51 protein-coding genes (1 of these 51 cut by a window edge) are annotated in these 56,709 nt (G+C 69.3%); 21 read left to right on the top strand and 30 right to left on the bottom strand.

Annotated elements, in window-relative coordinates:
• Window positions 1-7: 7 nt before the first annotated feature.
• Together TSO352_RS32940 and TSO352_RS11545 are read left to right on the top strand one after the other, a co-directional pair.
• Window positions 8-166 carry a sugar tyrosine-protein kinase gene (locus tag TSO352_RS32940; protein WP_146210749.1) on the top strand — a complete coding sequence of 53 codons (159 nt, stop codon included), beginning with the start codon at window positions 8-10 and terminating at the stop codon, window positions 164-166.
• Window positions 167-381: 215 nt separating this feature from the next.
• A complete protein-coding gene (locus TSO352_RS11545) occupies window positions 382-1,797 on the top strand; it encodes a PLP-dependent aminotransferase family protein (RefSeq protein WP_109107499.1) in 1,416 nt (471 codons plus the stop codon).
• 184 nt (window positions 1,798-1,981) lie between these two features.
• Here the strand turns inward: TSO352_RS11545 and TSO352_RS11540 are convergent, their stop codons facing one another.
• A complete protein-coding gene (locus TSO352_RS11540; RefSeq protein WP_109107498.1) occupies window positions 1,982-3,157 on the bottom strand; it encodes an aminotransferase class V-fold PLP-dependent enzyme in 1,176 nt (391 codons plus the stop codon).
• Between the two features lie 356 nt (window positions 3,158-3,513).
• Between TSO352_RS11540 and TSO352_RS11535 the strand changes: the two genes are divergently transcribed.
• The gene (locus TSO352_RS11535) at window positions 3,514-3,813 is read left to right on the top strand and encodes a 4-oxalocrotonate tautomerase family protein (RefSeq protein WP_109107497.1); all 300 of its coding nucleotides are present in this window, start codon (window positions 3,514-3,516) and stop codon (window positions 3,811-3,813) included.
• Window positions 3,814-3,923: 110 nt separating this feature from the next.
• Here TSO352_RS11535 and TSO352_RS11530 read toward each other — a convergent pair whose 3' ends face one another.
• A complete protein-coding gene (locus tag TSO352_RS11530) occupies window positions 3,924-4,772 on the bottom strand; it encodes a helix-turn-helix transcriptional regulator (RefSeq protein WP_109107496.1) in 849 nt (282 codons plus the stop codon).
• Window positions 4,773-4,903: 131 nt separating this feature from the next.
• Here TSO352_RS11530 and TSO352_RS11525 point away from each other — a divergent pair, with 131 nt between their 5' ends.
• Window positions 4,904-5,800: an SDR family oxidoreductase gene (locus tag TSO352_RS11525; protein ID WP_109107495.1), complete on the top strand. Its 897-nt coding sequence runs from the start codon at window positions 4,904-4,906 to the stop codon at window positions 5,798-5,800.
• A 28-nt stretch (window positions 5,801-5,828) separates the two neighbouring features.
• Here TSO352_RS11525 and TSO352_RS11520 read toward each other — a convergent pair whose 3' ends face one another.
• The 6 genes from TSO352_RS11520 to TSO352_RS11490 form a co-directional block, all read right to left on the bottom strand.
• Window positions 5,829-6,920, bottom strand: coding sequence for a TAXI family TRAP transporter solute-binding subunit (locus TSO352_RS11520; protein ID WP_247872044.1), 1,092 nt, complete (start codon window positions 6,918-6,920; stop codon window positions 5,829-5,831).
• A 32-nt stretch (window positions 6,921-6,952) separates the two neighbouring features.
• Complete coding sequence (locus TSO352_RS32935) at window positions 6,953-8,467, bottom strand: hypothetical protein (RefSeq protein ID WP_146210748.1); 1,515 nt, start codon at window positions 8,465-8,467, stop codon at window positions 6,953-6,955.
• A gap of 409 nt (window positions 8,468-8,876) precedes the next feature.
• A complete protein-coding gene (locus TSO352_RS11505) occupies window positions 8,877-10,259 on the bottom strand; it encodes an FAD/NAD(P)-binding oxidoreductase (protein WP_109107491.1) in 1,383 nt (460 codons plus the stop codon).
• Complete coding sequence (locus tag TSO352_RS11500) at window positions 10,256-10,564, bottom strand: (2Fe-2S)-binding protein (RefSeq protein WP_109107490.1); 309 nt, start codon at window positions 10,562-10,564, stop codon at window positions 10,256-10,258. Before TSO352_RS11500 ends, TSO352_RS11505 begins: the two co-directional genes overlap by 4 nt.
• Entirely contained in the window at window positions 10,561-12,537 is a 1,977-nt protein-coding gene (locus TSO352_RS11495; protein WP_199231570.1) for a hydantoinase B/oxoprolinase family protein, read from the bottom strand. The genes TSO352_RS11500 and TSO352_RS11495 overlap by 4 nt, the downstream gene beginning before the upstream one ends.
• A 17-nt stretch (window positions 12,538-12,554) precedes the next feature.
• Window positions 12,555-14,603 carry a hydantoinase/oxoprolinase family protein gene (locus TSO352_RS11490; RefSeq protein WP_109107488.1) on the bottom strand — a complete coding sequence of 683 codons (2,049 nt, stop codon included), beginning with the start codon at window positions 14,601-14,603 and terminating at the stop codon, window positions 12,555-12,557.
• Between the two features lie 257 nt (window positions 14,604-14,860).
• Here TSO352_RS11490 and TSO352_RS11485 point away from each other — a divergent pair, with 257 nt between their 5' ends.
• Entirely contained in the window at window positions 14,861-15,982 is a 1,122-nt protein-coding gene (locus TSO352_RS11485) for an FAD-binding oxidoreductase (protein ID WP_109107487.1), read from the top strand.
• A gap of 36 nt (window positions 15,983-16,018) precedes the next feature.
• Here the strand turns inward: TSO352_RS11485 and TSO352_RS11480 are convergent, their stop codons facing one another.
• Window positions 16,019-16,897 carry a DMT family transporter gene (locus TSO352_RS11480; protein WP_247872043.1) on the bottom strand — a complete coding sequence of 293 codons (879 nt, stop codon included), beginning with the start codon at window positions 16,895-16,897 and terminating at the stop codon, window positions 16,019-16,021.
• 146 nt (window positions 16,898-17,043) lie between these two features.
• Window positions 17,044-17,967, bottom strand: coding sequence for a GNAT family N-acetyltransferase (locus TSO352_RS11475; protein ID WP_199231568.1), 924 nt, complete (start codon window positions 17,965-17,967; stop codon window positions 17,044-17,046).
• Window positions 17,968-18,269: 302 nt separating this feature from the next.
• On the opposite strand from TSO352_RS11475, the gene argE reads away from it, so the two are divergent.
• Genes argE through TSO352_RS11445 form a run of 6 tightly spaced genes read left to right on the top strand, consistent with a single transcriptional unit; the run spans window position 18,270 to window position 24,809 of the window.
• Window positions 18,270-19,394 (top strand): acetylornithine deacetylase, encoded by a 1,125-nt coding sequence (gene argE / locus TSO352_RS11470; RefSeq protein WP_109107485.1) that lies wholly within the window; start codon window positions 18,270-18,272, stop codon window positions 19,392-19,394.
• Window positions 19,395-19,447: 53 nt separating this feature from the next.
• Complete coding sequence (locus TSO352_RS11465) at window positions 19,448-20,371, top strand: glyoxylate/hydroxypyruvate reductase A (protein WP_109107484.1); 924 nt, start codon at window positions 19,448-19,450, stop codon at window positions 20,369-20,371.
• A 56-nt stretch (window positions 20,372-20,427) separates the two neighbouring features.
• On the top strand, window positions 20,428-20,781 hold the full coding sequence (locus TSO352_RS11460) for a cupin domain-containing protein (RefSeq protein WP_109107483.1): 354 nt from the start codon (window positions 20,428-20,430) through the stop codon (window positions 20,779-20,781).
• Between the two features lie 9 nt (window positions 20,782-20,790).
• Entirely contained in the window at window positions 20,791-22,254 is a 1,464-nt protein-coding gene (locus TSO352_RS11455; protein ID WP_109107482.1) for an aldehyde dehydrogenase family protein, read from the top strand.
• A gap of 10 nt (window positions 22,255-22,264) precedes the next feature.
• Window positions 22,265-23,308: a tartrate dehydrogenase gene (locus tag TSO352_RS11450; protein ID WP_109107481.1), complete on the top strand. Its 1,044-nt coding sequence runs from the start codon at window positions 22,265-22,267 to the stop codon at window positions 23,306-23,308.
• A 43-nt stretch (window positions 23,309-23,351) separates the two neighbouring features.
• Window positions 23,352-24,809, top strand: a complete 1,458-nt coding sequence (locus TSO352_RS11445; protein ID WP_109107480.1) for an NAD-dependent succinate-semialdehyde dehydrogenase — start codon at window positions 23,352-23,354, stop codon at window positions 24,807-24,809.
• A 101-nt stretch (window positions 24,810-24,910) separates the two neighbouring features.
• Here TSO352_RS11445 and TSO352_RS11440 read toward each other — a convergent pair whose 3' ends face one another.
• The gene (locus TSO352_RS11440) at window positions 24,911-26,185 is read right to left on the bottom strand and encodes an FAD-binding oxidoreductase (RefSeq protein WP_109107479.1); all 1,275 of its coding nucleotides are present in this window, start codon (window positions 26,183-26,185) and stop codon (window positions 24,911-24,913) included.
• A 45-nt stretch (window positions 26,186-26,230) separates the two neighbouring features.
• Window positions 26,231-26,899 (bottom strand): haloacid dehalogenase type II, encoded by a 669-nt coding sequence (locus tag TSO352_RS11435; protein ID WP_109107478.1) that lies wholly within the window; start codon window positions 26,897-26,899, stop codon window positions 26,231-26,233.
• 354 nt (window positions 26,900-27,253) lie between these two features.
• Between TSO352_RS11435 and TSO352_RS11430 the strand changes: the two genes are divergently transcribed.
• From TSO352_RS11430 to TSO352_RS11400, 7 genes are all read left to right on the top strand, one after another.
• Window positions 27,254-28,135, top strand: coding sequence for a GNAT family N-acetyltransferase (locus tag TSO352_RS11430; RefSeq protein ID WP_109107477.1), 882 nt, complete (start codon window positions 27,254-27,256; stop codon window positions 28,133-28,135).
• A 13-nt stretch (window positions 28,136-28,148) separates the two neighbouring features.
• On the top strand, window positions 28,149-29,525 hold the full coding sequence (locus TSO352_RS11425; protein ID WP_109107476.1) for an aspartate aminotransferase family protein: 1,377 nt from the start codon (window positions 28,149-28,151) through the stop codon (window positions 29,523-29,525).
• Between the two features lie 267 nt (window positions 29,526-29,792).
• A complete protein-coding gene (locus tag TSO352_RS11420) occupies window positions 29,793-30,527 on the top strand; it encodes an HAD-IA family hydrolase (RefSeq protein ID WP_109107475.1) in 735 nt (244 codons plus the stop codon).
• 65 nt (window positions 30,528-30,592) lie between these two features.
• A complete protein-coding gene (locus TSO352_RS11415) occupies window positions 30,593-32,200 on the top strand; it encodes an ABC transporter substrate-binding protein (RefSeq protein ID WP_109107474.1) in 1,608 nt (535 codons plus the stop codon).
• Window positions 32,201-32,321: 121 nt separating this feature from the next.
• On the top strand, window positions 32,322-33,272 hold the full coding sequence (locus tag TSO352_RS11410; RefSeq protein WP_109107473.1) for an ABC transporter permease: 951 nt from the start codon (window positions 32,322-32,324) through the stop codon (window positions 33,270-33,272).
• The gene (locus tag TSO352_RS11405; RefSeq protein WP_109107472.1) at window positions 33,269-34,123 is read left to right on the top strand and encodes an ABC transporter permease; all 855 of its coding nucleotides are present in this window, start codon (window positions 33,269-33,271) and stop codon (window positions 34,121-34,123) included. The genes TSO352_RS11410 and TSO352_RS11405 overlap by 4 nt, the downstream gene beginning before the upstream one ends.
• The gene (locus TSO352_RS11400) at window positions 34,123-35,778 is read left to right on the top strand and encodes an ABC transporter ATP-binding protein (protein WP_109107471.1); all 1,656 of its coding nucleotides are present in this window, start codon (window positions 34,123-34,125) and stop codon (window positions 35,776-35,778) included. Before TSO352_RS11405 ends, TSO352_RS11400 begins: the two co-directional genes overlap by 1 nt.
• Before the next feature lie 26 nt (window positions 35,779-35,804).
• Here TSO352_RS11400 and TSO352_RS11395 read toward each other — a convergent pair whose 3' ends face one another.
• Window positions 35,805-36,281, bottom strand: coding sequence for an Lrp/AsnC family transcriptional regulator (locus TSO352_RS11395; protein WP_109107470.1), 477 nt, complete (start codon window positions 36,279-36,281; stop codon window positions 35,805-35,807).
• 246 nt (window positions 36,282-36,527) lie between these two features.
• Between TSO352_RS11395 and TSO352_RS11390 the strand changes: the two genes are divergently transcribed.
• Window positions 36,528-37,853: an FAD-binding oxidoreductase gene (locus TSO352_RS11390; RefSeq protein ID WP_109107469.1), complete on the top strand. Its 1,326-nt coding sequence runs from the start codon at window positions 36,528-36,530 to the stop codon at window positions 37,851-37,853.
• A gap of 21 nt (window positions 37,854-37,874) precedes the next feature.
• Here the strand turns inward: TSO352_RS11390 and TSO352_RS11385 are convergent, their stop codons facing one another.
• The 9 genes from TSO352_RS11385 to TSO352_RS11345 form a co-directional block, all read right to left on the bottom strand.
• A complete protein-coding gene (locus TSO352_RS11385; protein ID WP_109107468.1) occupies window positions 37,875-38,780 on the bottom strand; it encodes a LysR family transcriptional regulator in 906 nt (301 codons plus the stop codon).
• Window positions 38,781-38,870: 90 nt separating this feature from the next.
• Complete coding sequence (locus TSO352_RS11380) at window positions 38,871-39,632, bottom strand: TlyA family RNA methyltransferase (protein ID WP_109107467.1); 762 nt, start codon at window positions 39,630-39,632, stop codon at window positions 38,871-38,873.
• A gap of 111 nt (window positions 39,633-39,743) precedes the next feature.
• Window positions 39,744-40,826, bottom strand: coding sequence for a sensor histidine kinase (locus tag TSO352_RS11375; protein ID WP_109107466.1), 1,083 nt, complete (start codon window positions 40,824-40,826; stop codon window positions 39,744-39,746).
• Between the two features lie 259 nt (window positions 40,827-41,085).
• On the bottom strand, window positions 41,086-43,041 hold the full coding sequence (locus TSO352_RS11370) for a methyl-accepting chemotaxis protein (RefSeq protein WP_158284567.1): 1,956 nt from the start codon (window positions 43,039-43,041) through the stop codon (window positions 41,086-41,088).
• Between the two features lie 306 nt (window positions 43,042-43,347).
• Window positions 43,348-45,261, bottom strand: coding sequence for a 1-deoxy-D-xylulose-5-phosphate synthase (gene dxs, locus TSO352_RS11365; protein ID WP_109107464.1), 1,914 nt, complete (start codon window positions 45,259-45,261; stop codon window positions 43,348-43,350).
• A gap of 20 nt (window positions 45,262-45,281) precedes the next feature.
• Window positions 45,282-46,184 (bottom strand): polyprenyl synthetase family protein, encoded by a 903-nt coding sequence (locus TSO352_RS11360; protein ID WP_199231567.1) that lies wholly within the window; start codon window positions 46,182-46,184, stop codon window positions 45,282-45,284.
• Window position 46,185: 1 nt separating this feature from the next.
• Complete coding sequence (locus tag TSO352_RS11355; protein ID WP_247872042.1) at window positions 46,186-46,458, bottom strand: exodeoxyribonuclease VII small subunit; 273 nt, start codon at window positions 46,456-46,458, stop codon at window positions 46,186-46,188.
• A gap of 145 nt (window positions 46,459-46,603) precedes the next feature.
• The gene (locus TSO352_RS11350) at window positions 46,604-47,533 is read right to left on the bottom strand and encodes a histone deacetylase family protein (protein ID WP_109107462.1); all 930 of its coding nucleotides are present in this window, start codon (window positions 47,531-47,533) and stop codon (window positions 46,604-46,606) included.
• Between the two features lie 171 nt (window positions 47,534-47,704).
• Window positions 47,705-47,932, bottom strand: a complete 228-nt coding sequence (locus TSO352_RS11345; RefSeq protein ID WP_109107461.1) for a sulfurtransferase TusA family protein — start codon at window positions 47,930-47,932, stop codon at window positions 47,705-47,707.
• A gap of 350 nt (window positions 47,933-48,282) precedes the next feature.
• On the opposite strand from TSO352_RS11345, the gene TSO352_RS11340 reads away from it, so the two are divergent.
• Entirely contained in the window at window positions 48,283-48,654 is a 372-nt protein-coding gene (locus tag TSO352_RS11340; protein WP_247872041.1) for a metalloregulator ArsR/SmtB family transcription factor, read from the top strand.
• 24 nt (window positions 48,655-48,678) lie between these two features.
• Here TSO352_RS11340 and TSO352_RS11335 read toward each other — a convergent pair whose 3' ends face one another.
• Window positions 48,679-49,065 (bottom strand): DUF423 domain-containing protein, encoded by a 387-nt coding sequence (locus TSO352_RS11335; RefSeq protein ID WP_109107460.1) that lies wholly within the window; start codon window positions 49,063-49,065, stop codon window positions 48,679-48,681.
• 109 nt (window positions 49,066-49,174) lie between these two features.
• Between TSO352_RS11335 and TSO352_RS11330 the strand changes: the two genes are divergently transcribed.
• Window positions 49,175-49,939, top strand: coding sequence for a glycosyltransferase family 2 protein (locus TSO352_RS11330; protein ID WP_109107459.1), 765 nt, complete (start codon window positions 49,175-49,177; stop codon window positions 49,937-49,939).
• A 5-nt stretch (window positions 49,940-49,944) separates the two neighbouring features.
• Here the strand turns inward: TSO352_RS11330 and TSO352_RS11325 are convergent, their stop codons facing one another.
• The 7 genes from TSO352_RS11325 to TSO352_RS11295 all read right to left on the bottom strand — a co-directional run.
• Window positions 49,945-50,172, bottom strand: coding sequence for a hypothetical protein (locus TSO352_RS11325; protein ID WP_109107458.1), 228 nt, complete (start codon window positions 50,170-50,172; stop codon window positions 49,945-49,947).
• Window positions 50,173-50,261: 89 nt separating this feature from the next.
• The gene (locus tag TSO352_RS11320; protein WP_109107457.1) at window positions 50,262-51,788 is read right to left on the bottom strand and encodes an altronate dehydratase family protein; all 1,527 of its coding nucleotides are present in this window, start codon (window positions 51,786-51,788) and stop codon (window positions 50,262-50,264) included.
• Window positions 51,789-51,834: 46 nt separating this feature from the next.
• Window positions 51,835-52,650 (bottom strand): amidohydrolase family protein, encoded by an 816-nt coding sequence (locus TSO352_RS11315; RefSeq protein WP_109107456.1) that lies wholly within the window; start codon window positions 52,648-52,650, stop codon window positions 51,835-51,837.
• 3 nt (window positions 52,651-52,653) lie between these two features.
• On the bottom strand, window positions 52,654-53,679 hold the full coding sequence (locus TSO352_RS11310; RefSeq protein WP_109107455.1) for an aldo/keto reductase: 1,026 nt from the start codon (window positions 53,677-53,679) through the stop codon (window positions 52,654-52,656).
• A 221-nt stretch (window positions 53,680-53,900) separates the two neighbouring features.
• Entirely contained in the window at window positions 53,901-54,848 is a 948-nt protein-coding gene (locus TSO352_RS11305) for an ABC transporter substrate-binding protein (RefSeq protein WP_109107454.1), read from the bottom strand.
• A 34-nt stretch (window positions 54,849-54,882) separates the two neighbouring features.
• Window positions 54,883-56,001 (bottom strand): ABC transporter permease, encoded by a 1,119-nt coding sequence (locus TSO352_RS11300; protein ID WP_247872040.1) that lies wholly within the window; start codon window positions 55,999-56,001, stop codon window positions 54,883-54,885.
• On the bottom strand, window positions 55,998-56,709 hold the 3' portion of the coding sequence (locus TSO352_RS11295) for a sugar ABC transporter ATP-binding protein (protein ID WP_109107453.1). The gene runs 875 nt beyond the window's last position; 712 of the gene's 1,587 nt are visible here — the last part of the coding sequence; its start codon lies beyond the right edge, outside the window — the gene reads right to left on this strand; it ends in the stop codon at window positions 55,998-56,000. The genes TSO352_RS11300 and TSO352_RS11295 overlap by 4 nt, the downstream gene beginning before the upstream one ends.

Below are 56,709 nucleotides of genomic sequence, written 5' to 3'. Positions count from 1 at the left end.
GACCGCCATGGAAGATCATCGTGTAACCCTGATGGCATTCGCCCTCCTGCTCGTCACCGTCGGCGGATATGTCGGTATCATGCTCGCAAGCCCGGCCCTGGCGGTCCTGGTGATTGTCGTGGCCTCCTGGATCAACCTCGCGATCATCCTGCGCTTGACCCGGTAAGGGGCCGACGGCGGGGCGAAGACCGTCGTCCGGCGCGCTTCGGCTTGATCTGGTCAGCGCGTTTCATGGTACCCGGAGCCGCGGCCCATTCTCGGCGCCGGGCCTTCGCCGGGGCCTCCACGCTTCCGAAGCCTCCCTTGCACGGTTCTCCTCAGGCCGTCACAGGGTGCGATTGTCTGTCAACGTCGGTCGCCACACGGCCCATAGGGAAGAAGATGCACGCGGAACACACGGCCTGGCTCCCGCGGCTTGCGGACAAGGACAAGCCGGTCTACCTGGCCATCGCCGACGCGATCGCCGACGATATCCGTGACGGACGTCTCGCGCCTGGTCGGCGGCTGCCGCCGCAGCGGGTGCTTGCCGAACAGTTGGGGCTTGATCTGACCACGGTCACGCGGGCGTACAGCGAGGCCCGCCGGCGTGGTCTGCTCGACGGCCGGGTGGGCCAAGGGACCTTTGTCCGGCCTCCGGAGCCGGCGCCCGCGCCCTTGCCCATGGAGATCGGCGACGCGGTCCGCCGGGCCTTCGTCGACATGACGATGAACCAGCCACCGCTGCCGAACGCGCCGGAACTGCTGGCGCACGTCCACCAGAGCATGGCCCGGGCCATTGCACGGACCGATCCCCGCAGCATCCTGCGCTATCCGGAGGTCGGAGCCGGGTTGAAGGACCGGGAGGCCGGCGTTCAATGGCTCAGCCGGCGTTTGCCCGACCTGACGACGGAGCGCGTACTGCTCTGCCCCGGCACGCAAAGCGCCCTGATGTGCGTGCTGTCCACGATCGCGGCCGCCGGTGACACCGTGTGCGCGGAAGCGTTGACGTACCCGGGCTTCAAGGCACTCGCGCGGCAGCTTGGCCTGCGGATCGTCGGCGTGGCCATGGACGAACACGGCCTCGATCCCGATGGGCTGAGAGCCGCATTTTCCGAGCACCGGCCGAAGGCTCTGTATTGCACACCGACGCTGCACAACCCGACCACCGCGACCATGCCCCTGGAGCGGCGGCAGGCGATCGCCGCCGTTGCGCGTGAGCATGGCGTGCCGGTTATCGAGGATGACATCTACGGCGTTCTTCCGGAGGCAGGCCCGCCGCCAATCGCCGCGCTGCTGCCTGAGCTGACCTACCATGTCGCCGGGCTTGCGAAGTGTGTCTCGCCCGGCCTGCGCGTCACGTACGTCGCTGCCCCCGATGCCCGGCAGGCGTTGCGGCTGATCGCGGCACAACGGGCGACGATGCTGGCGATGCCGCCCGTGCTGGCGGCGATTGCCACCCAATGGATCGGCGATGGAACAGCCGATCGGCTGCTTCTCGCCGTCCGCTCCGAAGCGGTGATCCGGCAGCGCATGGCGCAACAGACGCTTCCGCCGGGGAGTTTCGCGGCGCATCCGGAGGGATTCCACCTGTGGCTTTTTCTGCCGGCGGCCTGGACGCGGGGGGAGTTCGCGACCCATTTGCGCACGCGCGGCATATCGACCATCGTCAGCGACACCTTTGCGGTGGCCGAACCGGCCCCCGAGGCGTTGCGCATCTGCCTGGGTGCGCCCGACAGTCAGGACGACACCCAGCGCGTCCTGGATCTCCTGGCGGATGCGCTTGATCAGAGCCCGGCCTTGGCCGGTGTGGTCGTGTGATGCCGGGTTCGCGACACCCTGGACGCGGTACCGGTGTCAGGGCTCGCGCCACGGCGTGAACGAAGGCGTGGGGCCGTCCACCTGCCGGCGGGCTTCGGTTCCCGGTTCCGCGGTCGGGCGGATGGGTGTCGGCCTCTGTTCGGCCACCCGCCCAGCCCTGAACGTCAGGACCTGCACATTCAGGTCAGCGCATGGCGTGGACGGCGGCCGCGAGCGTCTCGATCTCGTCTTCGGTGTTGAAGGCGTGCGGCGAGGCGCGCACCAGCGGCGGCAGGCGGCGCGCGGTCGCGTCCAGAAGCGTGCTCGACGGCTGCGACGTGCTGACGTTGATCCCCGCCGCGGCAAGGCGGGCCTTGACGGCGTCGGCCTCGCAGCCGTCGAGCGAGAAGCTGACGATGGCCGCCGGATGCCGGCCGAGATCATGCAGCGTGACCCCGCTGATCGCGCCGAGTGACTGGCGGAGTTGGGCCGCGAGCGCTTGGCAGCGCGCGGCGATCGCCTCCACGCCGATCTCCAGCGCGTAATCCACCGCGACGCCCAGCCCCAGCCGAGCGGCGTAGTTGTTCTCCCAGCTTTCGAAGCGCCGGGCGTCGGGGCGAAGTTCGTAACGGTCCGGCGCCACCCACGGCGCGGCGAAATGGTCGATCATCGGCGGCTCCAGCCGCCGCATGAGGTCGCGCCGCATATAGAGGAACCCGGTCCCGCGCGGCCCTCGCAGAAATTTGCGCCCGGTCGCCGACAGCATGTCGCAGCCGAGCGCCCCGACGTCGACCGGCATCTGTCCGACCGCCTGGCAGGCGTCGAGCAGGTAGGGTATGCCGTGCGCCCGCGCGATGCGCCCGACGGCGGCGGCCGGGTTGACCAAGCCGCCGTTGGTCGGGACCCAGGTGATGGCGATCAGGCGCACCCGCTCGTCGATCATGCGCTCCAAAGCCTGCGGGTCGAGCACGCCATCGGCATCGTCCGGGATGACGTCGATCACAGCACCCGTGCGCCGCGCCACCTGGAGAAACGCAACGTAGTTTGCGGCATATTCGGCGCGGGCGGTGAGGATGCGATCACCGGGCTGGAACGGCAGGGCGTAGAACGCCATCTGCCACGCGACCGTGGCGTTCTCGGTGAGGGCGATCTCGTCGCGGGCGCCGCCAACCAGCCGGGCGACGCTGTCGTAGACACCGTTCAGCCGCACCGCCGAGTCCGCCGCGGCCTCGTAGCCGCCGATCTCGGCCTCCCGCCGCAGATACGCGACCATTGCGTCGAGCACCGGCGCCGGCATCGGGCTGGCGCCCGCATTGTTGAGGTGGATCCGGTGGGCAACGCCGGGCGTCTCGGCGCGCAGCCGTGCAAGATCAAGCGTCATCGCGACCCCGTCTGTCGAACCGAACCGCGCCGGGTTCCCCGGGGGCCATCTGGCTTCAACCACGCCGCCATGGCGACGCCTTGGATGTGAACATAGACGCGCGCCTGACCCCCAGCGAGTGGAAAGTTGCCGATGCGATCTTCAAAAGCCTATCGCGGCTTGATCCTTCTGCGGACCCGCCACGCGGAGACGTTGTCGAACTCATCCCCTGTCCCTGGGCACGGCCGGCGGTCCTGTGGAGCGGAGAAGAGCCTACACGGAAACTAACGGCGCTTTGCTGAGCCTAACGGGTGGCGTCCCGGCGCGCTTGGTACTGTGGGTCATTCGCCAGTCGCCACACAGAGGAGGATGCAAAGATGCCGTTTGTGAATGTGAAGCTCGTGGAAGGCGTGTTCAGCTCGGAAGAGAAGCACGCGATGGCCGCTGCCCTGACCGATGTCATGGTGCGCTTCGAAGGATCCGAAGCGTTCCGGGAGGTGGTGTGGGTGTTGATCGAAGAACTGCACCCGGACGGTTGGCACATCGGCGGCCGTCCTTTCCAGGGGCCGAAGTCGCTGTACGACACCCTGGATCGATCGCGCGCGATCATCGAGACCGTCGACGGACATCCGGCGTCGCGGCCGGAATGGTCGGCCGCGGTTCCGGTCAAGGGCTGAGGACCCCGCCCCCACCACGCCGCCGACGCTGGTGACCCGGCGTCGGCGGGCTGCCCTCGTGGGGGTTTGCCCGCCGGACGCGGCCGGGATCTTGGCGCCGGTCCTTCCCTTTACGGATCATCCGCAGGGTCCATCCCGACCTTTCGATCGATCAGGGCCCGGATGCGCTGTTTGACCTGCTCGTCCAACGGGTTGTAGACCAGCAGGCCCAGATCCGGACGGCCATCGACGGCAAAGGCCGAATACTCCATCTCGAAGGTACCGAGTTGTGGATGCCGGAGCTGCTTGACCCCCTCGCTCGGCGCATACACGTCGTTCTCCTTCCAGAACGTGGCGAAATCCGGACTAGCCCGGCAAAGCTCGTCGACGAGGTCGGCGATCTCCTTCACGGCGCCGGCGCGCGCGGCATCGACGCGGAAGGCACCGACCAGAAACCGCGCCATGCCTTCCCAGTCCTTCTGCTTGGAGCGGATCGTCGGACTGCAGAACACCAGACGCAGGATGTTCCGCCGATCGGGAGGGAGCTTGCCGTAATCGGTCAGAACGACCGCGGCGGCGCGATTCCAGGCCAGCACGTCCCAAGTCGCGGTTTTGATGAAGGCCGGGCAGGCGTCGAAGGCATCCAGCAGGCGCTGCAGCCGTGGACTGACGCCTTGCACCGGCTTGTACCGCAGCTCCGGCGGCCGTCCGAGCGCAAGGATGAACAGATGCTCGCGTTCGAGATCGGTGAGCATCAGGCTGCCGGCGATCCGGTCCAGGACATCGGCCGACGGCGCACCGCCGCGCCCCTGTTCCAGCCAGGTGTACCAGGTCGGGCTGATGTTGGCGCGTTGCGCCACTTCCTCTCTGCGCAGTCCCGGCGTGCGACGGCGGCCCGAGAAGCCGAAGGCCGCCGGATCGAGCCGCGTGCGGCGGTCCCTCAGAAAAGCGGCGAGCGTGTTGACGTTGTCCGTCGGCATGGGAGTCGTCCGCCTGGGGCCGATGGTCCGGGCCATCCTGGTAAACACTATACTAGGAAAACGTCACATCTTTAACAGGATAGAGCGGAGCATCAGACTGGAGGTGACGGAATTGGAAAGGTGATTCAGCCATGCGCATTTTTCTCACCGGTGCCACCGGCTTCATCGGCTCGGCCGTGCTTCCCGAACTTCTGCAGGCGAGCCATCAGGTGATCGGCATGACCCGATCCGAGGACGGCGCCCGCTCGCTGGCAGCCGCCGGTGCCGAGGCGCACCGCGGCACGCTGGAGGAATTGCCGAGCATCCGAAGCGGTGCGGAAAAGGCCGACGCCGTGATCCACACCGCGTTCGATCACGATTTCTCGCGCTTCGTCGAGAATTGCGAAAAGGACCGCCGGGTCATCGGCGCGCTCGGCGAGGTGCTCAAGGGGTCGGGCCGTCCGCTGCTGATCACGTCGGGAACCGGGGTCGGCGGTGCCGGCCCTGGCCAGCTCGCCTGTGAAGACGTCTTCGACGATCACCACGCCAATCCGCGCATCGCCTCCGAACGCGCCGGCAACGACCTCCTGGATGCCGGCGTCAACGTCGCGGTGATGCGGTTGCCGCAGGTTCACGACACGGAGAAGCAGGGGCTGATCACCCCGCTGATCGCGATCTTCCGTGAGAAGGGCGTCGCATCCTACATCGGCGAGGGGCGCAATCGCTGGCCCGCCGGCCACCGGAGCGACGTCGCCCGCCTCTATCGTCTGGCGATCGAGAGGGCGGAACCCGGCGCGCGCTACCACGCGGTCGGCGAGGAAGGCATCGAAACACGCAGGATCGTGGAGACGCTGGCGCGCGGTCTGAAGATCCCGGCGGTTTCAGTCCCGCAGGACAAGGCCGCCGACCATTTCGGGTGGATGGCGATGTTCGCGGGCATGGATATGCCGGCCTCCAGCGCCCTGACGCAAGCGACGCTCGGTTGGCGTCCGCAAGGTCCGGGCCTCATCGCCGACCTCGAAGCGATGCGCTACGACGTCGGCGCATAAAGCGCCGGAGATCTCCCCTGAGCGTCTCCTATTGCTGGGAACGGGCCTGCCAGACCAGGAACTGCTCGAACAGCTTGTCGGCCTGCTGGGGTTGGATGCCGCGTTGTTCGACGAACGCGCGGAAATCCTCCTTCCGAACCGCGGCGGATTGCGGCCCCGCTGCGGCCGATGCCTGGCGAAGCCACTGTTCGGCCGGTTCGAAGCGGGTCCAGCCGGGGACGTCGGCCGCCAGGTTGACCTCCTTCCATTTCGGATGCCGCGGCGGCTTCAGAAACTCGTCGAACTTGCTGAAGAAGGCATCGACGAAGCGGGCGACCTTGCGGTGCCGCTCCAGGTCGCGTTCCCAGCCATAGACGGCCATCACCGCGCCGACGGCGACGGTATCGACCTGTTCGCCGGGCTTGATCAGCCCCTCATAGTCGGCGTTGGTCAGGCGCGACGGCAGATAGGTGTCCAGCAGGCTCGCGCTCAGCGGGATCGACAGGAAATGCAACCCGTCCCCCGCCTTCAGGTCGCGGAACAGGCGGGTCGGCTTGCCGGCGACATAGGCCATGGCCGCGATCTCGCCCCGGCGCAGCTTCTCCAGCGCCAGGGCCTGGTCGTTGCCCTGCGGGTCCACCTTGATGCCCAGCATGTCGAAGATGAGGGACGCGGTCATGTGCGTGCCGCTTCCCTGAACATCGACGTTGACCTTGCGCCCGGCGAGATCCTCGATGCGCGTCACGTCGGGAGCGGCGAGGATGTGCATCTCCTCGTTGTAGAGCTTCGTGATGTATTTGACGCGCTGGTCGAGGTTGGGCAGAAGCTTCTCGCGCTTGGCATAGGCGAGCACGTCGGACTGGACGATGCCGACATCGATCCCCTTGAGCAGGACGACGTCCTTCAGGTTCTGGACCGAGCCCTTGCCCAGCATCGGCAGGACGCGCAGCGTGTCGCCATCGTCGAGGACCGACGCCAGATCGGCGGCGATGCGCACATAGGTGCCCTCGACCCCGCCCGACACGATGCCGACCGTTCCGCTGTTGGCGTTGACGCCGCGCGGGTCGGCGGCCGATGCCGGAACCCCGCCCGCGACAAGGCACGCTCCGACAAGAAGAATACGGACGATCGATGCCGTCATGATGGCGCCCTCCATGGATCCGGACCTGTCTGTTATCGCGACTTGCCTGCGAGCCAGACGGTCAGTTTTTGCAGTTGCTGTTCGGCATCGCCGCTGCCGGCGGCAATGGCCCGGCGGTACCAGGCGGCGGCCTGTTCGGGATCGGGCGAAAGCCCGCGGACGTGCAGCCGCTCATGCACCAGCGGGTCGTGCGTCCGGCCGAGCGCGAAAGCCGCCCTCGCATTGCCCGCCTCGGCGGCCATCTCGTAATAGAGCCGTGCCCCGGCAAGATCGCCCTGCGCGAACAGATCGTCTCCGCGCTTCATCAGCGTCGCCTCGGGAATGGTGGAGGGCGGCTTGGCCGGGCGCTGCACCGCCTCCTGCCGCCGCTGCGGGGGCTCCGGCGCCGGAGGTGGGGCGGTCACCGCCGGAATGGCTGCGACGGCGGCCGTGGCGACCGGCGGCGGCTCCGGCAGGGGAACGGCCACGACCGCCTGGACGACCGCGGGAGCGTCGGCGGGTGGTGCCGCCGGTTCCGGCGCGGGCGCCGGGGCCGTGACGAGGACCGCCGGCTCCGGCGCGGGCGCGGTGACAGCGTCGGCAGCGGCGGCGGGCTCGGGCGGGGCTGCGCTGGCGTCGCTCTCCGGCGGCTCCGGCGGTGAAAGCGGGGCCGAACTCCCGGAGACCGGCGAGGTTGTGTCCGAAGTGGTTTCTGCCGAAGAAACCGCCGCCTCGCCGCTCTGCGACGAGCCGCCCTGCGCCGGCGGCGGAGTGTTGCCGGCCTCCGGCGACGCGACGGCCACGGCGTCGGCCTGGACGGCAACGTCTCGGGCAAGCGGAATCGTCAGTTCGGTGCCCTGCCGGGCGACGACGCCGCCGCCATGATCGGTCACCGCGGTGATGAGCAACGTCACCGGGCCGGTCATGTCGGGCGGCATGCTCAGGGTGAGGCTGGTCAGTTCTTCCAGCGCCACCTGCCATGTTCCGTCGCCGACCACCCTGCCCTGCGACAGGGTGGCCTTGGGTGGAAGGTTGGAAATCAGCACATAGGTGATCGCCTCGTGCTGCGGATTCGTCTGCCCGAACGGCGAGGTGACGGCGATGGACAGCAGGGTCGGCTGTCCCGCAACACCGCCCGACGCACGCGCTGCAACGAACGGGACCAGCCGCCAGTCCGTGTCCGCCTCGCCCCCCTGTTGGACCAGCTTTTTCTGGGGCTCGTTCTTCTGGAGGTCCCTCCTCTGGGGATCCATCGTGTGCGTGGCGGCGGTGTTCGCAGGCGGCAGGGAGGGCGGCGGCTTCTCATGCACGCCGAGCCAGGATTCCAGCGTGCTGTCCGTGGCCTCGACGGACTCGGCCAGCAGCGGGCAGCATCCCTTGTCCGTGCCGGCCCCTCGGGTATCCGGCCGCCAGGGCAAGTCGTTCACCTGGATCGGAAGGGCGAGGGCCGTCAGGACGGCGAGGCAAGGGGGGGCGCGGCCGGAAGCGGAGAATACCGAATACACCCTCTCCCTTACGCTTCCAGGATGCAGTATCCAGGGTAGAAATCGGATTTGCGTTTCGCGCATGGCGGCATCCTCCCAGACAAACTCCGCTGAAGCCGCCTTTCACGGCGGTCTGCTCTAGGATTTTTGAAGACTGCGGCAACGATTTCCGCCGAGGGCTGTTTTGAATTCTTTGCTATTTCGCCGGTCACCGAAGATCGTTTTTATTCTATGGAGTAGCGCAGGAAAAACAACCATCCCGTAGAGGGCGTTTACCGTTTTACGACGGAGAGTGAGTTACTTCGTTATATTCAAGCGCAGGGCGAAAGAGGCGGGGAAGGTATCGACGGCCTCGGCGGCCGTAACAACGGGGGTGCCGCCACTGATCGCCGGCGGCCCCGTCTCCGCCAGCACGGTGTTGTCGGCGGCACCGCCACGATGGACAAGGACACCGCTCCCCCTGCGCCGCCCTGATCGGGCAACCGGGCGGCGATCATTCTTCCTCCAGCCACGCGCCGACCGGCGTCGGACGAACCGGCGCCTGCGCGCGCAGGCGCCCGGCGTCGCCGGCGTGCGCATACCCGCCGGTGGCCGCGACGAGGTCGGCCGCCGCAAGCTGGCAATAGCGGCCCTGGCAGCGCCCCATCCCGGCGCGGCCCAACGACTTCACCCGATTGGCCTCCGCCCCGCCACAGGCTGCGGTCTCACGCACCGCACCCGCGGTGATCCCCTCGCAGCGGCACAGGATGGTCTCGTCGGGCAGGGCGCGCACCTGGTCGGCCGGCCAGGGGAAGGCGCGGGCGATGCCGCGGGCGAAGCGTTCCAGCCGGTCGAGCCGCTTCAGCTCGGCCGCACCGTCCGGTCCCGGCAAGCCCAGGTCGGACAGGCAGGCCGCCGCGGCGAGGCGGCCGGCGACCTCCGCCCCATCGGCCCCGAGCAGGCGCAGGCCGTCGCCGGCCAGATAGACGCCGTCCCCGGCACGACCCATACGGTCGACACAGGGCAACCATTGCGCCCAGGTCGCATCATAGACGAACCGGCAGCCGGCGAGGTCGGCAAGCTGGGTTTCCGCCTTCAGATGCCAGCCCAGCCCGACCGCGTCGCACGCCGTGCTCCGCACCCGCCCGGCGGCGTCCTTCCAGCGGACCGCCGTCACCCCGGTGTCCGTCGCCTCGATCCCCTCCAGAGCCACACCGGCGTGGTAGAGCCGCCCCAGCCGCGCCCGCATCGCCAGCCCTTGCAGGGCGAAGGACGGGCGGACAGCAAGGTCGGGGACGGCGGCGATCTGGCCGCGCAGGCCGGCGGTGTCGAGAACCGCCGCGATCTCCGCCCCCGCCTTCAGCAGTTGGGTCGCCAGCAGGGTCAGCAACGGCCCCGACCCGGCCAGCACGATCCGCCGCCCCATCGCGACACCCTGGGCCTTCAGCGCGATCTGCATCGCGCCGAGGCTGTAGACGCCGGGCGCCTGCCAGCCCGGTATCGGGGCGAGGCGGTCGGTCGCCCCGGTCGCCAGGATCAGGCGGTCATAGCCGATCCGCCGGCTTCCGCCGTCGCCGACCGCGTGCAGCACCCCATCGGCCAGCGCGACGACCGCATGGCGCGGCCGATGGACGATGCGGCCGGCCGCCACCAGCCCGTCGAAGGCGGTGTGCAGCGCCACCGCCTTGCTGGCCTGCGCGCCATAGAGCGTTGCAGGCGGGCGGGTGAAGCCGTCGGGCGGGCGGCGGTAGATCTGCCCGCCGGCCCTGGCGCCCTCGTCGATCACCGTCGGGCGCAGCCCGGCCGCCGCCAGCGTCTCCGCCGCGCGGATGCCGGCGGGGCCGGCGCCGACGATCACGACGTGCAATTCAGGGCGGGGTTCGGTCGGCACGGTCATGGCCAATCCTCCCGCGTCCGGGTCAGCAGCCGCATGCCGTCGGCCACCGGGGTGGAACAGGCGCGCAGGCGCGGACCCTGGTCCTGCCAGATCCAGCAGTCCTGGCAGGCCCCCATCAGGCAGAATCCAGCGCGCCGCTCCGGGCCGAACTCCGCCTGCCGCAGCGCCGGAACGTTGGTCAGGATCGCCGTCAGCACCGTATCGCCCGCCAGGGCCGTACGCTCCACGCCGTCCAGCAGGAAGCGGATCGGCTCCCTTCCCGTTTCGGCCAGCCTGACCAACCGGCCGCCAACCGTCCCGCTCATTCCGCGGCCTCCCGGATCAGGGCCTTGGAGCGGGGCATCTCGGGAAAGCGGGCGTAGACCTCTTCCAGCGCGGCCTCCACCCCGTCGGCGCCGGATCGGCCGGCCATGCGGCTGAAGATTTCCGTCTTGGCGAAGAAGCGCCAGTGGATCGGCAGGCCGTCCAGGGTCCGCATCAGGACATCATAGGCGGCGGGGGTCCATTGCCGCTCGTACCCCTCGCGCTCCGGTCCGAAATGGAAATGCCCGGTGGGCGACGGCCGGCCGGAACGCAGCCGCTCGGTGGCCGCCGTGTCGAGCGCGCCGTCGCGGATGATAACGCCATACTCCCGCTCCGCCGCCGCCGCGGAGACATAGCCGCGCGCCACGTCCTGGGCCACCCGCCACGCCTCGCGAGCGAACGGATCGCCCCGGCCGCCACCACCGGCCGAGCGGATGTCCAGCACATCGCCCGGCTGCAGCACCGCGGTGTCGATGTTGCCCAGCCGCTTTTCCCCCGGCGTGCCGGGATTGACCACCATGTCGGACAGCCCCGCCGCCCGGCCGCCCAGCACACCCCAGGGGCGGAAGAAGCCGCGGTCGCGGTTGCGCGCGGTGATCCGGGTGTCGGGGGAGAAGACGCGGAAGGCCATATGGGTGGCCAGCCCGCCGCGCCAGCGCCCGGCCCCGCCGCTGTCGGTCGCCAGCCCGTAGCGGACGAACTCCACCGGGGTTTCCATCTCGGTGATCTCGATCGGCGTGTTCTTCAGATAGGCCGCGTCGGCGCCCGACCCGTTGGTGCCGTCGCGGTGCGGCATGCCGCCGCCGCCGCCGACCACCGGGTTCACCGCGGCGATGATGCGGTTGCCGTTCCGCTCGTCGGTGGTCATCACGTTGACGATGCAGTTGTTGCCGGCCGGCGCCGCCGGAAGACGCTCCGGCACCGCCTGGGAAAAGGCGCCGAAGATCACCGAGCGCAGCCGCGCGCAGGTCAGCGACCGCATCCCCACCGCCGCCGGGAAGGTCGGATTCAGCACCGAGCCTTCCGGGGTGATGCAGGTGAAGGGCCGGGTCAGGCCGGTGTTCAGCAGGATTTTCGGGTTGAGGGTGTAGAGGACGTAATAGACGCCGACCAGCAGCATGGTGTGGCGGGGATCGCCGCCCGACGGCACGTTCAGCGAGGAGGCTAACTGCGGATCCGACCCGGTGAAGTCCAGGATCGCCTCGTCGCCCTTGATTGTCAGGGTCAGCTTCAGGCGGCAGGGGTTGGCGGCGACCGAATCCTCGTCGGCGTAGTCGGCGAACACCCACTGCCCGTCGGGCATGGCGCGCAGGATGTCGCGCGCCTGCGCCTCGGCATGGTCCAGCAGCGCGTCGACGCCGTCGAGGAAGGCGGTCTTGCCGAACTTCTCGACCATCGCGAGGATCTTGCGCTCGCCGGTGTTGAGCGCGCCGACCAGCGCCTTGATGTCGCCGATGTTCAGGTCGGGCTTGCGAACGTTGGTGGTCATGATCCGCAGGATCTGCTCGTCGAACACCCCTTCGCGGACCAGCTTCATCGGCGGAAAGCGGATGCCTTCCTGATGGATTTCGGTCAGCGCCCGCGACAGCGAGGCCGGCACCGCGCCGCCCATGTCGGTGTTGTGGATGTGCCCGCCGGTCCAGGCGATGATCTCGCCGTCATGGAAGACCGGCTTCCACAGGTGGGTGTCGGGGGCGTGGGTCGCCACGAAGCCGGAATAGGGATCGTTGGTGAAGGCGACGTCGCCCGGCCGGTAATCCTCGATCATGGCGATGGCGCGGCCATAGGTCAGCCCCGGATACCAGGTCGCCCCCAGCTCCATCGGCACGCCGAAGGTCTCGCCCCGGCGGTTCAGCAGCATGACGGTGAAATCCTCCGTCTCCTTGACGAAGGCGGAATGGGCGGTGCGCTGGAGCGTGTGGGCCATGTTCTCGGCCGCCGAGCGCGCGTGGTTCGCCAGAACCTGAAGCTTCATCCGATCGAACACAGGCGTCACTCCGCAAAGGTCAGGTGGAGGTTGAGGTGCGCGTCGACGCGGGCGTCGGTCCCGGCCGGGATGGCGAAGGTGGTGTCCTCCTGGGCGACGATGGCCGGCCCTTGGAAGCGCGCGCCGGCCTGCAAATCCGCGCGGCGGTACAGCCCGACCGGGGTCACGGCGCCGCCGGTGTAGACCGGGACCGTTCGCTCCGCCGAGGCGGCGCAATCGTCCTCCCCTGCTGTGGGGAAGTGCAGCGCCGGACCGCTGCCGATGGCCGACAGGCGCAGGTTGACAATCTCGATCCGCCCGTCCGGGTCATCGAAATCATAGAGGCGGGCGTGCGCCGCGTGGAAGGCGTCGGCGATGGCACCGGGGTCGTCGCCGTCCAGCCAGGACGGGTTCAGCGGCGTCTCGATCTCATAGCTCTGGCCGGCATAGCGCATGTCGGCGACGATCAGCAACTCGGCGGCACCGGAATGACCCTGGGCGGCGAGCCAGTCGCGCCCCTCCGCGCCCATCGCGGCGAACGCCTCGCGCAGCGCCGGCATCAGTCCGGGGGACAGCTCGGCGAACAGGGTGCGGACGAAATCGCCGCGCAGGTCGGCGACCAGACCGCCCAGCGCCGACACCACACCCGGCCAGCGCGGCGCGACGACCCGCGGCATCCCCAGCTCGCGCGCCAGGAACACCCCCAGCATCGGGCCGCCTCCGCCGAAGGGCATCAGCGCGAAGTCCCGCACATCGACGCCGGCGCGCGCGGCCATCTTCTCGACCTCCGCGAACATCTCCGACACCGCGACGTCGAGGATGGCCTGGGCGGTGGCCTCCAGCGAACGGCCCAGCCGGTCGGCCAGACGACCGACGGCGGCCCGAGCCAGTCCCGCATCCATCTGCAACTGTCCGTAGGCCATCTGGCTGTGGCCGAGCCAGCCGCACACCACCATGGCGTCGGTCACCGTCGCCCATTCGCCGCCGCGGCCGTAGCAGGCCGGACCGGGCGTCGATCCGGCGGATTCAGGACCGACGCGCAGCACGCCCTGCCCGTCGACGCTGGCGATCGACCCGCCGCCGATGCCGATCGAGCTGACCGACACCGACGGAATGTGCAGCGGAAACTCGCCGATCATCTCGCCGACGCCGAACTGGGCCTGACCGTCGATGATCAGGGCGAAATCGGCCGAGGTGCCGCCGATGTCGAGCGTCAGGATGCGCGGCTCCCCTGCCTGCCGGGCCAGCCACGCCGCGCCGTTGACGCCCGACGCGGCGCCGGACAGCAGCATGTGGACGCAGGCCCGCTTGCCCTCCGCCGCGTTCATCACGCCGCCGTTGGATTTGGTCAGCAGCGGGCGGGCGGGCACGGCGCGGCCGGCCAGCCGCTCCTCCAGGGCCGACAGGTAGCCGGAGATGCGGGGATGGACATAGGCGTTCAGGATCGCGGTCGTCGTCCGCTCATACTCGCGGATCACCGGCCAGACCTCGGCCGAGGTGAAGACAAACAGGTCGGGGGCGAGCCGGGCGATCTCCTCCTTCACCGCGGTCTCGTGGCCGCCGTCGCGCCAGGAATGGAGGAAGGAGACGACGACGCCCACCGCACCCTTGGCCCGCAGTGCGGCAACGGCATCGGCGACGGCGGCCATGTCGGGGGCCTGCCGCTCGGTCCCGTCGGAGCGCAGGCGGGCGGGGATACCGAAGACCATGTCGCGCGCCACCAGCTGGTCGGGGCGCGAGCAGAACAGGGAATAGGTGTCGGGCATGCGCAGCCGGGCGAGTTCGATCACATCCTCGAAGCCTGCGTTGGTCAGCAGCGCCAGCGGCGCGCCCTTGCGCTGGATGACCGTGTTCATCCCCACCGTCGTGCCGTGCACGAAGCGGGTGACGGCGCGCGGGTCCATCCCCTCGCGCTCGGCCAGCAGGGACAGGCCCGTCATCAGCTCCGCACCGGGATCGTCCGGCGTCGTCAGCACCTTCAGCGACGCCACCCGGCCCGACCGGGTGTCCAGCGCGCAGAAATCGATGAAGGTCCCGCCGATGTCGACGCCGACCTTCCAATCGGCCTCACCCATTCCCCCGTCCATTTGATAGTCCTTCCGCAAGTCGGCGTGTGTCTGATCTGGGGAAAAGCTGACATGGCGGGCCGAGGGCGGTCTAAGACCCAATGACGGCAAACGCATAAGGCGGACTTATGCACCGTGCCTCCAACAGCCCGATCCATAGCCCGGCCTTATGGGATCATGCCCAACCCGTCTTTGACCCGCCGGCCGGTCGTGGGCAGCCTGACCGATGGGGCGGAGCCGCGTCCGCCCGCATGGGGGAGAGGTCGATGAGGGTTATCGTGCTGGGCGGCGGGTTGATGGGATCGGCCGCCGCCTTCTTCCTGGCCCGGCGCGGCCTGTGCGTCACTCTGTTGGAACGCAACCGCGTCGGTTCGGGCGCCACGGTGGCGTCCTTCGGCAACATCCGCCGCAGCGGGCGCTATCTGCCGCAACTGCCGCTCGCCCACCGGTCGCGGGCGCTGTGGGGTGAGGCGGAGCGGCTGCTGGGCCGCGACGTGGAGTTCCGCGCCACCGGCCATCTGCGGCTGGTGTTCGACGAGGGCGGGCTGGACGACATGCGCCGCTACATCGCCGACGCGCGGCCCTGGGGGCTGGAGCTGGAGGAGCTGACGCCGCCGGAGATCCGCCGCCGCTTTCCGGGGCTGGGGCCGGCGGCGATTGCCGCGTCCTTCTCACCGCAGGACGGCAGCGGCAACCCGCGCCTGATCGCGCCGGCCTTCGCCGACGCCGCCCGCCGCCTGGGGGCCGAGATCGTCGAGGAATGCGGGCCGGTGGAGGTATCGGCGACCGGTTCGGGCTTCGAAGCGGTGACGCAGCGGGGCCGCTTTGCCGCGGACTGCCTGTTGAACGCCGCCGGCGCCTGGGGTGCCCGAATCGCCGCCGGCTTCGGCGAGCCTGTGCCGATGTCGGCGTACGGGCCGCAGATGGGCGTCACCGAACCGCTGCCGCACCGGATCCTGCCGGTGGTGGGCATGTGGTCACGCGCGGGCGGCGACGGCTATCTGCGTCAGGTGGAGCGCGGCAACATCGTCTTCGGCGGTGCGGCCGAGCGTGTGGCGGTGCCGCTCGACCCCGGCCACGCCAAGGCGGACCCGGCCCGGCTGCCCGGACAATTGCGCGGCCTGATCCGGCTGCTGCCGGCCATCGCCGATGTGACGGTGATCCGCACCTGGTCGGGCTGCGAGGGCTATGTCGCCGACAAGCTGCCGGTGATGGGTCCGTCGGCGACGACGCCGGGGCTGTTCCACGCCTTCGGTTTCAGCGGTCACGGGTTCCAGCTCGGCCCCGGCGTCGGCGACGTGATGGCGGAGGTCATCGCCACCGGGGGCACCGACACGCCGTTGCGCGACTTCCGCATCGACCGCTTCCAGACCGTCGGCCAATCCTGACCGCGCCGCCGCGGCCCGCCGGTCAGGATGCGGTCCTCAGCGGGCGGAGCCCAGCGCTTCGGACCGGGCGGCGAACCGGCCGGCCAGGGGGACCACCAGCGCCGAGGCGGCGATCACTGCGGCTCCGGCCAGACTGACCGGCGACGGCAGCAAGCCGAAGATCAGCGCGTCGAGGATCAGCGCCCACAGCATGGCGGTGTAATCGAACGGCGCCTGGGTCGACACCGGCGCACGGGCCATCGCCTCGGTCATGGTGATGTGCGCCAACCCGCCGGAGATGCCCGCCCCGACGAGACAGGCCAGCGACAGTCCCGTCGGAGCGATCCAGCCGAACGGCCAGCTCGCCAGACCGCCAAGCGCGCAGAGGGCCGCGAAGTAGAAGGCGATGGTCCCCGGCGCCTCGGTCGCGGTCAGCGTCTTGATCTGCACTCGCCCCGCAGCGGTGGCGACCGCCATCGCCAGCCCGGCCGCCACCCCGATGATGGTGTTGCGATCCAGCGTCGGCCCTTCGAAAGCCGGGGCGAGCATCAGGACCACCCCGGCGAAACCGGCGAGCGCGGCGCCGATGGCCACGGCGCTCGGCCGTTCCCGCAGGAACAGCACGGCGGCCGGCACCGCGATCAGCGGCGCCAGGAACCCCAGCGCGGTCGCCAGCGCCAGCGGCAGATAGGCCAGCGAGACGAAGGAGAGCACCATCGCCGCACCGCCAAAGAGATTGCGCTTCAGATGCCCGACCGGCTGCCGCGTCTTCAAGGCCGACGGGAATTGCCGGCGCCACATCAGATAGGCGACGATCGGCGGCAGGGCGAAGGCGCTGCGGTAGAAGACGATCTGTCCGATCGGAGCCTCGACGGTGGCCAGCCGGACGAACAGCGACATCACCACGAACAGCCCGGCCGACACCAGCCGAAGCACCACCCCGCTGCGATTGCCGGATGACGTTGGCGCGCGGGTTGGCTGGGGCCTCGGTTCGGGCACGGGTTCGGACTGCGGGCCGGCGGAGGGTTCCGGCGTCTGTCCCGGCATGATCGGCGCATCCTTCTCAAAAAGCCGGTGACGGCTCAACCCAGGGCCTGGGTGGCGAGTGCGAAGGTGACGGGGCGGTCCGGCCCGCGGGTCGCCGGATCGGTCAGCGGCGCGCCCAGCGACATGGTCAGGACCGTGTCGTGGATGCGCAGGCCCGACCGGGCAACGAACAGCGGGAAGATCCCGTCGTCCAGATGGGTGTCCAGACGCAGGAATCGGCCGTCATGCTCGTCCACATGGGGCCGGACCACGGCGACCGCGTCCTCGTCCAGCCCGGCGACCACCGGACCGACGACATGGCCGCGGCCGAAAGGACGGCAGAGAGCGAAGGCGGCCAGCGCGCCCTCCCGCTCCAGACCATAGCCGACCGACTGCTCGAACAGCCGCGCGATCAGCCCGGCCCGCGAGGTCCCGAAGGCGCGCGCGTCCAGCGCCGTCACCGCCGCGAGGTCGCCCGCCTCCAGCCGGCGCACCGGCTGCCCGGAGGCAGGCTGGTCGCTCCGCCGTGCCTCGCCCTGGCACTGGAACACGGTCCGGTTCGCCACGAAGCCGAGCGAGCGGTACAGCGCCAGCGCCGCGCGGGTGGCGTTGAGCCGGTAGGTTCGCCCCGCCGACGCCGACAGCACCCGCTTCATCAGCCATTCGCCGACCCCCAGCGATTGCAGCCGGGGCGAGGTCATCACCATGCCGATGGTCGCGAAGTCATCGCCATGGGGAAACCACATCGCCGACGCCAGGACGCGGTCGATCTCATCGAGCGCGACGAAGCCGTGCCCGACCTCGCGCGCGAACTGCCAATCCTCCGCGCGGTGCGGCCAGCCGACCGAGATCGACAGCGCCTGCAAGCGCTCCAGGTCGATGTCGGCGACGTCGGCCATCCGCGCGTCGAAGGCGTCGACCGTCAGGGAGGGCGGTAACGCACCGTCCCCCGATCCATCATCCAGCCCGCGTTCGCTCAAAGCGTCCTCCTGCCCGGAGTTTCTAGTGCGTGAGGCGGTGCTCCTTTGGGTCAACCGATACGCCTGAGCCACCAACCGCGTCCCGAGATTACCGGGGTACCCACCGCACAAATCACCGCAAAGCGTCGGGACGACACAACAATCATCCAAATCGCCCATGCATTCAGCATGGAATGGAGCGCGTCCCCGCTAAGATCGTGAGTGCCGGAGCCGCCAAGGCCGCCGCCCCTCTCCACACACCAGCAGAACCGCAACGACTCCCCGCGCCCACAGCGCGCAGCACGGGACAAGGTGAGGCCGTCATGACCGTGATCGACATCCTGAAGGATCTGATCGCCTTTCCCTCCGTCGTCGGGACCCCCAACGGCGCCATCGTCGACGGGATCCGTGGCGTTCTGGAAGCCACCGGGGCCCGCGTCCGGGTCCTGCCGGGACCGGAGGGCGACCGGTTCAACCTGTTCGCCACCATCGGTCCGGCGATGGTTCCGGGCTATGTCCTGTCCGGCCACATGGACGTGGTGCCCGCCACCGAGCCCGAATGGACCAGCGAGCCGTTCCGGCTGCGCGCCGACGGCAACCGCCTTTACGGCCGCGGCACCTCGGACATGAAGGGCTTCATCGCGGCGGCGCTGGCGGCGCTGCCGGCCCTGACCGCCGCCCCGCTCGCCCGGCCGATCCACTTCGCCTTCACCTATGACGAGGAGGCCGGCTGCCAGGGCGCACCGCATCTTCTGCCGCATCTGCCCGACCTGTGCGCGCCGCCGCTGGGCGTCATCGTCGGCGAGCCGAGCGGCCTGCGCGCCATCCGCGCCCACAAGGGCAAGGCGGCGGCCCGGCTGACGGTGCGCGGACGATCCGGCCACTCCTCCCGCCCCGACCAGGGGCTGAACGCCATCCACGCCATGGCCGACGCGCTGACCGCCGCCGTCGCCCAGGCCGACCGGCTGACCCAGGGGCCGCTGGATTCGGTCTTCGAGCCCCCCTATTCCTCGCTTCAGGTCGGCACCATCCAGGGCGGGCTGGCGGTGAACATCATCCCCGATGCCTGCACCGCCGAGTTCGAGGCCCGCGCCATCGCCGGGGTCGACCCCGTCACCCTGCTGGAGCCGGTGCGCGCGGCGGCGGTGCGGCTGGAGGAGCGCGGCTTCGCCGTCGACTGGACGCAGACCGGCGCCTACCCCGCCCTGTTCCTGGCCGCCCGCTCGCCGCTGGCCCGCCTGCTGGAGGAGCTGACCGGACAGGAACCGCTGGCCGCCGTCAGCTATGGCACGGAGGCCGGTCTGTACCAGACCGCCGGGATCGACGCGATCATCTGCGGCCCCGGCGACATCGCGCGGGCGCACCGTCCCAACGAACACATCCTCGTCGAGGAACTGAACGCCTGCCAGTCGATGATCGAGGCGCTGGGCCTGCGCTGCCGTCTTTGACCGTCATTCGAACCAGCCGCGCATCGCCACAGGGACGCCCCCAAGGAACATCCATGACCTTCCTGTTCAATTCGGATGCCGCGCGCGGCGCCGTCTTCGCCGAGGCCTTCGCCCGCGAACTGCCCGACCTGCCCTTCTCCATGGACCCGGCCGGCGTCGATCCCGACGACGTGCGCTACCTGATCACCTGGACCATCCCGGACAACCTCGCCCGCTACCGCAATCTGGAGATCGTCTTTTCCATCGGGGCCGGGGTGGACCAGTTCACGATGTCCGCCCTGCCCGATCCTGTGAAGGTGGTGCGCATGCTGGAGGACGGCATCGTCCGCATGATGCAGGAGTACGTGACGCTGGCCGTGCTGTCCCTGCATCGCCAGATGCCGGCCTATCGCGCCCAGCAGGCGGACCGCGTCTGGCGCACCCGGCCCCAACCGCAGGCGGCACAGCGCAGGGTCGGCATTTTGGGCTTGGGCGTGCTGGGTCAGGCGGTGCTGGAGCGGCTGAAGCCCTTCGGCTTCCCGCTGTCGGGCTGGAGCCGCTCGCCACGCCAGATCGACGGCGTGGCCTGCCACCATGGCGCGGATGGTCTCGACGCGATGCTGGCCGAGACCGACATCCTGATCGTTCTGCTGCCGCTGACCCCCGACACCCGCGGGTTTCTCGATGCCCGGTTGTTCGCCACGCTGCCCAGGGGGGCCGGTCTGGTCCATGCCGGGCGCGGGCCGCAGCTGGACCATGCGGCCTTGCTGGACGCGCTCGACAGCGGCCAGTTGTCCGGGGCCGTGGTCGACGTGACCGATCCGGAACCGCTGCCGGCCGACCATCCCTTCTGGATCCATCCGAACATCCTGCTGACCCCGCACGTCGCCAGCGTCACCCAGCCGGAGAGCGCGGCCCAGGCGGTCATCGCCAACCTGCGCCGGCATTTCGCCGGGCAGGACCCGGTCGGGCTGGTCGACCGGCAGCGCGGCTATTGACGCATCCACCCGACACTCATTCTGCGGCACAGCCGCTCACCAACAAGGGTCCCCTCATGTCACTGTTGAAGACCATCGATCCCGCCCCGACCTTCGCCCCGCGCGAATCGACCCCGATGCCGGAACGGCTGATCGCCGGGTCGCCCGCCTTCAAGACCTGGGCGCAGGACGCCGCCAAGGACGACAAGGTCCTGACCGGCGTGTGGGAGGCCACGCCGGGCGAAACCCGGTCGATCAAGGGCGAGACCTTCGAGTTCTGCCACATCCTGTCCGGCGTCGTGGAGATCACCCCGGACGCCGGGGAGCCGGTGGTCTACCGGGCGGGCGACAGCTTCGTCATGAAGCCGGGCTTCACCGGCGTGTGGAAGACCATCGAGACGGTCCGCAAGATCTACGTCACCATCACCTGAGGGCGCGTCATGAGCCTGTCCTTCGCCCCGGATTGCCTGCCGCTGCCGATTGGCCATTTCATCGGCGACCGCCTGATTCCGGCGGAGGACGGGCTGCCCATGCATCGCCCGTCGGACGGCCGGGCCTATGCCGACTGCCCGGTGGCCTCATCCGACCTCGTCGATGAAGCGGTCGCCACCGCGCAGGCTGCGCTGACGTCCAGCAACTGGGGCGGCGTGCGCCCGCGCGAACGCACCGCCGTGCTGCAGCGCTGGGCCGCCCTGATCGAGGCGGAGGCGGAAACCCTGGCGAAGGTGGAGGCGCTGTCCTCCACCCGCCCGGTCGGCCAGCTGGTCGCCGGCGACGTCGCGGTGACGGCCGAGCAGATCCGCTTCTTCGCCGAATTCGCCGACAAGGAGGGCGGCGACCTCGCCCCCACCGACGACGGCAGCCTGGGCATGGTGATGACGGAGCCGTACGGCGTCGTCGGAGCCATCACGCCGTGGAACTTCCCGCTGTCGATGGCGGGCTGGAAGCTCGGCCCGGCACTGGCCGCCGGCAACGCGGTGGTGCTGAAGCCGTCGGAGATGACGCCCTTCTCCACCGTCCTGCTGGCGCAGTTGGCGGTGAAGGCGGGCGTTCCCGCCGGCCTGATCAACATCGTCCAGGGCGACGGCCCAACCACCGGCGCCGCCATCACCCGCCATCCCGGCATCGCCAAGGTCAGCTTCACCGGGTCGACGGCGGCGGGCTCGGCGATCATGGCCGACATCGCCCGCAGTGGCGTCAAGCCGATGACGCTGGAACTCGGCGGCAAGAGCCCGCAAATCGTCTTCGCCGACGCCGATCTGGAGAAGGCGGCGGCCGCCATCGCGACCAGCGTTCTGTCCAACGCCGGCCAAGCCTGCGTCGCCGGCTCGCGCCTGCTGGTCGAAGCAAAGGTGGCCGAGCCGCTGATCGGAATGATCCTGGGCCACATGCGCGCCGTCCGCCCCGGTCCGACCTGGAACGAGAAGACGCGCTATTCCCCCATCATCTCCGAACGCCAGCGCGCCCGCATCCACGCCATCGTGTCGGCGTCGCTGACCGGGTCGGTGGAGTGCCTGACCGGCGGTGCACCGATGGAGGGCGAGGGGTATTTCTACGCCCCGACCCTGCTGGCCGGGGTCGATCAAAGCTCCCCCGCCGTGGTCGAGGAGATCTTCGGTCCGGTCCTGACCGTGCAGAGCTTCGACACCGAGGAAGAGGCGATGGCGCTGGCCGACCATCCCACCTACGGCCTTGCCGCCGGCCTCTACACCCGCGACCTGTCGCGCGCCATCCGCCTGACCCGGCGGCTCCAGGCCGGGACGGTGTGGGTCAACCGCTATGGCCGCTCGCGCGACCACATCCTGCCGACCGGCGGCTACAAGCGCTCCGGCATCGGCAAGGATTTGGGACGCGAGGCCTATCTCGCCAACCGCCGCAGCAAAAGCGTGCTGATCGGCCTTTAAGGGACGTTCGATGAAAACCCACTCCATTGCGATCATCAAAGGCGACGGCATCGGACATCCCGTGGTCGATGCCGCCTGGGAAGTGCTGCAAACCGTGGCGAAGCCGTCCGGCTTCGCGCTGGCGGGGACGGAGATGCCCTGGTCCTGCGCCCATTACAAGGAAACCGGCGTCATGATGCCGGCCGACGGCATCGACACGCTGCGCACATACGACGCCATCCTGCTGGGTGCCGTCGGCTGGCCGGCGGAGGTGCCGGACGCGGTGTCGCTGCACGGGCTGCTGCTGCCGATCCGCAAGGCGTTCGACCAGTACGCCAACGTCCGCCCGCACCGGCTGCTGCCGGGGGTGGAGGGGCCGCTGCGCCGCGGCGGCTTCGACATCCTGTGCATCCGCGAGAACACCGAGGGCGAATATGCCGGGGCCGGCGGGCGCGTCCATCAGGGAACGCCGCATGAGGTGGCGGTGGAAACCGGCGTCTTCACCCGCATGGGGGTGGAACGGATCCTGCGCTTCGCCTTCGCCCAGGCGCGCGCCCGGCGCGGCAAGCTGGCCTCGGTCACCAAGTCGAACGCGCAGAAATATTCGATGGTGTTCTGGGACGAGATCACCCGCCAGCTGGCCGCCGAACACCCGGACGTCGAGGTGACGAGCTATCACGTCGACGCCATGGCGGCGCGCATGGTGACGGCGCCGGACAGCCTGGACGTCGTCGTCGCCTCCAACCTGTTCGGCGACATCCTCACCGATCTGGGCGCGGCGATCCAGGGCGGGCTGGGCTTCGCCGCCTCGGCCAACCTGAACCCCGAGCGCAAGGCGCCGTCGATGTTCGAGCCGGTGCATGGCTCGGCCCCCGACATCGCCCATCTCGGCATCGCCAACCCGATCGCCGCCATCTGGTCGGGCGCGATGATGCTGGAGCATCTGGGGGAGAAGGCCGCCGCCGACCGCGTGATGGCGGCGCTGGGCGACACCACCGGCCGCGGCATCGGCACCGTTCCCGGCAAGGACAAGACGGACGCGATCACCGCCGCCGTCCTGTCGGCCCTGTCCTGACGCCGGTCCCCCGCAAACCATACGCAGCGGAACACACACGACCATGACCCATCACTTGACGGACCCCTCCCTGTTCCGCGTACAGGGGCTGATCGGCGGGCGCTGGTGCGACGGGACGGCCGGCCGGACCATCGATGTCCAGAACCCGGCGACCGGCAGCAGCCTCGGCACCGTTCCCGACATGGACGGCACCGACGCCCGCGACGCCATCGCCGCCGCGGCGAAAGCCTACCCCGCCTGGCGCCGCCGCACCCATGCCGACCGTGCCGCGCTGCTGGAGCGCTGGCACGCCCTGATGATCGAACATCTGGAGGATCTGGCCCGCATCCTGACGCTGGAGCAGGGCAAGCCGCTGGACGAGGCGCGGGGCGAGATCCGCTATGGCGCCTCCTTCGTCAAATGGTTCGCCGAAGAGGCCCGGCGCATCGGCGGGACCACCATCCCCTCCCCCACCCCGGACCGCCGCATCGTCGTGCTGAAGGAACCGGTCGGCGTCTGCGGCATCATCACCCCGTGGAACTTCCCCAACGCCATGATCACCCGCAAGGTGGCCCCGGCGCTGGCCGCCGGCTGCACCGTGGTGATCAAGCCGTCGGACCTCACGCCATACTCGGCGCTGGCGCTGGGCGTGCTGGCCGAGCGGGCGGGCATCCCGGCCGGCGTGGTCAACATCCTGACCGGCCGGCCCGAAGCCATCGGCGAGGAAATCCTGGCGAACGAGACCGTCCGCAAGATCTCCTTCACCGGCTCCACCCGCGTCGGGTCGCTGCTGATGCGCGGGGCCGCCGCCGGCATCAAGCGGCTGAGCCTGGAGCTGGGCGGCAACGCGCCCTTCATCGTGTTCGACGACGCCGATCTGGATCAGGCGGTGGAGGGTGTCATCCTCTCCAAGTTCCGCAACGGCGGGCAGACCTGCGTCTGCGCCAACCGCATCCTGGTGCAGGCCGGCGTCTATGACGCGTTCCGAGACCGGCTGGTCGCCCGCGTCAACGCCATGCGGGTGGGATCGGGGCTGGAGCCGGGGGTCGCCATCGGCCCGATGATCAACGCCGCCGCCGTCGCCAAGATCGAGCGCCACGTCGCCGACGCGGTTGCCAAGGGCGCGAGCGTCGCATCCGCCGCCGTCGCGGCGGATGGTCCGCAATACGTCGCCCCGGTGGTGCTGACCGACGCCACCACCGACATGCTGCTCGCCAACGAGGAAACCTTCGGCCCGGTGGCGCCGCTGTTCCGCTTCGAGACCGAGGAGGAGGCCATCGCGCTGGCCAACGCCACGCCGTTCGGGCTGGCCGCCTATTTCTACACGCAGAACCTCGCACGGTCCTGGCGGGTGGGCGAAGCGCTGGAAGCCGGCATGATCGGGCTGAACACCGGCGCCATCTCCACCGAGGTCGCCCCCTTCGGCGGCGTCAAGCAGTCCGGCCTGGGCCGCGAAGGGGCGCAGGTGGGCATCGAGGAGTATCTGGAGCTGAAGACCTTCCACATTGGCGGGCTGGGCTGAGCCATTCAACGCCCTCTCCCGGGACGGGAGAGGGCGAATGTCGCCAAATCCGATAACCCTTGGGCCGACACCCAAGGGTTCTTTTTTGCTCATCCCGACGATCACTGAATGCGGTCGAGCGCCTTGTAGTACAGGCCGACCAGCGGCAGGAACCAGGGCTTGCCGAAATGGCCGGGGACGGCGGGCCAGGACAGGCCCTTCAGCGGGTTCCGGTCTTCCCGCCCCAGGATCGCGTCGGCCATGGTCATCCCGAGATGGGTCGACAGTTGCGCCCCATGACCGGAATAGCCCATGGCGTACCACAGACCGTCCTGATAGCCGGCGCGCGGGTAGCGGTCGCTGGTCATGTCCACCAGACCGCCCCAGCAATAGTCGATGTCGATGCTGGCGATCTGCGGGAAAATCTGCGCGAGGCTCGCCCGCAGGATCGCGCCGCTCTTGGCGTCGGAGCGCTGGTCCGAGGTTGCCGAGAAGCGCGCCCGGCCGCCGAAGATCAGCCGCCGGTCAGGCGACAGGCGGAAGTAGTTGCCGATGTTCATCGACGTGACGTAGGTGCGGTTGCCGGGCACCACCGAGGCGATCTCACCGTCGCTCAACGGGCGGGTGGCGATGATGAAGCTGCCGACCGAGATGATGCGGCGACGGAAATGGCTGAAGTTCGGCGTGGTGTAGGCGCCGGTGGCGACCAGCACCTCCCTGGCGGTGATCGTGCCACGCGGGGTGGACAGCGTGTGGCGGTCGCCCGAGCGGGTGATGGCGCCGACCGGCGCGTTTTCGACCAGAACGGCGCCATGCCGCTTGGCGGCGTCGGCCAGCCCGGTGGCGAAGCGGCCCATGTGCATCATCGCGCTTTTGCGCGACAGCATCGCGCCGTGGAACGGCGAGCCGACCTCGCCCTTCAACTCTTCGGCGGTCAGCAGCGCGGTGTCGGGATCGACCTCCCGGTGCACCGCCTCGAAGTTGCGGGCGATGGCGTCGAAATGCGCGGGCTTCGAAGCCAGCTTCAGCTTGCCGGCACGGCGGAAATCGCAGTCGATCCCCTCTTCGGCGATCACCGCCTCCAGCGTGTCGATGGACTGGTCGAAGGCGCGGTAGAGCGCGATGGCGCGCTCCGTCCCCAAGGCGCTCTTGGCGGCGACGAAACTGTGGGCGAGGCCGCTGTTGAGGTGTCCGCCATTGCGCCCCGACGCCCCACCACCGACGCTGCCCGCCTCCAGCACGATCACCCGCGCCCCGGCCTTGGCCAGCTGGCGGGCGGCGCCCAGGCCGGTGAACCCCCCTCCGACAACGGCGACGTCGTAATGCCCCTCGACGGCCCCCTCGGCCCCGCCCGTGAAGGCGGGAGCGGTGTCGTGCCAGTAGGAGACGAATTTCATGACCTGGGTCCTTCCCATTACAGCCTGAACCTTGAAACCCGCCCCTTACAGCCCGACCACGCCGGGCAGGCCGGAGATGTCGCGAATCTCCGTGTAGCCGTAGAAGGGGTTGGCCGGTTCGTGGCCGCGGTTGACCCACACCTTGTTGCGGATCCCCAGGTCGTGCGCGGACATCAGGTCGTAGCGGAAAGAGGAGGAGCAGTGCAGGATGTCCTCCGGCCCGCAGCCGAGCATGTCGAACATGTATTCGAACGCCTTGAAGCGCGGCTTGTAGGCCTGCGCCTGTTCGGCGGTGTAGACGGCGTGGAAGGGCGCACCCAGCTTTTCCACGTTCGACATGATCTGGTCGTTCATGGCGTTGGACAGGATGACCAGCGGGATTTCCTTGGCCACCTTCGCCAGCCCGGCCGGCACGTCGGCGTGCGGCCCCCAGGTTGGAACCCGTTCATAGACCATGCGCGCGTCCTCGTCGCGAAAGACGACGTTGTTGCGCTTGCAGGTGCGCTCCAGCGAATTGTGCACGACCTCGGCGTAGGGCTTCCAGTCGCCCATGATCTCGTCGAGACGGTAGGCGGCGAAATTCTTGATGAACTCCGTCATCCGTGCCTCGTCGAGGATCGATCCGTACAGATCGCGCGCGGCTTCGGCCATCTGATAGTTGATCAGCGTGCCGTGGCAATCGAAGGTGACGTATTTCGGCCGAAACTGGCTCATGGCTGCTTCCTTGAAGATGGAGCGCGATGGGAGAGGGATGGGATGGGGCTCGATCGGCCCTGCCCCACGATCCTAGCCCCGCCGCGATGCCGGGCCTGACCGAATTGCCCGGCACGAAAGCACAAAGTTCCGTTTCCGTCTGGGCGCTCAGCATTTGGTTGGGAGCGGAACCGCGGCAAGGCGCCCCGAACGGGGTACAGACGCCCCATCCGCGGGATCGGTGGCGTCCGCCACGGCATAAGATGCGGCCGGCTGCCGAAGCAAAGGTGGAAGATGTCGCGGCGGGCGTCGCCTTCAGACAAACGTCCGGGGGCGGTGCGCCCACTCTTGGGACAGAGGGTGAAAGGACTGCCCATGAGCAAACAAGCGTGCAAACAAACGGCTAACGAACGAACCGTTCACTGTCTGGCTTTCGAGCCGACGCATCTCACGGATGCGCTCGCCCTGTCACGACAGGCGCAATGGCCGCACCGGCTGGACGACTGGGCCCTGACCCTCGCTCTCAGCCAGGGGCTGGTCGCCGTGGACCCGGAAGCGTCGCAGCTGGTCGGCACGGTGCTGATGACCCCCTACGGCGACGACGCGGCCACCATCAACATGGTCATCGTCGATGAAGGCTGGCGCGGGCAAGGCCTTGGCCGCCGGCTGATGGATGAGGCCATGGCGTTGGCCGGAGACCGCCCCCTGCGCCTCGTCGCGACCCGCGAAGGGCTGCCGCTCTACGAAAAGCTGGGCTTCCGCGAGGTCGGCACCGTCCTTCAGCACCAGGGGGAAGCCGGCCCGGTGACGTTTATCGGGGCGGGAGAGGTTGCCCCGGCCGACGCCGGCGACCGCGCCGCCATCGCCGCCCTCGACCGCCAAGCCTTCGGCGCCGACCGCGGCCGGCTGCTGGACCGCTTCGCCGAGATCGGGGCCTTCACGCTGCTGCGGCGGAACGGCATTCCCGTCGGCTTCGCCGCGCTGCGCGACTTCGGCCGCGGGCAGGTCATCGGCCCGGTGGTTGCCCCCGATTTGGACGGCGCCAAGGCGCTGATCGGCCCGATCATCGCCGCGCATCCGGGGAAATTCCTGCGGGTGGACACCACCGCCGACACCGGTCTCGCTCCATGGCTGGCCGATTGCGGCCTGCGCCACGTCGGCGGCGGCATCGCCATGCGCCGCCCCGCTCCACGGCCGACACCCCAATCGGCGGCCCCCGTTTTGACCTACGCGCTCGCCAGCCAGGCACTCGGCTGATTCGGAGAGGACCATGCTCAGCAATTCCCTGATCGAACTCGACCGTGCCCATCTGGTCCATCCCGTCGCCTCCTATCGCGGCCATGAGAAGGCAGGCGTCCGGGTGATTGCCTCCGGGTCCGGGGCAACGATCACCGACGCCGCCGGCCACCAACTGGTGGATGGCTTCGCCGGCCTGTGGTGCGTCAACGCCGGCTATGGGCAACAGAGCCTCGTCGCCGCCGCCACCCGCCAGATGCAGGAGCTGCCCTACGCCACCGGCTATTTCGGGCTTGGCAGCGAGCCGGCGATCCGGCTGGCGGCGGCGCTCGCCGAACGCGCCCCCGGCGACCTGAACCACGTCTTCTTCACGCTGGGCGGGTCGGACGCGGTGGACAGCACCATCCGCTTCATCCGCTACTACTGGCAGGCCAAGGGCCAGCCGCAGCGCGACCAGTTCATCTCGATCGAACAGGGCTATCACGGCTCCTCCACCGTCGGCGCCGGACTGACCGCCCTGCCCGCCTTCCACGCCGGCTTCGGCGTTCCGTTCGACTGGCAGCACAAGATTCCGTCGCACTACGCCTACCGCAACCCGGTGGGCGAGGACGGGGAGGCGATCATCGCCGCCTCGCTGGCCGCACTCGACGCCAAGATCGCCGAGATCGGCGGGCCGGAGCGGGTCGCCGCCTTCTACGCCGAACCGATCCAGGGGTCGGGCGGCGTGCTGGTGCCGCCCGACGGCTGGATGAAGGCGATGTCCGACCGCTGCCGCAGCCTGGGCATCCTGTTCGTCGCCGACGAGGTCATCACCGGCTTCGGTCGCACCGGCCCGCTGTTCGCCTGCACCGACGACGGCGTGGTCCCCGACCTGATGACCACGGCGAAGGGCCTGACCTCCGGCTATGTGCCGATGGGGGCCGTCTTCCTGTCCGAGGCGGTTTATGCCACCATCGCCGACGCCGCCGGGGCCACCGCCGTCGGCCATGGCTACACCTACTCCGCCCACCCCGTCAGCGCGGCGGTGGGGCTGGAGGCGTTGCGGCTGTACGAGGACGGCTTGCTCGCCAACGGCGTCAAGGCCGGCGCACGGCTGATGGCCGGGCTGCAGGCGCTGCGCGACCATCCGCTGGTCGGCGACGTGCGCGGGCGCGGCATGCTGGCCGCCATCGAGCTGGTGGTGGACAAGGACCGCAAGACCCCCCTGCCCGCCGCCGCCGAACCGTCCCGCCGGATTTTCGACCGGGCGTGGTCCAACGGGCTGGTGATCCGCGCCTTCGCGAACGGCGTCCTGGGCTATGCCCCGCCGCTGTGCTGCACCGACGACGACATCGACGCGATCCTGGAGCGCACGGCCCGCACGCTCGACCAGACGCTGGAGGACCCCGACGTCCGCCGGGCGCTGCGATAGCCGAAAACGGGGGAGTCCGCGGAAGAATCCGTGAACGCCCCCGCATCCGGCATTTTCTGCTGTCCAGGCCCGATGATTGGAAGACCGGCGGCAAGCCCATCGACCACACTGGATGGGACAGAAGACCGGAACTCCGGGCCACCTCCAGAGACGCCAGGGCGGCACCCCCGGCGCCAGCCCGACACCCCGGCGGACGATGCCGCCGGACCTGAAACGACCCGTCGGACCGGAACGGTTCCCACGCGGTCCGAGAGAGGAGTTGGTGCGTTGCCCAAGACTCTGCAGAGCTTCAAATATCTGACCTTCGACGTCGTCGGCACCCTGATCGACTTCGAATCCGGCATCACCGGATGCCTCGCCGAAATCGCGGCAGAGGCCGGAACCACGGTGGACGGCGAGGCGGCGCTGACCCTCTACCGCGAGGCACGCTACGCCCCGAACGCCGATCTGTTCCCCGACGACCTGGTCCGCGTCTATTCGGTCATCGCGCCGACGCTGGGCCTGCCCGCCGGCACGCAGTACGGTGAACGCCTGCGGGATTCGGCGGCGTCCTGGGCCGGCTTCCCGGACAGCAAGGACGCCATGGCCCGTCTGGCCAAGCGGTACAAGCTGATCGCGATGACCAACGCGCGGCGCTGGGCTTTCACCCATTTCTCCCGCGAGCTGGGCGATCCCTTCTACGCCGGCTTCACCGCCGACGACACCGGCGTCGAAAAGCCCAACCCCGCCTTCTTCCAGCAGGTGTTCGACTTCGTCGAGCGCGACGGCGGCAGCAAGGACGACATCCTGCACGTCGCCCAGAGCCAGTATCACGACATCGGGGTTTCCCGGCGCCTCGGCCTGACCAACTGCTGGATCCAGCGGCGGCACGCGCAAAACGGTTATGGCGGGACCATCGAGCCCGCCGAATTCACCGAGCCGGATTTCCATTTCCGCTCGATGGCGGAACTGGCCGACGCCGTGGATGCCGCCGCAGAGGCGTCGAAGACAGTCCCCGCGTAACCGGACCACACCGGAGCGCCCTGAGAACAAACGAACAAACAACACACGAACAGAGTGAGGCTGAGATGACCAAGACGCCTGAAACCTGGACCCGGACCGACGACAGCATGGTCGAAAGCGCCATCCGGCGCGGGGCCAACCGCCGTGACCTGCTCAAGATGCTGCTGGCAGGCGGGATGTCCCTGCCCGCCATCGACCTCGTTATGGGCCGCGCCAACGCCGCGGTTGCGGACGAACCGGTGAAGGGCGGCACGCTCAAGGCCGCCGGCTGGTCGGCATCCACCGCGGACACGCTCGACCCGGCGAAGGCGTCGCTGTCCACCGACTATGTCCGCTGCTGCGCCTTCTACAACCGCCTGACCTTCCTCGACAAGGCCGGCATCCCGAAGATGGAGTTGGCCCAGTCCGTCGACACCGACGACGCCAAGACCTGGACGATCAAGCTTCGCAAGGGGGTGACCTTCCACGACGGCAAGTCGCTGACCGCCGACGACGTGGTGTTCTCGCTGAAGCGCCACCTCGATCCGGCCGTCGGTTCGAAGGTTGCGAAGATCGCCGCCCAGATGACGGACATCAAGGCGGTGGACAAGAGCACCGTCGCCATCACGCTGGCCACCCCGAACGCCGACCTGCCGACCATCCTGGCCATGCATCACTTCATGATCGTGGCCGACGGCACGACCGACTTCTCCAAGGGCAACGGCACCGGCGCCTTCATCTGCAAGAGCTTCGAACCGGGCGTGCGGTCCATCGGTGTGCGCAACCCGAATTACTGGAAGGGCGGGCCGAACGTCGATTCCTTCGAATTCTTCGCGATCAGCGACGACAACGCCCGCGTCAACGCGCTGCTGTCCGGCGACATCCATCTCGCCGCATCGATCAACCCGCGCTCCACGCGGCTGGTCGACGGCCAGCAGGGCTTCGCCCTGTCCAAGACCACGTCGGGCAACTACACCGACCTGAACATCCGCCTGGACATGGAGCCGGGAAGCCGCAAGGATTTCGTCGACGGGATGAAATATCTCGTCAACCGCGAGCAGATCGTCAAATCCGCCCTGCGCGGCTTCGGCGAGGTCGGCAACGACCAGCCGGTGTCCCCGGCCAGCCCCTTCCACAACGCCGCGCTGAAGCCCAAGCCGTTCGATCCGGAAAAGGCGAAGGCCCTGTTCAAGAAGGCCGGCCTGCTGGGGCAGTCCATCCCGGTGATCACGTCGGACGCCGCCTCGTCCGCCGTCGACATGGCGATGGTGATCCAGGCCTCCGGCGCCGAGATCGGCATGAAGCTCGACGTCCAGCGCGTGCCGTCCGACGGCTATTGGAGCAATTACTGGCTGAAGGCCCCGATCCATTTCGGCAACATCAACCCGCGCCCGACGCCGGACATCCTGTTCTCCCTGCTCTACGCCTCCGAAGCGCCGTGGAACGAGAGCCAGTACAAGTCCGAGCGCTTCGACAAGATGATGCTCGAAGCGCGCGGCACGCTCGCCTGGAACAAGCGCAAGGAACTGTACGGCGAGATGCAGGTGATGATCGCCGAAGAGGCCGGCACCATCATCCCCGCCTACATCTCCAACGTGGACGCCATCACCGACAAGCTGAAGGGACTCGCCCCGAACCCGCTGGGCGGCATGATGGGCTATGCTTTTGCCGAGTATGTCTGGCTGGCCGCCTGATACAGTGGCCGGGCGGGGCGGTATGGCCGAAAGTCCGGCCGCCCCGGCCCACCATGGCCCGTCCCGTCGTCGCCCATCCGGGCAACCCCTCCGGGGGCGCCTCACCTCGCAGAGGCCAGGCATGACATCACGCGTTCCCTCCCTCATCCTCGGTCGGCTGCTCATCGCACTGGTCACACTGACGATCGTGTCCTTCGCCGTGTTCTTCGCCACCACCCTGCTGCCCGGCGACACGGCGACGATCCTGCTGGGGCAGGCGGCGACACCCGAGGCCGTCGCCGGTCTGCGCACGGCCATGCATCTCGACGAACCGGCCCTGCTGCGCTTCGTCCACTGGATCATCGGGCTGTTCCAGGGCGATCTCGGCACGTCCTACGCCAACCATCTGCCGGTGGCGACGTTGATCGCCGGCCGGCTGGTCAACACGCTGAAGCTGGCGGGACTGACCACCCTGGTGTCGGTTCCCCTTGCGCTGACGCTCGGCATCACCGCCGCCATGTGGCGGCGCACGCTGTACGACCGCATCGTCACCATCGCCACCATCGGCGTCATCTCCGTCCCGGAATTCGTGCTGGCGACCCTGGCCGTCCTGGTGTTCGCGGTTTACCTGAAATGGCTGCCCGCCCTGTCCTTCACCTATCAGGTGGACAGCATCTCCGGGCTGTTGCGGGCCTACGCCATGCCAGTCGTCACGCTGACCTTCGGGGTGTCGGCGCAGATGATCCGCATGAGCCGGGCCGCGGTGATCGAGACGCTGAACACGCCCTATGTCGAAATGGCGCTGCTGAAAGGGGCGTCGCGGCCCCGGATGGTTTTGCGCCACGCCTTGCCCAACGCGCTCGGCCCGATCGCCAACGCGGTGGCGCTGTCGCTGTCCTACCTGGTGGGCGGCGTCATCATCGTCGAAACCATCTTCAACTATCCCGGCATCGCCAAGCTGATGGTCGATGCGGTCTCCACCCGCGATTTGCCGCTGATCCAGTCCTGCGCGATGATTTTCTGCTTCGGGTATCTGCTTCTGATCACCACCGCCGACATCGTCGCCATCCTGTCGAACCCGAGGCTCCGATGAAGACACACTCCTCCACCGGCTTCCTCGCGGCGCGGTCCGGCTACCGGATCAATCCGGTCGGGTTGGTCAGCGCCTCCGTGGTCCTGTTCTGGGCGCTGGTCGCCCTGTTCGCCTCCTACATCACCCCCCATTCGGTGGGCGAGATGGTCGACGCCGACTATTTCGGCCCGATGCGGCCCGGCCTGTGGCTGGGATCGGACTATCTCGGCCGCGACATGCTGTCCCGTGTCATCCTCGGCGCCCGCTACACCGTCGGCATTTCGCTGGCGGCGGTCACCATCGCCTGCTTCAGCGGCGTGGTGCTGGGCATGGCCTCGGCCGTGCTGCGCGGGCCGGTGGACATGGTGGTCAGCCGCGTGCTCGACGCGATGAACTCGATCCCCAGCAAGCTGTTCGGCCTGATGGTGGTGGCGGCGGTCGGGTCGTCCATTCCCGTGCTGATCATGACCCTGTCGGTCATCTACATCCCCGGCGCCTACCGCTTCAGCCGGGCGCTGGCGGTCAACATCGACACGATGGACTACATCATGGTCGCCCGCATCCGCGGGGAGAAGCTGCCCTATCTGATCGGGTCGGAGATCCTGCCCAACATCATCGGCCCGGTGCTGGCCGACCTGGGCCTGCGCTTCGTCTTCATCGTCCTGCTGCTGTCGGGCCTGTCCTTCCTGGGGCTGGGCGTTCAGCCGCCCTATGCCGACTGGGGCGCGCTGGTGCGCGAGAACATCGGCGGCCTGCCCTTCGCGGCGCCGGCGGTGATCGTGCCGTCGCTGGCCATCGCCACGCTGACCATCAGCGTCAATCTGCTGATCGACAATCTTCCGCAGAAGATCCGGGACCGGAGTGCCTCCTGATGACCAACCTCGTCGAAATCCGCGATCTGACGGTCGAGGCCACCACCGATTCCGGTCGCCGGGTCGAGATCCTCAAGGGCATCACCCTGGACATCGCGGCGGGCGAAACCGTCGCCTTCATCGGCGAAAGCGGGTCCGGCAAGACCACCGCCGCCCTGACCCTGCTGGGCTACGCCCGTCCGGGCTGCCGGATTTCCGGTGGGTCGGTGCGGGTCGATGGCCATGACATGGCGGCTTTGTCGGAAAAGGAACGGGCCGCCCTGCGCGGCACCACCGTCGCCTATGTGCCGCAGAGCGCCGCCGCCGCCTTCAACCCGGCGGCGACCATCATGGATCAGGTCATCGAGGTGACGCGGATTCACCGGCTGATGCCGCCGGACGAGGCCCGCCGGCGGGCGGTCGTCCTGTTCCGCGCCCTGTCCCTGCCCGATCCCGACGGCATCGGCGACCGTTACCCGCACCAAGTGTCGGGCGGGCAGCTTCAGCGGCTGGCGGCGGCGATGGCCCTCATCGGCGATCCCAAGGTGGTGATCTTCGACGAGCCGACCACGGCACTCGACGTCACCACCCAGGTGGAGGTGTTGCGCGCCTTCAAGTCGGTGACCGCCAAGCGTCGGATCGCCTGCGTCTATGTCTCCCACGATCTCGCCGTGGTCGCCCAGATCGCCGACCGCATCATGGTGCTGAGGAACGGCGCGGCCCAGGAAACCGGAACCGTCGACGACATCCTGAACCACCCGACCCACCCCTACACGCGGGAACTGCTGCACGCCTTCCACCCCGACACCGGCGGGCGGACCGCGGCGGCGGAGGCGTTTGCCACCAACGCCGCCCCGCTGCTGGACATCAGCACGCTGAGCGCGGGTTACGGCCCGCCCCAGTCGAACGGGCAACCGCTGGTCCTCGCGGTCAAGGGGGTGAGCCTGCAAGTGAGGCGGGGCACCAACCTCGGCATCATCGGGGAATCCGGCTGCGGGAAATCGACCCTGGCGCGCACCATCGCCGGAATCCTGCCGGCTTGCGACGGCGCCATCCAGTTCGACGGGCGGGAGCTGTGGCACAGCGCCCGCCAGCGCACCCGCGAGCAGTTGCGCGACCTGCAGATCGTCTTCCAGCACGCCGACACCGCGCTCAACCCGGCCAAATCGATCGAGGACATCCTTGGCCGTCCCCTGACCTTCTATCACGGCCTGCGCGGCAAGGCCCGCGACGCGCGGATCGACGCGCTGCTGGACATGGTCCATCTGCCGCGCGCCTTGCGCCAGCGCCGTCCGGCGGAACTGTCGGGAGGCCAGAAGCAGCGGGTGAATTTCGCCCGCGCGCTCGCCGCCGAGCCGAAACTGATCTTGTGCGACGAGATCACCTCGGCCCTCGACACCGTGGTCGCGGCGGCGATCATCGATCTGCTCAAGGAACTGCAACGCGAGCTTGGCCTGTCCTATGTCTTCATCAGCCATGACCTGTCGGTGATCGAGGCGATCTGCGACGAGATCATCGTGATGTACCGCGGGCAGACGGTCGAAACCATCATCCCCGCCGCCCGGCAGGAGCCGCAGCATCCCTATTCGCAGTTGCTGTTCTCGTCGGTCCCCAAACTGGATCCGACCTGGCTCGACACGCTGAACCTCGACGCCGACCGGATGCGGGTGGCCTGACCGACAGGCCCCCGCAGCCAACGCCTTCACATCGGGAACAGCGTGGTCAGCGGCATGTGCGCGCGCACGATCGGCGATTTCAGCACGACGTAGCTGAAATACTTGTCGATGCCGATGTCCATGTCGGTCAGCTTTTCCATGATCTCCTGATATTCGCCGATGCCGGACGTGACGAACTTCAGCATGTAATCGTAGCCGCCGGACACCAGATGGCATTCCAGCAGCTGTTCGATCTTTTTGACGGCCGCCAGGAAACGGGCGAAATCGACCTGCCGGTGGTTCTTCAGCGTCACCTCGGTGAAGACGGTCAGGGTCTGGCCGAGTTTGCTGACGTTGATCTGGGCCGCATACCCCTCGATGTAGCCTTCCGACTGAAGCTTCTTGACCCGCATCAGGCAGGGGCTGGGGGACAGGTTTACCAGCTCGGCCAACTCCACGTTGGTGATCCGGCCGTTCTTCTGGAGCTGATGCAGAATCTTGATGTCGATGCGGTCCAGCTTCATGGGGAACCCATCCGGTTCGAGGGGCGGGGAGCGGAAAACGGCAGCAGAAAATTCTGCCGATCAGGCGATGGCAGCTTAGCACGCGCGGCCTGCCTGTCGATCATCAAGACGCTTTCCTCCGACAGAACAAAGCGTCGGGTCTTCGGGCATCGACAGAAGATAATGCCGTTGGATCGGCCAATGCAGCGCCCGCCGGTCCGCGCGCCATGGCTAGATGGTGCAACGCCGAAACCGGAGACCCGTCCCATGCCCGCGCCTTTGCAAGCCATCGCCTCCTCCCCGCGCCTGCCCGCTCAGGCGGATGTCGTCGTGATCGGCGGCGGCATCGTCGGCGTCTGGGCGGCCTACAGTCTGGCCCAGCGCGGCCTGTCGGTGGCCCTGGTGGAAAAGGGGCGGGTCGGGGCGGAGCAGTCCAGCCGCAACTGGGGCTGGTGCCGCCAGCAGAACCGCGACGCGCGCGAACTGCCGATGGCCACCAAGAGCCTGGATCTGTGGGACCGCTTTGCCGCCGAAAGCGGGGAGGACACCGGCTTCAGCCGTTGCGGGCTGCTCTATCTCAGCAACGACGACCAGGAACTGGCGGGTTGGGCGCGCTGGCGCGATTTCGCCCGGACGGTCGGCGTCACCACCCACATGCTGAGCAGCGCCGAAGCGGCCGAGCGTGGACAGGCGACCGGACGGCCCTGGAAGGGCGGCGTCTTCTCGCCATCGGACGGCATCGCCGACCCCGCCCGCGCCGCGCCCGCCGTGGCGCGGGCGATCATGAAGCGGGGCGGCACGGTGCATCAGGGCTGCGCCGCACGCGGGCTGGAAACCAGCGGTGGGCGGGTCAGCGGCGTCGTCACCGAACAGGGCACGATCCGCACGCCGGTGGTGGTCCTGGCGGGCGGGGCCTGGGCCTCCTCCTTCTGCCATCAGATCGGCGTGCGTTTCCCGCTCGCCTCGATCCGCTCGTCGATCCTGTCGGTCGGCCCCAGCGCCGACGGTCTTCCCGACGCCCTGCACACCGCCGCCGTGTCGATCACCCGGCGCGGCGACGGCGGCCACACGCTGGCGATCAGCGGGCGTGGGCGCGTCGATCCGACCTTTCAGCAAATCCGCTTCGCGCCGCAATTCATGCCGATGTTCGCGCGGCGCTGGCGCAGTCTGATGCCCGGCGGCTTGGGGGGCCTGCGTTCCGGCCACGAGACGCTGCGGCGCTGGCGGCTCGACCGCCCGACCCCGATGGAGCGGGTGCGGGTGCTGGACCCCACCCCGGACCACGGCACCATCCGCCTCACCCACGAGCGGGCCACCGCGCTGCTGCCCGGCCTGAAGGGGGCGCCGATCACCGCCGCCTGGGGCGGCTACATCGACAGCACGCCCGACGGCGTTCCCGCCATCGGCGAGGTCGGCAGCCTGCCGGGCCTGATCCTGGCCGCCGGGTTCAGCGGCCACGGCTTCGGCATCGGTCCCGGCGCCGGCCATCTGATCGCCGACCTCATCACCGCCCAAACGCCGATCGTCGATCCCCAGCCCTACCACCCCGACCGCTTCGCCGGCTTCTCCGCCGGGAAGGTCGCCGATTTCTGACCGGGAGGCCGGCGCTTCCGGTCAACTCCGTTCGGCGCCGCCCGGCTCCAGGGCACGGGCGGCCCGGCGCAGGCACGCGCGCATCAGGTCATGGCTGCCGGACAGCGGGCGCTCCTTGCTGGTCAGGATGGCGATGGGCACCCGGATGCCGGGACGGAAGGGCCGCTGGACGATGCCGGAAAACTGGTTCCACGGCAAAAGCCCGTCGACGACCGCCACGCCGATCCCCTCCCGGACGAAGGGGAGGGCGGTGATCGACAGATCGATCTCCACCGCCGGGGCATAGACGCCCCCCTCCGCCTCCAGCGCCCCGGCCAGGAGCCGGCCGGGCAGCGTGTCGACGCGGTAGGAAATCAACGTCTCCTCCGCCAGATCGGCGAACCCGACCTCGGCCTGTCCGGCCAGCCGATGCCCCTCGGGCATAAGGCAGACCAGTTCGGCATGCCCCACCGTTTCGACATGAAGGTCGGGATGGGGCATGTCGTTCATCGCCACCCCCAGCAGGACGTCGCCGTTGCGCAGCATGTCGATGATGTTGGCGATCGGGGCGACCAGCGACCGCACGACGATGTCGGGGTGCGCCTCGCGGAAGGCGGTCAGCGCCTTGGGCACGATGGACATGGACGGCGGCGCCGACGCGGCGAGACGGACGAGGCCGGTGCGGCCATGGCGCATGTCGAGCGTGCGCCGGCGCAGCGCGCCGAGTTCGGAAAAGATGCGCTCGGCCTCCGGATACAGCTCGTTGGCCTCCTGCGTCGGCACCAGCCGCCCGCGCACCCGGTCGAACAGTTTGAACCCGAGCTGATCTTCGGCGTGCAGCAGGATCTGGCTCAGCGCCGGTTGCGAGATGTTCAGCATCGCCGCCGCGCCCGTCACCGTTCCACAGCGCATCAGCGTGCAAAAGACTTCCAATTGGCGGGCTTGCATTCACGATCCTGGGCTCGGGCCTGAGGCACGCCGCCCCTTCCGGAATTCAGGGTTCCGGCGGGTGCGGATTATCGGTGCTCTCGCAGCGGTTTACGGTTCCATTCCGAGGAGAGCCCGGTCCTTCACCGCGCCGATCAGGAACTCCTTGTTGCCCTCCGGGCCGGTGATCGGGCTTTCGGTGACGTCCAGCACACGCCAACCCGCCAAGCCGTCCAGCCAGCCGCGGATGCGGTCGCAGACCTCCTGGTGAAGCTCCGGCTCGCGCACGACGCCGCCCTTGCCGACGCGGCCCTTGCCGACCTCGAACTGCGGCTTGATCAGCGCGACCAGCCGCCCGCCCGGCACGACCAGCGAGAGCGCCGCCGGCAGAACCACCTCCAGCCCGATGAAGCTGGCGTCGCACACCACCAGATCGACCGGATCGGGGATCTCGGCCGTGGTCAGGTGGCGGGCGTTGGTCTTTTCCAGGACGACGACGCGCGGATCGGTGCGCAGCTTCCACGCCAACTGGCCGTGCCCGACATCGACGGCGTAGACCTTGGCGGCGCCGCGGGTCAGCAGGACATCGGTGAAGCCGCCGGTGGAGGCGCCGACATCCAGCGCGGTCAGGCCGGTCGGGTCGATGGCGAAGACGTCCAGCCCCTTGACCAGCTTCAGCCCGCCGCGCGACACCCAGGGGTGGTCCTGCCCCTTGACCGTCAGCGGTGCCTCGGCCGCCAGCAGGTCGCCGGCCTTGTCGATCCTCTTGGTGTCGGAATAGACCAGCCCGGCCAGGATCAGCGCCTGCGCCTTGGCGCGGCTTTCCGCCAGCCCGCGCTCCACCAGCGCCACGTCCGCCCTCACCCGCGCCATGCCGACCGTCCTTTCGCGCCCGCTTCGACCTCACGGCCGCATTCCTGACGCGGAACGGCGCGAAGGGCAAGCCTTCGAACGATCGGGCGCCACGAAGCCGGGCGATGCGGGTCAGGCCGGCAGATCGACGGTGACGCGGGTGCCGAAGGGACCGGAGGCGGCCGACAGCGTGCCGCGCAGTTGCCCGACGAAGGCGCGCACCACCTTCAGGCCCAGCGTGGCCGCGCGGGTGATCTCCAGCCCGGCCGGAAGGCCGCTGCCCTGGTCGGCGACTTCCAGGCGGATCGCGCCGGCGTCGCTGCGGCCCAGCCTGACCTCGATCAGCCCCGGCGCTCCGGAGGGAAAGGCGTGCTTGGCGGCGTTGACCACCAGTTCGGCGACGATCAGGCTGAAGGGGATGATCGCGTCCACCGGCAGGTCGGTCGGCTGCGCCGTCACCTGGATCCGGTGGGCGCCGGGCAACGTCGCCTCCATCTCCAGACACAGCTCGCGCAGGTGGCCGGCAATGTCGACGGTGCCGGCACGCAACGCGGCGTGGGTGCGTTGGTGCGCCTGGGTGACGATGCCGATGCGGCTGCCGGCGTTCTGCAAGGCGCGGCGGACTTCCGGATCCTTGGACGACAGCGTCTGCAGGGTCAGCAGGCTGGAGACGAGTTGCAGGGTGTTCTTGACCCGGTGGCTGACGTCGCGCAGGCGCCGGTCATGCTCCACGGCCGAATCCGGGGTTTCCTCGGCGGTGACGATCAGGCCGCGGACGACGCCGTTCACCCCCATCATCGGCGTGACGCGCACATCCCAGAAACGCTCGCCATCCGGCACTCTGTCACCCGAGGCGCGGCTGCGCTGCGGCAGGCCGGTGCGCCGTGCCTCGTCCAGCAGGGTCGGCGGCAAAGCCGGGAAGCGTTCGACCACCCCGGCCCCCACCACCACGCCCAGCGCGCGAAAAGCGGCATTGGCGAAGCTGCACAGGTCGCCGCCCCCCTCCACCAGCGCGGTCGGCGTCGGCGTCTGGTCGAGCAGGCTGCGCAGCATCGCCGGGTCACCGGACGCGAACCCGGCACCGGTGTCCGGAGTGGTCGTCGGTAATGGTCCCGCGGCACCGCGCTCGCCACCGGCCTCCGCCCCCAGATCGGCCGCCAGATCCGCGCCGAACTCCGCGCTCCGATACGCCATCGCCGCTATGGTGTGCGCCATCGTTCCCGACCTCGTAGCCGCCCCTTGCTGCCCGCCGTGGCCTTCCGACCGTCTTTTCAGCAAGGGGCAGTGTACGGCGCGGCTCGCGATGCGCACCAGCCCAACAACCCGAAACTTTGCTAGACAAATAGCATTACGCCCTTCGGACGGGCGGTTCCCGCCATCGTACAGGCCCGCATGAGCGACGGTCCACCCCGCCGGCCCGGAAGCGCCGGGCCGGTCGGAACCGGGCGGTCCCAAGCGGGTCCGGCGGGCCCCATCAGGCCGCGCGCACCCCTGCCAGGAAGCTCCGCACTTCGGTGGTCAGCGCCTCCGCCTGACGGGACAGGTCGCGGGCGGCGCCCAGCACCTGGGTGGCGGCGGCCCCCGTTTCGCCGGCGGCCTGCTGCACCCCGGCGATGTTGACCGTGACCTCGCGCGTGCCGACGGCCGCCTGCTGGACGTTGCGGGCGATCTCGCGGGTCGCCTCGCCCTGCTGCTCGACCGCGGCGGCGATGTCGTCGGCGATGCCGCTGACCTGCCCGATGACCACGCCGATGTCCTCGATGGCGGCGACCGCGCCGGAAGACGCCTGCTGCATCTGCTCGATCTGTCGGCGGATGTCGTCGGTCGCCCGCGCCGTCTGGTTGGCCAGCGTCTTCACCTCGCCGGCCACCACGGCGAAGCCCTTGCCGGCCTCCCCCGCCCTTGCGGCCTCGATGGTGGCGTTCAACGCCAGCAGATTGGTCTGGCTGGCGATGTCCTGGATCAGCGTGACGACCTGCCCGATGCGTCCGGCGCTGTCCGCCAGTTGGCGGACCGCCGCGTCGGTCTGCCGGGCGTCGACCACCGCCTTGCCGGACACGTCGCGCGACCGCGTCGCCTGATCGCCAATGGCGTTGATCGAGGCGGCCAGCTGCTCGGTCGCGGCGGCGACGGTCTGGACGTTGCCGGTCGCCTGCTGCGACGCGGTCGCCACCACCGCCGACTGCCGGTTGGTGTGCTCGGCCGTCGCCGACATCGACCCGGCGGTCGCCTCCATCTCGGTCGCGGCGGAGGACAGGCTGCCGATCAGCCGGCCGACGTCGGCCTCGAACCGGTCGGCCAGCGCCTGCATCGCCGTCCGCCGCTCCTCATCCGCCGCCCGCTTCATGCGGTCCTGGCCGGCACGCAGCCGCTCCGCCTCGATCATGCCGCGGCGGAACACCTCCAACGCCCCGGCCATGGCGCCGATCTCGTCGCCGCGTCCGGTGCCGGCGATGCGGACGTCGGTGTTGCCGCCGGCAAGTTCGGCCATCGAACCGGTCATCGCCTGGATCGGTCGGGCGATGGCGCGCTCCAGCCGCCACGCGATGGCGAGCCCCAGGACCAGCGCCAGCACGCCGATGGCAAGCGCCAGCACATGGGCCTCGTCGATGGCGGCATCGAAGGCGCTGCGGTCGAGGGCAAGCGCGGTGACGCCGAACGCGGTGCCGCGGTAGTCGCGCACCGGCATCAGGACCACGGCCGAACCGCGCCCCGACAGCACCATCGTCCGCGCCGCGCTCGGCGCGGCCAGGGCCGCGGTCTGTTCGGCAACGCTGAAAGGCAACGATTCGGCGAAGGTGGAGGCGAAGACCTCGAACCCCTCCCCCTTGCGGACGTAGAAGGCGACGTCGGCGCCGGTCGAGGCCTTGAAGGATTCGAAGAATGGCTTGCCGAAGGACAGGCCGACCTCGAACGAGCCGAGCGCCACGCCGTTGCGCAGCACCGGCACCACCCCACGGATGCCGAGCCCCTCCACCCCGTTCTCCAGCCCGGCCACCGGCTGGTGGGTCTTGTTGACCTCCACAACGGTGAAGCGGATGGCGGACAGGTCGTCGCCGAACTTTTCCGGCCGGTGGACACGCAGGAAGGACCGCGAATCCGGCGTGTGGAACTGCATCTGGGTCAGGCCCTGCCGCTCCTTCAGCGCCTTGAAGCCGGGCACCAGCATGCGGGCCAGCCGGTCGCGGTCGCCGGCCGCGAAGGCGTCCTGAATCTCGACGTTGCCCGCCAGCCCCTCGGCCAGGGTCAGGGCGCGTTGCGCCTCGCTGGACAGCCGGGTGGCCAGGAACTGCTGCAAGGTCTGCAACTGGCGGTCCGCCGCCTGATCGACCAGCCGGTTGCTGAGCCACAGGTTGCTCAGCGTCGTCATCGCCACGGCAAGGAGCACCGTGACACCGAAGGCCAGGGCCAGCCGCACACCGATCTTCATCCGGGATGCCGGGGTCGCGCGCGCGGACCCGTCCGTCCCGCCAGCACCAGTCTCATCCACAGCCGCCTCCACCATGCATACCCTGCTACGCTCACGCTGCGTCCGGGTTGTCTAATAAAATGTGAACTTATTTACGGGGGTGTGTCGATTTCCGGTCGGGTGCGTCAAAGCGCGCCAAGCCGTTGTTCGAACAGGGAATTGCCGACAGACCGGATCGTCCGGACGCGCAACGGCCGCGCCCTTGGGGGGCGCGGCCGGTCGATGACGGTCGTGAGGGTTCCGACGCCGGAGGGGCGTCGGCCGAACTCAGGCGCGGGCGGCGGCGCTGCCGATGCCCAGGGCCTGCAAGGCGGTCTGGACGATGTGCTGCGCGGTCAGGCCGGCCTTCTCATACTGCTTGGCCGGCGCATCATGGTCGAGGTAGACGTCCGGCAACACCATCGGCCGGATCTTCAGCCCGCCGTCGAGCAGGCCCGCCGTCGCCAGGAACTGCAGAACGAAGCTGCCGAAGCCGCCGACCGAGCCCTCCTCGATGGTGATCAGCACCTCATGCCCGAGCGCGAGGCGGCGCACCAGATCCTCGTCCAGCGGCTTGGCGAAGCGGGCGTCGGCCAGCGTGGTCGACAGGCCGCGCGCCGCAAGTTCGGCCGCCGCCTTGCGGGCCTCGCCCAGCCGGGTGCCGTAGCTGAGGATGGCGACCTTGGTGCCCTCCTGCAGGATCCGTCCCTTGCCCAGCGGCAGGACCGAGCCGCGGTCGGGCAGCTCCAGCCCCACCCCCTCGCCGCGCGGGTAGCGCAGGGCCGAGGCGCGGTCGTCGATGGCGGCCTGGGTCGCCACCATGTGCATCAGCTCCAGCTCGTCCGCCGCGGCCATCAGCACGATGTCGGGCAGGCAGCCGAGATAGGCGGTGTCGAACGACCCGGCGTGGGTCGCCCCGTCCGCCCCCACCAGCCCGGCGCGGTCCAGCGCGAAGCGCACCGGCAGATGTTGCAGCACCACGTCGTGGACGACCTGGTCGTAGGCACGCTGGAGGAAGGTGGAGTAGATGGCGCAGAACGGCTTGAACCCCTCCGTCGCCATGCCGGCGGCGAAGGTCACCGCGTGCTGTTCGGCGATGCCGACGTCGAAGCAGCGGTCGGGGAAGCGCTGGCCGAACAGGTCCAGCCCGGTGCCCGACGGCATGGCGGCGGTGATGCCGACGATGGTCGGATCGGCCTCCGCTTCCCGGATCAGGGACTGGCCGAAGACGCGGGTGTAGGTCGGGGCGTTGGATTTCGGCTTGGCCTGGGCGCCGGTCACCACGTCGAACTTGGCGACGGCGTGCAGCTTGTCGGCCGATTCCTCCGCCGGGCCGTAGCCCTTGCCCTTCTTGGTGACGACGTGGATCAGCACCGGCTTGTCGTCGTCGGCGTCGCGGACGTTCTGCAGCACCGGCAGCAGATGGTCCAGGTTGTGGCCGTCGATCGGGCCGATGTAGTAGAAGCCCAGCTCCTCGAACAGGGTGCCGCCGGTGACCATGCCGCGGGCGTATTCCTCCGCCCGGCGGGCGGCGTTGCGCAGCGGGCGCGGCAGCTGGTCGGCGATCTCCTTGGCCAGATGGCGCAAGGACAGGTAGGGCTTGGACGAGATCAGCCGCGACAGGTAGGCGCTCATCGCGCCGACCGGCGGGGCGATCGACATGTCGTTGTCGTTGAGCACCACGATCAGCCGCGACTTGGCCGAGGCGGCGTTGTTCATCGCCTCGTAGGCCATGCCGGCGCTCATCGCGCCGTCGCCGATCACGGCGATGACGTTCTTGCGCTCGCCCTTCAGCCCGCTCGCCACCGCCATGCCGAGCCCGGCGGAGATCGAGGTGGAGCTGTGGCCGGCGCCGAACGGGTCGTATTCGCTCTCCGACCGCTTGGTGAAGCCGCTGAGGCCGCCGCCCATGCGCAGGGTGCGGATGCGGTCGCGCCGGCCGGTCAGGATCTTGTGCGGGTAGCACTGGTGCCCGACGTCCCAGATCAGCCGGTCATAGGGCGTGTCGAACACGTAGTGCAGGGCGACCGTCAGTTCCACCACCCCCAGCCCCGCACCGAGATGGCCGCCGGTCACCGACACGGCGGCCACGGTTTCGGTGCGCAGCTCGTCGGCGAACTGGCGGAGCTGCTCGGGCTTCAGGGCCCGCAGCTTGGCTGGCGTCGGACAAAGGTCGAGCAGCGGAGTCTTGTTGGCGGTCACGTCTTGCGGATCCTCACCAGTCAGGCGCGGCGCGCGACGACGAAGTCGGCGACGGCCTTCAACATATCGGCACGACCATCGAAAATGTCCAAGTGATCCGCCGCCTGGCGGGCCAGCATGTCGGCCTGGGCGCGGGCGCGCTCGCGGCCGAGGATCGAGACGAAGGTCGCCTTGCCGGCCTGGGCGTCGCGGCCGACGGTCTTTCCGGTTTCCTCCGCCGTGCCCTCGACGTCGAGCAGGTCGTCGACGATCTGGAAGGCGAGGCCGAGGTCATGGGCGTAGGCGCGCAGCGCATGGCGCTGCGGCGGGTTGGCCTTGCCCAGGATGCTGCCGGCCTCGCAGGAGAAGGCGATCATCTCGCCGGTCTTCATCCGCTGCAGCCGGGTGGTGGTGCCGAGGTCGAAGGTCTCGTGCTCCGCGATCAGGTCCAGCATCTGGCCGCCGACCATGCCGTGGCCGCCGGCCGCCTTGGCCAGCGCCGCGACCAGCTGGCAGCGGATGTTGGGATCCTCGTGCGTCTCGCTGTCGCTCAGCACCTCGAAGGCGTAGGTCAGCAGCCCGTCGCCGGCCAGGATGGCGGTCGCCTCGTCGAACTGGCGGTGGCAGGTCGGCCGGCCGCGCCGCAGCTCGCCGTCGTCCATCGCCGGCAGGTCGTCGTGGACCAGGGAATAGCTGTGGACCATCTCCACCGCCGCGGCGACGCGGATGGCGCAGTCGTGGTTGACCCCGAACAGCGACGCCGACTGCATCACCAGGAAGGGGCGCAGCCGCTTGCCGCCGTTCAGGCAGCCATAGCGCATGGCGTCGAACAGCCGCGCTTCCGCCAGATCGGTGGTCGGCAGCAGGGCGCCGATCTTGATCTCGACGGCCTGGGCGATCTCCGCCATGGCGGTCTTCAGGTCGGTTTGGGATATGGTCTGCACGTCAGTCGATCCGGGCGGGTTCGGTGCCGAGCGAACCGTCGGCACTCACGGTGATGCGATCGATCTTGGCCTGCGCCTCGCGCAGCTTCAACTCGCAATGGCGCTTCAGCGCGGTGCCGCGTTCATAGGACGCGATGGCGTCGTCGAGCTTGCCGCGGCCTTCCTCGAGCTGGCGGACGATCCGTTCCAGTTCGGCGAGCGCGTCCTCGAAGGTCAGGGCGGCGATGTCCGGCGGGATCGGAGAAGAAGACGGCACGGCGGAGGAAGGGGGCATGTCGGGCAGAACCATAGGATGAGACCTCAAGCCCGCGAAGTTAGGCCCCGCCCACGTCCGGCGCAAGGGCCGAGGCAGGTCGACGCCCCGGCCCTTGCGGCCTATGCGGTCGGATAGGGCCCGCCCCCCGTCGGGAGTGGCCCCTTCAGCAATACATCAGCTCGCGCACATGGGCCGCGCTGGCCGACGCCAGCGCCCGCAGGTTGTACCCGCCCTCCAGCACCGAGACGATGCGCGCGCCGCAATGGGTGCGGGCCAACTCGCCCAGCTTGCGCGTCGCCCAGACGAAATCGTCGTCGATCAGGTGCAGGCCGGCCAGCGGGTCACGCGAATGGGCGTCGAAGCCGGCCGAGATGATCAGCAGGTCCGGTTTGAAATGATCGATCGCCGGCAGGATGATGTGGGTCATCGCGTGCCGGAACTCCGGCGATCCGGCCATCGCCGGCAGCGGCGCGTTGACGCAGTTGCCGTACTCGCCCGTCTCACCGGCGTCGCCGGTGCCGGGATAGAGCGGCGACTGGTGGGTCGAGCAATAGAGCAGGTCGGGGTCGTGCTGGAAGATGTCCTGGGTGCCGTTGCCGTGATGGACGTCGAAATCCATCACCGCCACCCGCTGCAGCCCGTGCGCCGCCCGCGCGTGGTAGGCGCCGACGGCGGCGTTGTTGAACAGGCAGAAGCCCATCGCCTTCTCCCGTTCCGCGTGGTGGCCGGGGGGGCGCACGGCGCAGAAGGCGTTGCGCGACTGGCCGGTCGCCACCGCGTCGACCGCGGCGACCACCGCCCCGGCGGCCCGCAGCGCCGCCTCCCCCGATCCGGGCGACACCACGGTGTCGGCGTCGATGCCCGCATGCTCCACGTCGGGGATGGTCGCCAGCACCCGCTCTATGTGCGATTGCGGGTGCGCGCGGGCGAGTTGTTCCACCGTGGCGCGCGGCGCCTCCTGCCGTTCCAGCATGTGGAACTCTTCCGTTTCCAGGGCGGCCAGCACGGCGCGCAGGCGGTCGGAGCATTCAGGATGCCCCAGTCCCGTGTCGTGCTCCAGGCACGCCGGGTGGGTGAACAGGGTGGTGAACATGGTTTTTTTCGGTCGTTATCGTTGGCGTTCAGAGCGTTTCCGAAAACCATTCTTCCTGCATCGCTAATGAAAGTACAGGCTGAATCCAGGACGATTCGTCACACTCCACCTTTGGGAGCCGGTCGGAATCCGGGCATCCGGAGGGCGGATGCGAGCCGGCCGGGAGAAAGCCTAGACGACCCGTTCGATGACGAAGCGCAGGACGCCGTCCGCCTCCTCGGAGGACAGCAGGCGGTTGCCGGTCGCCTCGCAGAAGGCGGGAAAATCCTTCAGCGCGCCGGGATCGGTCGCCTCGATGGTCAGGGTATCGCCGACGGCGAGGGCCTTCAGCGCCTTACGCGCGCGCAGCACCGGCAGCGGGCATTGCAAGCCCTTGGTGTCCAACGGATGATCGGTCATGGAACCGATGCTAGCCGACCCGGATTTTCCTGTCACCCGCCGATGTCGGTATCGCGGTGGTGGACGGTTGCCGGTTGACGGACGGGGTCATGCCGCGCCACAACTCCGGCGTGACGTTCCACAACCACGTTCACGCCGCCGCTGGAGAAAAACCCCATTGTTCCGCAATGGTCATGCTCACGCTGTGGGCGACGCCAAGCAGCGGACCGGTTCCCCATTGCGGTTTTCCGCATGTGGACAATGCGAGCGTGTTGCGAATATACTAGCATACAAACCAATTTCTTTGCCGCGCCACGCAACAATGGTGCGCCGACAAGACCAATCGGAACGGACAGGGCGACGGGAAAGCGATGAAGATCGAGGATTTGCAGGCCAACGCCCGACGCGCCAGCGCGCTGCTGAAGGCGATGTGCAACGAACGGCGCCTTCTCATCCTGTGCCATCTGAGCCAGGGCGAGCGGTCGGTCGGCGAGATGGAGGAGCTGGTCGGCCTCAGCCAGTCGGCCCTGTCCCAGCATCTGGCCCGCCTGCGCCGCGACAAGCTGGTCCGCACCCGCCGCAGCGCCCAGAACATCTATTACTCGCTGAACGGCCACGAGGCGCAGACGATCATGGCCACCCTGCACGGCCTGTACTGCACGCCGGGCAGCGAGGAGCACGCGACCAACGACGATGCCCGTGACAGCGAGCAGTCGCCGCTGCAGGTTGCGACCGGCGCCTGAACGTCCCGCCTCGCGAACGCCGGTTCAGCCGCGTGCCCGCACCGCCGAGACGGCCAGGGCGATCCAGCCCAGCATGAAGGCCCAGCCGCCGGCCGGCGCGGTCATCGGCACCGGCAGCGGGCCGATGGTGGCCAACGCGTAGAGCGTGCCGCTGAACAGCAGGATCCCCGCCACGAACAGCCAGCCGGCCAGCCGCAGCGCCGTCCGGCCGCGCTCCCCCAGCCGCGGCGCCAGCGCCACCAGGGCGACCAGCGCCAGCGCGTGCCCCATCTGATACTGCCCGGCGAGGCGGAACCACTCCTGGGCCTGCGGCTGGGCGGCCAGCGCGTGGCTGGCGTAGGCCCCGGTGCCGACCGCGACGGCGCCGTTCAGCGCGGCGAAGACGATCCAGATCCGGTCGATCGATCCCACGAGCGTCGTTCCCTTCTCCAACCAGCCCCCGAAGCCTGCGCCGAAGCACGGGCGGTGCTATCATGCCGCCTGTCTACACGCAGGCCACAGGCGCGAGCAAGAAACCACCATGACCACCGCATCCCCCGCCCCGCTGGTCAGCATCGTCACGCCGACATGGCAGCGCGAGGACTTCCTGCCACGCCTGCACGCCCGCATCCGGGCCCAGACGGTCCAGGACATCGAATGGCTGGTGTTCGACGACAGCCCGCGCCCGTCGGCCTATCTGAAGCCGCTGGCCAACCCGCGGCTGAAGTATTTCTACTCGGCCAGCCGCTACGCCATCGGCGAAAAGCGCAACATCCTGGCGGAGCACGCGCGCGGGTCGGTGATCGTCCATATGGACGACGATGACTTCTACGCCCCGGCCTACATCGAGCGGATGCTCGGCTGGCTGGACCAGGGGCATGATGTGGTGAAGCTGTCGGGCTGGTTCCTCTACACCGCGGTGCACCGGCGCTTCGGCTATTGGGACACCGCCCGCGGCGGCTCGCACCACCGCTGGGGTCGCCAGACCTGCGCCTATGTCGAGGCGCCGGACGCCCCGCCCTCCCCCGACAACCTCGACGGCTACGGCTTTTCCTACGCCTACCGCCGGGCGGTGTGGGAGGCGGTGCGCTTTCCGGCGGTGAACGCCTGCGAGGACGCGCCCTTCATCAAGGCCGCGCGCGAGCGGTTCCGCGTCGGCGCCTTCCCGGACGCGGAGGGGCTGTGCCTGCACACGCTGCACGCCCGCAGCAGCAGCCTGTGCCTGCCGCAATACGAACTGCCGCCGGTGCTGTTGGACCGTCTGTTCGGGCCGGAGGTGGCGCCCTACACGAACGCCGAAACCTGAGGCGCCTAAACCTGAACGTCGAGGAACATGCCGCGGCGGTAGTTGCGCGGCAGGGTCAGCACACCGTTGACCACCAGGGCGGCCAGTTCGCGCAGGCTGGGGATGCGCTGCCGTCCCTGCTGGCCGACGCCTTCGGCGCGGGCGCGCGCGCCAATGGCGGGGACGCGCCCGCCACCGGAGTCGGGGCGGATCGGCTCGTTCGAACGGTCGCCGGTGCGTCGGGTCTCTACCATGGCCGGATATTTACCATAAATCCCGACCGACGGGAAGAGCCCGGCTCAGCGGTGGTCATACACGGTCAGGAGGACATCCGAACCCGGCATCACATCACGGCGCCGATCTGCCAGGGCACGAACTCGTTGTCGCCCAGCCCATGCTCCTCGCTGCGGCTGCGTCGGCCCGACGCCGTCTCCAGCATCAGGCGGAACAGGGCGGCCCCGGCCTCCGCGACGCTGACTCCGCCGTCCAGCACGGCGCCGCCGTTGAAGTCCATGTCCTCGCCCATGCGGGCGAACAGGGCGCTGTTGGTGGCGATCTTCAGCGACGGCGTCGGCTTGCAGCCGTAGGTGGAGCCGCGGCCGGTGGTGAAGGCGATCAGGTTCGCCCCGCCCGCCACTTGGCCGGTCGCCGACACCGGGTCGTAGCCCGGCGTGTCCATGAACACCAGCCCGGCCTCGGTCACCGGCTCGGCGTAATCGACGACCGCGTTCAGGCGGGTGCCGCCGCCCTTCGCCACCGCGCCCAGCGACTTTTCCAGGATGGTGGTGATGCCGCCCGCCTTGTTGCCGGGCGACGGATTGTTGTTCATGTCGCCCTTGTGCATCCGGGTGTAGTCCTCCCACCAGCGGATGCGGTCCATCAGCTTGTCGGCGACGGCGGGCGAGGCGGCGCGGGCGGTCAGCAGATGCTCGGCGCCATAGATCTCCGGGGTTTCCGACAGAATCGCGGTGCCGCCCTGGGCCGCCAGCAGGTCGACCGCCGCGCCCAGCACCGGGTTGGCGGTGATGCCGGAATAGCCGTCCGACCCGCCGCATTGCAGCCCGACCATCAGGTGGCGGGCCGGCACCGGCTCGCGCCGGACGTCGTTGGCGATCGGCAGCATCGCCCGCACCAGGGCGACGCCGCGGTCGATGGTCTCGCGGGTGCCGCCCTCGTCCTGGATGGTCAGGGTGGCGATCAGCCCGTCGGGGCGGGGCGCCAGCGTCTGGGCCAGGGGAGCGATCTGGTTCATCTCGCAGCCCAGCCCGACCAGCAGCAGCCCGGCGAAGTTGGCGTGGTCGGCGTAGCCGCGCAGGGTGCGGCGCAGGATTGCCATCCCCTCCCCCGTGCCGTTCATGCCGCAGCCGGTGCCGTGGACGATGGCGACGACGCCGTCGACGTTCGGATAGTCGGCCAGCGCCGCACCCTGAAAGGCGTCGGCGATGCGTTTGCAGACGGTGGCCGAGCAGTTCACGCTGGCGATCACGCCGATGTAGTTGCGCGTCGCGACCTGGCCGGACGGGCGGCGGATGCCGAGGAACTGCGCCTCCTCCACCGCGCCGGACGCCTCGACGATGCGGGAGACGCCGTGCTCCAGCCGGGCGTCGCCCATGCCGAGGTTGTGGACGTGAACATGGTCGCCGGGCGCGATGTCCCGCGTGGCGACGCCGATGACCTGCCCGTACTTCACCACCGGCTCGCCGGTCCCGACGGCGCGGAGCGCCATCTTGTGGCCGCTGGGGATCGTCGCCGCGGCGGTCCCGGCGAAGGCACCGGCCTCCACCGGGCTGCCGGCCGCGACCTCACGGGTGGCGACGGCGACGGTGTCGGCCGGGTGGAGTAGGAGGAAAGTCGGAACGGAAGACGTCATGACGGTGTCCTCGGGGAATTGCGGGCGCTGTCGGCGCCCCTGTGGCTCATGTCAGCCCGTAGAAGGCGGCGGCGTTGCCGCCGAACACCGCCCGATGGTCGGGGAGCGGGACCAGCCGGCGGCACATCTCCAGCCAGCCGGCATAGTCGCCGGCCAGCCGCAGCACCGGCCAGTCGCTGCCCCAGATCAGCCGTCCGGTACCGAACAGGGCGATCAGCCGGTCGGTGTAGGGGCGGATATCGTCGATCCCGGTGCGGTCACCGGCCTCGGTCAGCAGGCCCGACAGCTTGCACCAGACGTTGGGCAGCTCGGCCAGCGCCGCCATGTCCGCCGCCCAGTTCGGGGTGCCGCCGGTGGCGATGTCCGGCTTGGCGGCGTGGTCGATGACGATGGGCAGCGCCGGATGCCGCCGGGCGAAGCGCCACAGCGACGGCAGGTGCCGCGGCAGGACCAGCGCGTCGAAGCGCAGCCCGGCCGCCACCATCGCCCGCGCCGCCGGGTCGAGCGCCGGATTGTCCAGCCAGTCGGCGGCCTCGTCCTGCACCATCGGCCGCAGGCCCTTCAGCTTGCGGTGGGTGGCGAGCGCGGCGACCCGCTGCGGCGCGTCGGCGGCGGTCAGGTCGGTCCAGCCGACCACGCCGCGGATGAAGCCATGCCGGCCGGCGATGTCGAGCAGGAAGTCGGTGTCGGCCTCGCTGGGCAGCGACTGCACCAGGATGGTGCCGTCCACCCCCTCGCGCTCGATCAGCGGCAGCAGGTCCGGCGGCAGGAAATCGCGGTGGATGGCGGCAAGCTCCGGCGGCGGCCACTGGCCGGCCCGGCTGTCCATCCGCCAGAAATGCTGGTGAGCGTCGATCCGCATGGTTCATGCGTCTCCAGGAACGGGGGCGGCCTCGTCCAGCAGGCCGCGGTCTTTCAGCGCCGTCCAGAAGGCGGCGGGGATCGGTGCCTGGAACCAGGCGAGGTTGGTCGCCAGTTGCGCCCGGTTGCGCACGCCGGTGACGCAGCAGGCCACCGCCGGGTGGGCCAGCGGGAATTGCAGCGCGGCGGCCGGCAGTTCCACGTTGAAGGCGCGGCAGGCGGCCGCCAGAGCCTCCACCCGCGCCACGGTGTCCGGCGGAGCGTCGGCGTAGTTGAACTTGCCGTTGCCGGCGAGGATGCCGGAATTGAAGACGCCGGCGGCGGCGACCATGGTCCCGGTGCTTCGGCAGCGCTCCAGGAAGGGCGACAGGCTGGTCTGCTCCAGCAGGGTGTAGCGGCCGGCCAGCATGGTGAGGTCGAGGTCGATCTCGCCCATCGCGTCGAGCGCCACCTCCCACTCGTTGACGCCGAGGCCGATCGCCTTGACCAGCCCGCCCCGCCGCAGTTCGTCCAGCGCGCGGAAGCCGCCACCGGTGGTCAGCGCGCTCCAGTGCTGTGCCTGCGCGTCGCCATGGGTGACCCGGCCGATGTCGTGGACATAGAGGATGTCGATGCGGGCCAGCCCGAGCCGCTGGAGCGAATCCTCGACCGAGCGCAGGATCCCGGCGTGGGAATAGTCGTAGACCGGGTGGAAGGGCAGCGGATCGGCCCAGCCGTCGGCGTCCACCCCCGCCACCCGCGCGCCGTCGGCGTTGGGGCGGATCAGCCGGCCGACCTTGGTCGACAGGACGAAGGCGTCGCGCGGCCGGTCGCACAGCGCCGCCCCCAGCCGGCGTTCGGACCGGCCATAGCCGTAATAAGGTGCGGTGTCGAAGCAGCGGATGCCGGCGTCCCAGGCGGCGGCGACGAGGTCGTCGGCCTCCGCCGGGCTGGTCGGCCGGTAGAGCCCGCCCAACTGCGCGCAGCCGAGCCCGATCACCGGGAGCGACAGGCCGGAGCGGGGAAGGATACGCCGATCGGTCAGAATCATGCTGTCGCCTCTGGAGCGGGAAAGAACGGCGTGAAGGAGGACCACCGGGAGAACACGCCACCCGTCATCCCCGCGAAGGCGGGGATCCAGACGTTTCCACAGCGGAACCAATGGACAACTCTGGATTCCCGCCTTCGCGGGAATGACGGTACGGGATGATACGGACACCGTAACGTGCTGCCGGCCTCAGGGACGGCTCGCCGGATCCGTACAGAACGTCTTCAATAGAGAACGTTCTGGGCTTCCGGCTTGTCGAGGTTGCTCTTGGTGACCAGCACCACGCCGGTGTCGAGCGTCTTCTCCACCTTCTCGTGCTTGATCAGCTTCACCGCGGTCTGCACCCCGAGATGGCCCATCTGGTAGGAGCCCTGGACGGCAATGGCCTCCAGGGTGCCGTCCTTGACGAAGCCCTGGAGGTCCTGGTTGCCGTCGAAGCCGACGGCGACGACCTTGCCGGCCTTGCCGCTCTGCGCCAGCGCGCGGCCCATGCCGATGGCGGTCGGCTCGTTGGCACCGAAGATGCCCTTCAGGTCGGGGTTGGCGGCCAGCACGTCGGTGGTCTGGTTCAGCGCCGTCGCCATCTGCGACTGCGAGTAATACGGGCCGACGATCTCCAGCTTGGAATGGTCCTTGATGTACTTCGTGAAGCCGCCGACCCGGCCGATCTCCGACCCGGCGCCGGCGACGTAGGACATCACGGCGATCTTGCCGCTGGTGCCGACCTTGTCGATCAGCGCCTTGGCGCACAGCTCGCCGGCCTTGACGTTGTCGGTCGACAGGATGGACTGGTAATAGCGCTTGCCGTCCTCCGACACCGGGGAGTCGATCAGCACCACCGGGATCTTCGCCTCCCACGCCTTCTTCAGGGCGGGGACGAGCGCGTCGGGGTCGGTTGGGGCCAGGACGATGGCCGCCACCTTCCGGTTGACGGCGTTCTCCACCATGTTGACCTGATCGGCGATGGCCGATTCCGACGCCGGGCCCTGGAAGGTCATGCTGTAGCCGCCGGCCTCCTTCTGGGCCGCCGCCGCGCCCTTCTGCACATTCTGCCAGAAGGTGGAGTTCACCGTCTTCACCACCACCGCGATTTCCTTGCCGTCGTCGGCGAGCGCCGAACCGGCGGCCAGCGCAATGACGGAGACCAGACAGGCCGAGACGAACGTCTTCATGGTTTCACTCCCTGTTGGATTGTTTTTGGACGGTTCAGCGCCGGTTGCGGATCTGGTCGATCCACACCGTCAGAAGGATCACCAGCCCGATGATGATCTGCTGGGTGAAGGACGACACGCCGTTCATGTTCAGCCCGTTGCGCAGGATGCCGATCACGAAGGCGCCGATGGCGGTGCCGGAGATGGTGCCCACCCCGCCGATCAGCGAAGTGCCGCCGATGACCGCGCTGGCGATGGCGTCCAGCTCGTACATCACGCCCTCGTTGGGCTGGGCGGTGACGAGGCGGGACATCAGGACGCAGCCGGTCAGCCCGGCCAGCGTGCCCGACAGCACGTAGGTGAACAGGGTGACGCGGGCGACGTTGACGCCGGACAGCCGCGCCGCCTCGGCGTTGGAGCCGACGGCGTAGATGTGGCGGCCCAGCGTGGTGCGGCTCAGCATGATCGCCACCGCGATGGCGATCACCACCATCAGCACCACCGGATAGGGGATGCCGGGGAACACCACGTCGGGGAAGCCGTCCTCGCCGATGTTCACGATGCGGAACAGCGCGCCGTTGCCCAGCTCGCCGAAGGACTCGCCCAGCCCCGACACGGCGCGGGCGCCGGTGATCTGCAGGGCGACGCCGCGCGCCACCATCATCATGCCCAGCGTCGCGATGAAGGGCGGCAGCTTCAGCCGGGTGACGCAGAGCCCGTTGAGGACGCCGCAGAACGCCCCGACCAGGATGCCCAGCCCCATGCCCAGCGGCACCGGCACCCCGGCCTTGACCGCCAGCGCCGCCACCACGCCCGACAGCGCCAGGACCGAGCCGACCGACAAATCGATGCCGCCGGTGATGATGACGCAGGTCGCCGCGATGCCGAGATAGGCGATCGAGGTGACCTGCAACGCGATGGTCATGCCGTTGCCGACGCTGAGGAAGGCATCGCTGGTCGAGGCGAAGACGGTGATCAGCACCACCAGGCCGGCCAGGGCGGCGAATTTCTGGATCAGGTCCTTGCGGCGGTCGTTCATCACCCGGCCGACCGACGCGTCGCCGGACGGCAGGCGCGGCGCGGCGGACCGGGGCGCAATGGACGGGCCGGTTGCAGGGCCGGGAGCGCTGTCGCCCGGTGCGGCGATGGCCTTGGAGGTGGTCGGGTTGCTCATGGCGTTGCGGCTCCCGGCGCCGGCGGGCGGTCGTGGCCCGAGGCGAAATGCATGATCTCTTCCTGACTGGTGTCGCGGGTGTTCAGCACCGCCGTCAGGCGGCCTTCGTGGAACACGGCGACCCGATCGGTCAGGCCGAGGATTTCCGGCAGTTCCGAACTGATCAGCACGACGCCGATCCCGTCGGCGGCCAGCCGGTCAAGAAGCTGGTAGATCGCGAATTTGGCGCCGACGTCGATGCCGCGCGTCGGCTCGTCGAAGAACAGGATGCGCGACTGGCGGAACAGCCACTTGGCGATGACGATCTTCTGCTGGTTGCCGCCCGACAGCAGGCGGGCGACCTGGTGCTGCGACGGCGTGCGGATCGACAGCAGGTTGATGTAGCGCCACGCCACCTGCGCCTCGGCGGCGCGGTCGATGAAGCCGAAGCGGTTCGACACCGCCGCCATGTTGGCGAGCGTCAGGTTCTGCATCACCGACATCTTGACCGCCAACCCCTGGCCCTTGCGGTCCTCCGACAGGTAGGCGATGCCGTGGCCGATGGCGTCGCGCGGGCTCTTCACCGCGATGTCGCGGCCGCCCAGCCGGATCTGGCCGGCGTCGAGCGGGTCGGCGCCGAAGATGGCGCGGGCCACCTCGGTACGGCCGGCGCCCATCAGCCCGGCGAAGCCCAGGATCTCGCCGCGCCGCAGTTCGAACCCGATGTCG

Origin of the sequence: Azospirillum sp. TSO35-2 (assembly GCF_003116095.1) — a bacterium.
GTDB lineage: Bacteria > Pseudomonadota > Alphaproteobacteria > Azospirillales > Azospirillaceae > Azospirillum.
Note: the sequence above shows the minus strand (reverse complement) of the source record. Positions and strands in the feature narration are given on the sequence as shown.

Bases quoted from the DNA above. Each gene is read 5' to 3' on its own strand.
- TSO352_RS32940 (WP_146210749.1), top strand. From the start codon at position 8: ATGGAAGATCATCGTGTAACCCTGATGGCATTCGCCCTCCTGCTCGTC.
- TSO352_RS11545 (WP_109107499.1), top strand. From the start codon at position 382: ATGCACGCGGAACACACGGCCTGGCTCCCGCGGCTTGCGGACAAGGAC.
- TSO352_RS11540 (WP_109107498.1), bottom strand. From the start codon at position 3,157: ATGACGCTTGATCTTGCACGGCTGCGCGCCGAGACGCCCGGCGTTGCC.
- TSO352_RS11535 (WP_109107497.1), top strand. From the start codon at position 3,514: ATGCCGTTTGTGAATGTGAAGCTCGTGGAAGGCGTGTTCAGCTCGGAA.
- TSO352_RS11530 (WP_109107496.1), bottom strand. From the start codon at position 4,772: ATGCCGACGGACAACGTCAACACGCTCGCCGCTTTTCTGAGGGACCGC.
- TSO352_RS11525 (WP_109107495.1), top strand. From the start codon at position 4,904: ATGCGCATTTTTCTCACCGGTGCCACCGGCTTCATCGGCTCGGCCGTG.
- TSO352_RS11520 (WP_247872044.1), bottom strand. From the start codon at position 6,920: ATGACGGCATCGATCGTCCGTATTCTTCTTGTCGGAGCGTGCCTTGTC.
- TSO352_RS32935 (WP_146210748.1), bottom strand. From the start codon at position 8,467: ATGCGCGAAACGCAAATCCGATTTCTACCCTGGATACTGCATCCTGGA.
- TSO352_RS11505 (WP_109107491.1), bottom strand. From the start codon at position 10,259: ATGACCGTGCCGACCGAACCCCGCCCTGAATTGCACGTCGTGATCGTC.
- TSO352_RS11500 (WP_109107490.1), bottom strand. From the start codon at position 10,564: ATGAGCGGGACGGTTGGCGGCCGGTTGGTCAGGCTGGCCGAAACGGGA.
- TSO352_RS11495 (WP_199231570.1), bottom strand. From the start codon at position 12,537: ATGAAGCTTCAGGTTCTGGCGAACCACGCGCGCTCGGCGGCCGAGAAC.
- TSO352_RS11490 (WP_109107488.1), bottom strand. From the start codon at position 14,603: ATGGGTGAGGCCGATTGGAAGGTCGGCGTCGACATCGGCGGGACCTTC.
- TSO352_RS11485 (WP_109107487.1), top strand. From the start codon at position 14,861: ATGAGGGTTATCGTGCTGGGCGGCGGGTTGATGGGATCGGCCGCCGCC.
- argE (WP_109107485.1), top strand. From the start codon at position 18,270: ATGACCGTGATCGACATCCTGAAGGATCTGATCGCCTTTCCCTCCGTC.
- TSO352_RS11465 (WP_109107484.1), top strand. From the start codon at position 19,448: ATGACCTTCCTGTTCAATTCGGATGCCGCGCGCGGCGCCGTCTTCGCC.
- TSO352_RS11460 (WP_109107483.1), top strand. From the start codon at position 20,428: ATGTCACTGTTGAAGACCATCGATCCCGCCCCGACCTTCGCCCCGCGC.
- TSO352_RS11455 (WP_109107482.1), top strand. From the start codon at position 20,791: ATGAGCCTGTCCTTCGCCCCGGATTGCCTGCCGCTGCCGATTGGCCAT.
- TSO352_RS11450 (WP_109107481.1), top strand. From the start codon at position 22,265: ATGAAAACCCACTCCATTGCGATCATCAAAGGCGACGGCATCGGACAT.
- TSO352_RS11445 (WP_109107480.1), top strand. From the start codon at position 23,352: ATGACCCATCACTTGACGGACCCCTCCCTGTTCCGCGTACAGGGGCTG.
- TSO352_RS11440 (WP_109107479.1), bottom strand. From the start codon at position 26,185: ATGAAATTCGTCTCCTACTGGCACGACACCGCTCCCGCCTTCACGGGC.
- TSO352_RS11435 (WP_109107478.1), bottom strand. From the start codon at position 26,899: ATGAGCCAGTTTCGGCCGAAATACGTCACCTTCGATTGCCACGGCACG.
- TSO352_RS11430 (WP_109107477.1), top strand. From the start codon at position 27,254: ATGAGCAAACAAGCGTGCAAACAAACGGCTAACGAACGAACCGTTCAC.
- TSO352_RS11425 (WP_109107476.1), top strand. From the start codon at position 28,149: ATGCTCAGCAATTCCCTGATCGAACTCGACCGTGCCCATCTGGTCCAT.
- TSO352_RS11415 (WP_109107474.1), top strand. From the start codon at position 30,593: ATGACCAAGACGCCTGAAACCTGGACCCGGACCGACGACAGCATGGTC.
- TSO352_RS11410 (WP_109107473.1), top strand. From the start codon at position 32,322: ATGACATCACGCGTTCCCTCCCTCATCCTCGGTCGGCTGCTCATCGCA.
- TSO352_RS11405 (WP_109107472.1), top strand. From the start codon at position 33,269: ATGAAGACACACTCCTCCACCGGCTTCCTCGCGGCGCGGTCCGGCTAC.
- TSO352_RS11400 (WP_109107471.1), top strand. From the start codon at position 34,123: ATGACCAACCTCGTCGAAATCCGCGATCTGACGGTCGAGGCCACCACC.
- TSO352_RS11395 (WP_109107470.1), bottom strand. From the start codon at position 36,281: ATGAAGCTGGACCGCATCGACATCAAGATTCTGCATCAGCTCCAGAAG.
- TSO352_RS11390 (WP_109107469.1), top strand. From the start codon at position 36,528: ATGCCCGCGCCTTTGCAAGCCATCGCCTCCTCCCCGCGCCTGCCCGCT.
- TSO352_RS11385 (WP_109107468.1), bottom strand. From the start codon at position 38,780: ATGCAAGCCCGCCAATTGGAAGTCTTTTGCACGCTGATGCGCTGTGGA.
- TSO352_RS11380 (WP_109107467.1), bottom strand. From the start codon at position 39,632: ATGGCGCGGGTGAGGGCGGACGTGGCGCTGGTGGAGCGCGGGCTGGCG.
- TSO352_RS11375 (WP_109107466.1), bottom strand. From the start codon at position 40,826: ATGGCGCACACCATAGCGGCGATGGCGTATCGGAGCGCGGAGTTCGGC.
- TSO352_RS11370 (WP_158284567.1), bottom strand. From the start codon at position 43,041: ATGAAGATCGGTGTGCGGCTGGCCCTGGCCTTCGGTGTCACGGTGCTC.
- TSO352_RS11355 (WP_247872042.1), bottom strand. From the start codon at position 46,458: ATGCCCCCTTCCTCCGCCGTGCCGTCTTCTTCTCCGATCCCGCCGGAC.
- TSO352_RS11350 (WP_109107462.1), bottom strand. From the start codon at position 47,533: ATGTTCACCACCCTGTTCACCCACCCGGCGTGCCTGGAGCACGACACG.
- TSO352_RS11345 (WP_109107461.1), bottom strand. From the start codon at position 47,932: ATGACCGATCATCCGTTGGACACCAAGGGCTTGCAATGCCCGCTGCCG.
- TSO352_RS11340 (WP_247872041.1), top strand. From the start codon at position 48,283: ATGAAGATCGAGGATTTGCAGGCCAACGCCCGACGCGCCAGCGCGCTG.
- TSO352_RS11330 (WP_109107459.1), top strand. From the start codon at position 49,175: ATGACCACCGCATCCCCCGCCCCGCTGGTCAGCATCGTCACGCCGACA.
- TSO352_RS11325 (WP_109107458.1), bottom strand. From the start codon at position 50,172: ATGGTAGAGACCCGACGCACCGGCGACCGTTCGAACGAGCCGATCCGC.
- TSO352_RS11320 (WP_109107457.1), bottom strand. From the start codon at position 51,788: ATGACGTCTTCCGTTCCGACTTTCCTCCTACTCCACCCGGCCGACACC.
- TSO352_RS11315 (WP_109107456.1), bottom strand. From the start codon at position 52,650: ATGCGGATCGACGCTCACCAGCATTTCTGGCGGATGGACAGCCGGGCC.
- TSO352_RS11310 (WP_109107455.1), bottom strand. From the start codon at position 53,679: ATGATTCTGACCGATCGGCGTATCCTTCCCCGCTCCGGCCTGTCGCTC.
- TSO352_RS11305 (WP_109107454.1), bottom strand. From the start codon at position 54,848: ATGAAGACGTTCGTCTCGGCCTGTCTGGTCTCCGTCATTGCGCTGGCC.
- TSO352_RS11300 (WP_247872040.1), bottom strand. From the start codon at position 56,001: ATGAGCAACCCGACCACCTCCAAGGCCATCGCCGCACCGGGCGACAGC.